We start from the raw sequence: 57,671 nt of genomic DNA, 5'->3' as shown, positions 1-57,671 counted from the left end.
AAGCCCGGGAATCACTGGGTGGCTTGAGCGACCTGATCAATGATGATGAAACCGGGTTGATCTGAAACCCGGTGCTGCGCGCAATACCCCGTGAGAGCGGATTGACCTAATAACCAGTTTTACGTGCAATACAGTGTGGGAGCGGACCTGTCCGCGAAGACGTTGGCACATTCACCCATGGTGGTGCCGGTGCCACCGCATTCGCGGACAGGTCCGCTCCCACAATTATTTGCGCAGCCTTCGCGCTTTTTGTAGGAGCTGCCGAAGGCTGCGATGCGGTGTGTCTGATAAACCGCGATCGCAGCCTCGCGCTGCTCGTCAGCTCCTACAAATGCGTGCGCAGACCGCAGAAAACAGCGTTATTTCCAGGGCGCGGGATCTCCCACCAATTGCCCTTGCACCCCTTCTATCCCCATCTCGGCAATCACCAACCGCTCGCCTTCGGTCTCGACACGCTCGGCGATCAGCGGCAGGTCGATGCTGTGGGCCGCGCGTTTGACCGCTTCGATGAACAGGCGCTTGTGGCTTTCTTCATCGATGGCGCGGATGTAACTGCCATCGATCTTCAAATAAGCCAGCCCCAGATGCGCCAGGTTGCCGATCATGCTGAAACGACCACCAAAGCGCTGCAACGCCAGAGAGAAACCTGTCGCTTGCAGACGCCGCGTCAGCTGCTCCAACACCGCCTGCTCGGGCAATTGCTCCTCGCCAATCTCGAACGTCAAACGCGAACCGACCTTCGCATGCTGACGCAGCGCATCGAACACTTGATCCAGTGCATGGCTATCGGCGAGGGTCGCGGCAGAAAAATTCAGCGCCAGGCTTTGGTCGTGAGTCTGCAAATGCGCGAGCACTTGATGCAGCATCCACAGATCCAGACGCGTCGACCAACCGAAGCGCTCAATCCAGGGCAAAAAGCGTCCAGCAGGAATGGTCTGGCCGTGCTCATTCACCAAGCGCGAAATCACTTTGTAATGCAGCACCTTGCCCTCTTCGCGCGCATCGACCACCGGCTGGAAGAACAATTGAAAACCACCGGTGTTCAGCGCCTGGTCCAGCACGCGATGCCAAGTGTGATGGTCATCGCCAAGGCTGGTAACGGCGCCGTGTTCGATACAGCTCCAGGTCTGCTCGCCCTGAGTTTCAGCCTGGGACAACGCCTGATCCGCCAGCCCCAGCAGGGTCAGCGGCGCATCGCCTGGGCTGTAAGGCGCAAGCCCCATGTGCGCGACGGGCGACACATCCGACGCTCCGGTCGCGACCAGACTTTGCAGCGCCACCTCAAGGTTTTGCGCCAGCTGCAAGGCCTCCTCACGGTCCATACCCGGCGCGAGGACAGCAAACTCGCCGCCACGACTGCGGCTGATCAGGTGACGCGTCTCTGGATGCTGTTCGCACTGATGCACCAGCACTTGAGCAACCGCGATCAACAACGCATCGGTGCGCTTGCCGCCCAGCCGCTGATTCAGACCTGCCAGATCCTGCACCCGAAGCAACAGCAGATAACCCGCCCGCTCTTCTTCCAGATTGCTCACGTGCGCGGCCAGCTGCATGTCGAAATAACGGCGGTTGGACAACCCCGTCAGGCTGTCCTGATACGACTCGACCCGCAGCTTTTCACTGCGCTCGGTGCTTTCCTGAAACAGCGCCTTGAGCTTCTCGACCATCTGGTTCATCGCCTGCACCACACGACGCAGTTCCGGGGTGCGCGGCAGTTGCTTGATAGTGGAAAACTCGCGACGACCAATCGCATGGGACTGCGCAACCATGTCATCAAGCGGGCGCAACTGACGACGCAACAGCAACGCGCCGAGAATCGCGCTGACGACCCCGCACGCCAGCAACCAGCCCAGACTGCCCAATGCGCTCTGCCACAGTTTGGCCAGGGCAAACATAGGATGGCTGACGACTTCAACCCGAGCCGTCTGCTGCCAACCGCGACTGACAATGGCCTCGCCACCTGCCGGCGCCAGCCCAATGGCGTTGATGAACCACTGCGGCACGCCCTGATTGTCCGGCGTGGCACTGCGCTCAACAATGGCCGCGTTGGTCGCCAGATCCACCACCTTGATGCTCGCGTAATAGCCGCTGTCGAAGATCGAACTGACCATCAGCTCGACCATGGTCGGGTCGTCGATATTGGACGTCAGCGACAACGCCAACGACGTCGCCGCATCCTGAGCATGGGAGCGCAGCTGATTGACGTACTGGGTACGGGAGCTTTCGAGGCTGACGACAAAACTGCCAGCAAACGCCACCACCAGAAACAGACAGATCGCAATCAACAGTTGTTTGAAAAGAGACATCGAAACTCCTAATACTCAGGCTCGGTCGGGAAGCCTTCAGCGGTCATTTTCTTCAGCAGATCTTGCCAGCGGGACAAACGCTTGGTGTCCCCTACTTTCTTGTTGCCCTGCGCACCCGGCAACCAGAGCCCTTCGCCGTTGAAGGCATACACCGGCAACAGGTCAGGTCGTTCACTTGCAGGTTTGATGGCATCAATCAGGCTGTCGAGCACCAACGGCACGGCGTTGGGGCTGGGGTAATAAGTCAGAACCATGTGCGCGCGGTTCAAGCGCAAGGCTTTGACGTAGGTGATCAGTAACTTTTCGCTGGGAACCCCCAGCCGCCGCAGGCTGAAGTATTTGGCGATGGCGTAGTCTTCACAGTCGCCCGCGCCCTTCATCAGCGACTGAATGGGCGTGGCCCAGTAATCGACTTCGTGCCACAGGTCGATGTCTTCTTCATAGCGCATCTGCTTGTTGAAGAACTGGTTCACCATATTCAGCTTGTCCAGTTCCGGTGCCTGCTTTTGTGTGGCGAGTAGATTCTGCCAGGCATCGATACGCTGCTTTCCTGCGCCCAAAGGCCCGTACAGCGATTCGGCACGCCGGCTGATAACCGAGAAATCCCAGTCGGCGTTGAGATAGCCAACCCCCGCGCAGCTCGATATCAACAGCGCAAAAAGTAGCCAAAGCCCAAACCGTCCATGAGCTGAACGTACTGCCAATTCGTTTAATCCGTTACGCAAGCAGATGGCCGAAAAACGCGATGGTGACGGGTTGGAGGGGGAAAGACAATGGCGTCTTGAGATCACGCCTGAATGCACCACGCAGCGCAGAGCAAATGCCTGCGCGCGGGACTCATGGTAGGCTCTCGCCCCTTATTACCTGCAACGATCTGGATTGAGAAATACGCATGGATATTGGTTTCAGCTGCAGCGTTTGGGCAGGTTGTGAGCGCGAGGGGCATCTGGATGGGATTGGGACTTACACCAAAGCCATGTGGTACGCATTACAAGACGTCACCCGCGAAACATCTCCGCCAACCCGTTTGAAGCCTTATGCATTTGGTCGCGACTTCCCGAACATGCCTTTTGGCAAGCCAAAGACGCTGGCAGAGCGATTCAAATACCATGTCATCTTGAGCGCGGCCCTGCGCATCCCGTTGAGCACCTCGGCAACCATTCGCCGGGATGTGGATATTTTCCACGCAACCGACCACCAGATCCCTCAGATCAAAGGCGTTCCAGTCGTCGCTACGGTGATGGATCTGATCCCTCAGCTGCATCCGGAATGGATAAAACAGGATCTGCGAAGCGTCAAAAGTTGGCTCTTCACGCAAAGCATTCGCACGGCTGATCACATCATTACCATTTCCGAGCACAGCAAGCGGGACATGGTGGAACATCTGGGCCTGAGCCCTGATCGTGTCAGCGTCACTCCCCTAGGCGTGGACCCGATCTATTTTGAGCGCATCGAGACGCCTCAACGTGATGCGGTTCTGGACCAGTACAACCTCAAGCCAGGTTTCTTTCTTTTTATTGGGACGCTGCAACCGCGTAAAAATCTGCCGCGCATTCTCGAAGCCTTTCAATCCTTGCCTGATGACGTCCGCAAAGCGCATCCGTTGATTGTCGTGGGCCGCGACGGCTGGAATAACGAAGAGCTGATCCCGCAACTCCGAGCGTTGGAGCAACGAGGCGAAGGCCGCTGGTTGAGCTACTTACCGCAAGATGAAGTCATGGCGCTGATGCAAAGCGCAGGCGCTTTGGTGTTTGCCTCGTTGTATGAGGGGTTTGGCTTGCCAGTGATTGAAGCGTTTGCCGCTCAGTGTCCGGTCATTGCGTCCAATACCACGTCATTGCCCGAAGTCACGGGCGATGCGGCGTGGTCAGTCGACCCGATGGACCCCGTCAGCATCGCAGCGGCCATGCAGGATGTGTTGACGCAGGCAGAAGTTCGCGCACAGAAGATTGAAAAAGGCCTGGAAAGAGCCAAGCACTATTCATGGCAAGAGTGCGCCCGGAAGACACTGGCAGTGTATGAAAAGGTGCTGGCCTCCAAGCGCTGAGATATAGCGGATTGAGGCTTGCCCGCGAAGCATTCGATTCTGGCCGAAAGCCATTTGTCGGGCGAAGCTTTCGATTCTGGCCGCAGGCCGTAGGAGTCTGGCTTGCCGACGATCTGCCGCGCAGCGGTAGTGAAACCTGAGCATGCGGTATTTTCTGATGTACCGAGGCGTCTGATTTTAGGGCCGCTTCGCAGCCCATCGCTGCCGTCGTAACCTCCGAGAGCTCCTACGCCTTCGGCAGAAGCAGGAAGGCGGCGCGGCAATAGCCCGTGATTCAGGCCGCAGGCCATGTTGGAGCGAGGCTTGCCCGCGAAGCTTTTGATTCTGGCCGCAGGCCGTAGGAGTCTGGCTTGCCGACGATCTGCCGTGCAGCGGGAGTGAAACCTGAGCATGCGGTATTTTCTGATGTACCGAGGCGTCTGGCTTTAGGGCGGCTTTGCAGCCCATCGCTGCCGTCGTAACCTCCGAGAGCTCCTACGCCTTCGGCAGAAGCAAGATGGCGGCGCGGCAGCCATCCTCGATGCAGAAATCAGCGCTTGGCGCTGGACACCTTGAGGTCTTTCACGGCGTCTGACTCTTTACCGCCGAGCCACACGTTCACGCTGTTAACGCTCTCTTCAGAAGGCCTGCCTGCCCAACGGTTGAGGATGAACAGGTTGGTCATGAAGTCGTATTGCGCCTTGAGCAGATCGCGTCGGGCCTGGAATTCCTTCTGCACCGCAGTCAAAACGTCGAACGCGTTGACCACGCCATAAATCACCGCCTTTTGCGCCGCTATGCTCGACTGCTTGGCAGACTCGACTGCGTTTTTGTTGGCACGGATTTTATCGATACTCGACTGGGCGGTCAGGTAGCTGCTCGTAGTTTCCTTTACTACCTGCCGACGTACACCTTCCAATTCCTGCTCGGTCGCGAGCTGTTCATCATAAAGGCCACGCACTCGAGCGGAGGTCGAACCGCCGCTATAAATAGGCACTTTCAGGCCTAATGTGGCGACGTAACTGTCAGCACGTGGCGTTTCGGTATTGTCATACCCGACATCACTCTGCTGCGCGCTGAGACTGAAAGTCAGGGATGGATAATGCCCGCCTTTCCCCTCCTGAACTGCGGAATTCGCCGCTGCAGCAGCGCTTTCCTTAGCCTTGAGCAGAGGATTACTGTCAATCGCTTCGGCGATCCAGTTTTGCAAAGGCAAGGTTGGCGCTTCAAGTGCTATGTCGTCGCGAATTCGGCTCAGCCTGTCAGTGATGGGACGCCCGACAATTTCTGACAGCGCCTCACGGCTCAACCTGACCTGGTTGCCCGCATCCACCTCTTGTGCCGCAAGAGAGTCAACCCGAGCCTTCAGATCCAAGACGTCCGTAACCATAGCCATCTGCTTGGCGTACATGGCGTTAACCCTATCGAGGTTACCTTGGGTAGCACGGCGCTCAGCCTGGACCAATTCCAGCTCGTCATCGGCGGCCAGCGCCTCGAAGTAGCGCTTGGCAAGATCAACTGTTGCTTCCGCTTGAGAATCCTCAGACTGCGACGCTTTCTGCAATGTCACACTTTTTGACTGCTGATAGCGCTCCCAAGCCTGCTTGTTGTAGAGGTACTGGGTCAGGCTCAGCGAGTAACTTTTGTTGTTGTAGTACTCGCGCGACAATTCGTCCTTGCGCAAGATTCGGTTGCCATTGGCATCAGCAGATACCTGCGGCAGCAGCCCGCCAAGCGCCTCACGCTCCTGTTCGCGAGCAGCGCGCGCCCTGGCGTAGGCCGCTAAGATTCGGGGATCCTCCAGTCGCGACTCACGATAGAGCGCCATCAAATCCAGCGAATACGTCGAAGCACTGACTGATTGAGGCGCTACTGGCTGGGCCGCCTGAACCTGTACCGCGATCAAACCAAGCAAAAAACCAGAAAAAAAACGCACCTGGATCATTCCTCGATCATCGATTTAGCGAACATGTTGCGCGCAGGCTTGAGCAGGTATTGCAGCATTGTCCGGTCGCCCGCCTTGATCAGCACTTCAGCTGGCATGCCCGGCTGCAATTTGCGATCACCGAGGCGTTCTTTGCCTTCTTCGGTCAGCTTTACCCGCACGAGGTAATACCCGTCGCCGGATTTTTCATCGGTCAAACGGTCAGCCGAGACTCGAGTAACCTCGCCCTGGATAACCGGCGTAGTCGCACTGTTGAAAGCACTGAAACGGATGTCGGTCAGTTTGCCCACGGCAATCCGGTCAATATCGTTTGTCGACACATGTGCCTCGACCACCAGCTCGGAAGACTCCGGCACGATGTCCAGCAACGGAGTGGCCGCGCTGACGACCCCACCGATAGTGTGGACCTTCATGTCCAGCACCATGCCGTCTTCCGGAGCACGAATCACTACGCGGGACAGGCGATCTTGAAGCGCCGATGACTTCTCTTGCAGGTCGAAAACCTGGGCCTGCACATCGCTCAAATCCTTCACCACATCGGAGCTGAACTTCTGATTCAGCTGGATGATTTGCAGCTCTGTTTCATTGATCTGCAGACGCGTCTTGGTGATGTTCGACTGGTGATCGGCTACCTCGGATTTGAGCATGTCCAGCTTGCGCTCCTGCTCAAGTAAACGCTGCTTGTCGACGAACCCTTGAGAAAGCAGGTCTTTGAGTTCGGTGATCTCCCCGCTGTAGGATTTTTCGAGATTGATCTTGGTGCGGATCATGTCGTTAAGGCCAAGGATCTGCTGTTTCAACTGGCCGACTCGCTCCTGCTGGACGGAGATTTCGCCGAGACGAGAATCGTGCCGGGCCCTAAATACCTGGGCCTCACCATCGATGGCTTCCCGTGCGCGATTACTCTCCACGCCGCTGATCACCAGCGGCGGAACGGCCGGAAGATCGTCACGTTCAGCACGCAAACGAGCTTCTTTGGCCTTGGCGGTGATCAACTGATTGCGGGTGGATTCGTACTCCGAACTCAACTGCGACTCGTCCAGCACGATCAATGGGTCGCCTTTGCGAACGGTGTCGCCGTCGCGGGCCAACAGCTCTTTGACGATGCCGCCTTCCAGATGCTGCACGGTTTTGCGGTAGGTCTGCACGGTCACCAGACCGGTGCCGTAGACCGCGTTGCCCAGGGGCGCCAGAGCGGCCCATGTGCCAAAAATGCCGAATGTCACAAGAACAATTGTTATCCCAATCCGGCGAATGCCGCGGTCGGATGTCGGCATGTCGTCAGAGGGTTCGTCGAGTACGGTCAGCGCATTACTTGTCATCTATGAATTCCTTTCACGCGCTCGGCTGTGCGACATCGGTGGCGACTGGAGCAGTTGGGGCGACCCGCTGTTGGGCTTTGGCTTGCTGCTGAGCGAGCTCGGCGATGACTTGCTCGCGGGCACCGTACATGGTGATGACGCCTGCGTTGAGCACCATGATCCGATCAAGCCGCGACAGGATATTCGGGCGGTGAGAAATGATGAACACCGTAGCCCCCGTTTCCTTGATTTTTTGCAACGCCACGCCGAGCGCACGCTCGCCAACTTCATCGAGGTTGGAGTTGGGCTCATCCAGAACGATCAGGCGCGGACTGCCATAAATAGCGCGCGCCAAGCCGATACGTTGACGCTGCCCGCCCGAAAGGTTGACCCCTTCGCTGCCGATGACAGTGTCGTAACCGTCCGGCAACTGAAGGATCATTTCGTGAACACCGGCAGTTCGTGCAGCAAGCACCACCTTCTCAGGATCAATTTTGGTAAATCGGGCGATGTTGTCGCTGATGCTGCCTTCGAACAATTCGATATCTTGGGGCAGGTAACCCAAGTGCGGGCCTAGCTCTGCTTTGTCCCAGGCGCTTATGTCGGCGCCGTCGAGGCGGACAGTGCCGTGCTGGGGCGGCCAGATACCCAGAAGCGCGCGCGCCAGCGTTGACTTGCCGGCGGCGCTCGGCCCAACAATCCCGACGATACTGCCTGCGGGAGCGACAAAGCTCATGTTGCGGATCACTGCGGCTTTGGCGCCGGGAGGCGCAATCACCAGACTTTCGACCTGGATGTGTCCTTCAGGATTAGGTAGCGACATCCGTTCCGGTTCAGCGTGGAGCTTTTCGAGCGTGGCGTTCAAGCGATCGTATTGCGTCCGCGCACTTACAAAGCCTTTCCAACTGCCGATCAATTGATCGATAGGCGACAGTGCACGCCCTAGCAACAGAGAGCCCGCCATCATCAGCGCCGGATTGATTTCATGGGTAACAGTCAGGTATGCCCCAAGCGCCAACATGATCGACTGAGACCAGTTGCGGAAGGTCTTGGAAATCGACGTGATGATCCCGCCTTTGTCGCTGGCTTGCGATTGCAGTACCAAAACCCGACGTTGTCGGACAGCCCAGCGCGCCATGAGCGTATGCAGCATGCCCATTGACTCGATAACCTCAGCGTTGCGCAAATTTTTGGTGGTTTGCAGGGTAGCAGCAAGGCTTTGCTTGTTGGCCTCAGTCAAGGCTTTACCGGTGTAACGCTGGTTAAGGATCGCAAGCACTACCAGCACGACCGCTGAACCTACTGTCATCCAGCCGAACCATGGATGAAACATGAACATGACAAAGGTGTAGATGGGCAGCCAAGGGATATCAAAAAAAGCAAACAACGCGTTGCCCGTCAAAAACTGGCGAAGCGAAGTGAGATCATTAAGCGACTGGGCGGATGCATCCATACCGCCGCTGCTTAACGCTTTCTTGAAGCTTGCGCGATACACGTCGCCACTGAGCATGGCGTCCAGGCGGTTGCTGACACGCACCATGATCCGCGAGCGAACCCATTCTAGTGAACCGAGCGTCAGCATCAGTATCGAAAGGATCAGGGTCAACATGATCAGCGTTGAGGTGCTGGAACTGGGGATGACGCGCCCGGAAACCTGAATCATGTAAAACGTAGGGACGAGCATCAAGGTGTTGACGAACAGGCTGAAAAAGCCCACCGAGAGAAAACTGCCCTTACAAGCCTTTAAGGCCGCTTGCAAATTATTTTCGTGTGAGCGACTCATAGAATCCATACTGATGAGGTGGGGCTGCGAAAGCGCCGCAGTGTACCACCCGCATTTGAGGGAGGCAGCACCAAAGGGCCACCAAATTGCTACCCGTTCGGCAGAAATTCATGAATGTTTTGTCAGGTTCGGTTCTGACACCGAAACCTAGAACTTTTTCTTATATAGTTAGTTGAATATCGAATTGTCCCGCGGAGTAACTTCCAGCGACAACTTCAATGAAAGCACGGAACTTTAAGCCTTCTTGAAGTGTCGTCGATTCTCCAGCTCAGAATGCTCTGACTGATCTTCCACAAAACTTTAACTAGTTGTGTCGCCAAGGCTAGCCTATCGACTGCTTTCTCACTTTATTGCGAATGCAGGCACCGTCGTTGAGGTCATCGCGATTGAGCAGCCGTTGCCCGTTTTTTTGCGCAAACCGGTGGGGGCGGCCGCTATTAGGACATCTGAAAGCGTTAGTGACATGAGCGATCGAATTGCCCGAAATCACCGGAACAGAGCCTTTCTTCTCGGGACTCACCGCTCACCTTAGTCAAGCGCACTGTCGTCGGTTACGAATTTCTGCCCGCGAGTCATCAGACGCGCTGCCACGCAATTTGCCTAAGACTTACGTCACGCACTGCTTGATGGCCACCACCGCAAAAAAGATCCTTCTGAAGATTTTCTTCTATGCGCCCGCGTAAACAGTTCACTCTTTCAGACCAACGGCATTAGCTAGGACTAACGATTGAAACACTCGCAACGCCCAACTATTCCCCCTATCCGTTTAGAGGGAAATTTCCTACATTTGCGGTTGACAATTCCCACGAATGACTTAATCTCGGCCTTCGGTGGTAGCCAGCAATGCGCCATGTGTAATGACTGAAGTTGGGCAGTACCTGCGTTTAGCTGAACTGGGCAAATTGATTGACCCAACATTTCAGCTCAGGATAAGAAGGAAGCTTATTGAGTGCAGTCGCAAAAATTAGATGGCCTGAAAATCACCTCCCGCGTGACGCTGCTAGAGCCCGGGATGTACATTTTTCGTTATGCCTCACAGCCCATCGCTGAACGAAGTGTGTTCATTGCATTGCAACAAGCGCCATTAGGCAAAGGCGTGATTGACTTCTTCCCAGGGGAAGGCGTCAACAAGAACATGCTTACCAAGCTTGGCGACTGCATTATTGGTCGCGTTAAAAGCGGCGTAGCAACGGTTCTGATTACCGAGTACTACCTGGCCGACGTCGAGGTCGACCCTGTCGATCTGCGCATTGATCGCATCGACACCTCCGCCGCCATCATGCGCAACTTTTTGCCCTCCAAGCCTGCTCCTGAGGCTGTCGCATTTTCCAAAACCGCCCCTGTTAACGCTGTATTGAAGCTTACCGGACACATCCAGGAAACTGGCGAGATCTGCGTGACCGATCAGTGCTTGGGCGAAGAGAACTCGACTAACCGACTCGAAGGTTTTTCCATCGTTTGGGAAAACAAGCCCGAAGGAATCGACCTTGTTTACACCAGCACCATCGCGGGCGCCGGCCCTAGCCAGAAAGTGCTAAGCGGCAGTTTCACCGGGGCACGCGCCAAAGGCGCTTCGCTCGTTGCCGTGGGCTTCGGCCTCACAGGCCCGGAGCGCGATGCATATGAGTTGACGGGGTACGCCGCATTCACGGGCGGCGGTAAACAAGCCATCGTCCCAGAACAAATGCTTTTTGGACCCAGCGGCAGTGAGCCGCTGGTAGCTCTACAGATTTCGATTACTCCCAAAACTGAGATCAACGCTCTCCGCCATAAGTCTCTCAGGGAAAAACCTGCGATTACGCAGACAGATAGCAACATCGGCCAATTGGCCTGACACATCAGGAATATGACTCATGGCACTGCAATATGATGCTCCAGTAACAGCAGCAGATCTGACCACCAGCCTGAATGCAAACCCATCCATTTCTGATTCCACCATCGCAGCCATCAGCTCCCTGCTGAATCTGGACGTTGCTACCACTACTGTAGCGGTAGCTTCTTACAACGCTGTAACTGGCGAAATCACTGGCCAAGATGGCGTGACTCCAGACGTAGTCACCATCTCGACTGACGACACCAACACCCTGGCACGCGCCGCTGCTCCTCAGGTCACTGTTGATCTGAAGCCAGTTGCAGACGCTTCTGTGTTTATCTTCGAAAGCGACGCTGGCGTGACCGCAACTCTGGCTACTACTGCCGGTGCTGACAAAATCATCGTTGGCGGCAACGGCAACGACAACATCACCGTGACTGGCGACGCTAACGTCACTGTCGACGGCGGCGACGGTAACGACGTAATCACCACTGCTGGCGGTAACGACACCGTTATCGGCGGCACTGGCGTCAACGTCATCTCTACCGGTGCAGGCAACGACACCATCATCACTGGTGCTGGCATTGCCAACACTATCGATGCTGGCACAGGTTTCGACACTGTTCAGATCGGTGGCGCACGTGCTGACTTCACAGTCACTCAGTCGGGTTCGACTTTGATCCTGAACGGCGACGACCAGACCACCAGCGTTACTCACGCTGAGTTCCTGAGCTTCACCGACGGCCAGACTGTGGCTATCGCTGACAACGCTGAAGACGCTGCTGCTCTGCGTCTGTACGAAGGCCTGTTGGGTCGCGACGCTGATGCCGGCGGCGCTGAGTACTTCACTGCTGCACACGATGCGGGCGCAAGCGCCACCGCGCTGGCTGAAGTAGTCGTGAACTCGGCTGAGTACAAAGACGTCGTCACCGACAGCTACATCGACGATCTGTACAACAACCTGTTGGGTCGCACCGACGGCGCTGACCAGGCTGGTCAGGACTTCTGGTCCAACGCAGTCGCTAGCGGCCTGAGCCTGTCCGACCTGGCCGTTCAACTGGCTGATTCCGCTGAAGGCCAAGCTGCAACCACCACTGACACCGCGTTCGTGAATGGCTTGTACGAGGCTGCACTGGGTCGCAATGCAGATACCGCTGGCCTGGACTTCTGGGTTGACGCTCTGGCTAACGGCACCAGCCGCACAGATATTGCTTCGGGCATCATCACTTCGGGTGAAGCTGCTGACCACGCTAACGTCGAGTTCGTGAACTCGCTCTACACCAACGCTTTGGGTCGTGACAACGACGCAAACGATGTAGGCGGCAAAGCGTTCTGGCTGACCGCGCTGGACAATGGTGTATCGCAAGCTCAGGTAGCTATCGACATCGTCGGTTCTCCTGACGCACAAGCTCACATCACCAACGTTGTAGTGGTTCCAGGCTCGGTCTAATCGACCGCTCCTAAGCCAGTCCGAATACCGCCAGCCGCAAGGCTGGTGGTTTTCAAAAAAGGGGCTCCCTCGCGGGCGCCCCTCTTTCTTTATTTGTGAATCAGCCGATGGCCACTTCTACCCCATTTGTCCTTGAGCAGGGCACGCTCATGGAAAAATTTCAGCTTGCCCGCCAGACCGGCGAGCCGGAACAGGCCATTTTTTTTCTAGAAAAAGCGCTCCAAATACCTGAATACCGATCCGAAGCCTTAATCTGGAAAGGGATCGGAGCGATGCAACAGCAGCGACTGCACCAGGCTTTCCTTTACCTCAGCTCAGCCGCCGCTGCATTACCAAAACGCGCCGACATCCAGGCGCTGATCGGGCGTGTCGTGTTGACGCTCGGTCAACCCGCACTTGCGACGCAGTTACTACAAGCTGCCTTGAAACAAAACCCGACCGACGCCGCCTTGCGCTCAATGCTCTGGCAGTCACGAAGTCGGAACGAAGCGCCAGCGAAGCTACGCAAGTCAATCCTGGCGCTCTTGCCCGAAATAAAAAACGCGCAAGAGCTGCAGCTGATTATCGGCCTGTTGACGAAACAAACGGGCAACTCTAGCTTCCTTGGGGTAGCGCAATACGACGCCGAACGGTGTGAAGTTTCTGGCTGGGCGATCAATCTCAAATCACCTGAAAGCCCGGTAAGTGTCTACGTGGAATCTGAACGTGAGCGCTTTGAGTGCATGGCTGAATCCGAGCATCTGTTACTGACCCAAGCGGGACTGTGCGTAGGTCACGGAGCGTTCCGGGTACAGGTCAAAGACCCGGCAGAGATACTCAAAGTGCGTTTCGAGGATGGCACATGCTTGATCGGAAGCCCGCTCTCGAACTTACCGATATTCCAGCCGCCGTTACCTTTCAGCATCCATGCAGGTCGCCAGGAACCGGTCGATATCCTGGTTCCGGTTTACGACGGCTACGACGAAACACTGGAATGCCTGCACAGCGTGCTGCGCAACCGCGCGTTGAACCGCACCGCGCATCGCCTCGTCGTGCTGGACGATGCCACGCCTAACTCCGCACTGCGCGAAGCATTACAAGCACTGGCTGCGGCGGGCGAGATCGAACACGTTCAGCATCCGGTCAATCTGGGCTTCATCCGAAACGTCAACCGGGGCATGGCATTGAGCCCGGAGCGCGACGTGGTCTGGCTCAACGCCGATACACGAGTGCACGGCAACTGGCTCGATCGTTTACGCAGCGTGGCCTACAGCGAAAAAGACATTGCTTCTGTGACGCCGTTTACCAACAACGGCGAGCTGATGAGTTTCCCGGTGAGCCGCGTCAGCCAGTCGATGCCCACTGCAGAAGAGCAAGCGGTGCTGGACGACATGGCGCAACTCGCGAACAGCCCGCCGATTGAAATCGAAACTGGCTGTGGTTTCTGCCTGTACATAAAGCGCAGCGCCATCGATGTCGTGGGCTATCTGGATGAAGTGCACCTGCTGCGCGGCTACGGCGAAGAAACCGATTGGTGCCTGCGCGCTCGCAGTCTGGGCTGGCGCCACATGGGTGCGCCCGGTGTCTTCGTTGCCCATCAGGGCGGCATTTCCTTCGGTGACGAAAAGGCTCTGCGCGTCGCGCACAACAACGCCATCTTGAAACGTCGTTATCCGGACGCCTCCAACCGGTATCAGGATTTTTGTCTGCGCGACCCGCTCAAGCCGTCACGACAGGCGCTACAGCGGGCACGCCTCAAGCAACTGCCAGCGCTGATAGCGAGCAGCCCAAGTTGTGCCTGGCCTGCGTTGGGCCTCAGGCAATTACACCTGCACACCAACGCTGGCGTTGATGCGCCTCTTAGCCTGAACTGGCGCCAGCAAGGCACGCGCACGCTCGTCACGCTCAATGCTCAATTGCAACCGTTGCTGCTCAGCCTCGACTACGAGCTGCCAGCAGACAGCGAGCGCTTGTTCAAAGACCTGCAAACCCTGCCGCTTGATGAGCTGATCTTTCAGCAACTGGCCGGTTGCCCAGCCGAGCTGCTTGATCTGCCATCGATGCTTGATAAACCTTATCGGATCATCTGCCGCGACGACGAGTTGTTGCGCCAGGGCAGTTCACGTGACTGGCCCGCTTTTGCACGCCACGCGCACAGCGTTCATCTGCCGTGGAAAGCGCTGCAAAAACGCTATGCCGCAGCACTGCCGAACGCGCGGTTCACCCTGGACGCCAAACGCAAAACGCTACCGGCGAGCAAACCTGCGCCTCACATCCTGTTTATCGCCGATGCCCTGCAAGACCTTCAGCTTGCCAACAAGTGGTTGGAGCTTGGGCGGCGCATTACCCGGGAAAGTCTGCCAGTGATGCTGCTCGTACACGGGGATAACGCATGGCAAAAATCCCTGCTGGCCACTGGCGCAGTTCATGCATTGCCAACGGTGGCTGGCCTGACGCTTGCTGATTGCCTGGCACTTGCCGGCTGCAAAGGCGCGTTGAGTCTTCAGCCCAACCCAGGCGCGAGCTGGAATGCCCCTGCGTTGGCAGCTTCTGTTGGCCTGCCGCTGTACGCGATGCCGGGCCCAGTCGCCAATGAAGCGGGCGCTTTGTCTATCCACTCATTACCACTTTCACCGAGCCGGGCCTGATGTCAGAAGAAGTCATAACGAAGCCATCCGCCATCGGCCAGCTTGAGTCCCCCGCCACCCTTCGCGGCGCTATCACTGGCCTGTACGGTGATGTGCTGCAAGGTTGGGCGCTGGACATCACGCAACCGGATCAACGTCTGGTCGTTGAAGTGCTGATCGATGGCGCGTGCGTTTCCCTTGTACGTGCAGACCAGTTTCAGCCCAACGCGGAGATGGGCGATCAATTTCACGGCTTTGGCGTACAGCTGCGCCAGGCCTGGCTCGACGATGCACGCCACATTACCGCTCGAATTGCCAATCAGGATTACAGCCTGAAAGGTGAACTGACGCTTCCAGTTTCTCCGAGCAAAGAACCGGCACCCGTTGCGTCACAAGCCTGGCATAGTGGTGGTCTGCGGATCAGCGGATGGGCATGGGACCCGGAGGCGCCGCAGCGACACGTCGAAGTGACCGCGCGCGAAGACAGCCGCGTATTGGGTCGTGTGTCTTGCGACACACATCACCAGGCACTGGTTTATCGCGCCACCAGCGATCATGGCTTCACCCTCGACCTGCCGTGGGAGCTCGCGGACGGCAAGCTTCACACCCTGCATATCGAAAACGATTTGGGGCAGCCGTTGTCTGGAAGCCCGATCAAACTGTGTTGCTGGCCCGAAGGGCTGGAGGGTCTGCTGAAGCTGCACGACCAGACCGGGCCCGACGATCAGACGCTGGCGCTGCTCACCCAGGTCGCCAAAGAACAAACCCTGCGCTCGCCAAAAAGCGCAGGCTTCAATCATTACCCGCAGTGGTTTGAAGTGTTTCAGGACCTGCCTCCTGAAAAGAATACTCGCGCCAACTGCAAGATTGGCTTGCTGCTGCTGAGCGACGGCGACCTGGAGCTGGAAGGCGTCAGCTTCGCCAGTGTACGTGCGCCCAAGTCGACGCCGCTGAAAGTCGCCAGAACATCCGCCGACAACCTGCTTCCTGCGCTCACGGAGCTGCTGGACGCTGGCTGCGATTGCATCATCCCGCTCACCGCCGGCGATCGTCTGAGCAAATACGCGCTTGATCACCTGACCGGGCTACTGGAAGAAAGCATCGCGTGGGGCTACGCCGATTGCGACCGCGATGGTCCGCAAGGTGAACGAAGCCTGCCGTGGCTCAAGCCTGTGTGGGACGTGGACCTGTTCATCGGCGCGGACATCTTTACCCCAGGCGCGATCTTCGGCGTGGAAATTGTCCGCGCGGCATTGTCCCTGCTATCACCGGCCGATGAACTCCTATCGCTGAACTGGCATTTCCTGATTGCTGGCATCGTCCTGGCCACTGAAAAGCTGGAAGCGCATGTAGTGCATCTTCCGCAGGTGCTTTACCACCGCGATCACCGAACGCCAGCAAGCCCGGAACAAGCCTGGCCCTCGATGGACCGCCATCAAGCGATTGCCTGGTTATGCCAATCTCTTGAACCTGGCGCCACGGTCAGGGCACTTCCAGCATTCCCGGCATTACTTCGCGCGCACTGGCCGTTGCCCCCTACCCTGCCGAGCGTCAGCTTGATCGTCCCGACCCGGGACCAGTACAAACTGCTGCACGCCTGCATTGAAGGGCTGCTCAACGACACTGACTATCCGAACCTGGAAATCATCATCGTCGACAACCAGTCCAGCGATCTGCAAACCCTTGCGTACCTGGCAGAACTGCCAGCGCGAGGCGTGAAAGTGCTGCATCACCCCTACCCGTTCAACTACTCGGCCATCAACAACCGAGCGGTTGAACACGCGAGCGGTGAAATCATCGGACTGGTCAACAACGACATTGAGATCATCCAAGCGGGCTGGCTGAAAGAAATGGTCAGCCAACTCCTGCGCCCGAACGTCGGCGCAGTTGGCGCGAAACTGCTGTGGCCCAACCGCATGGTGCAGCACGGTGGCGTCGTCGTCGGCGTGAACGGGCTGGCCGCGCACACAGGCAATAACCTGGAAGAACGCGACGCCGGCTACATGGGCATGAACCAGATAACCCGACGCCAAAGCGCCGTAACCGCCGCTTGCCTGCTGGTCCGCACCTCGGTTTACGAAGCGCTGAATGGCCTGGATGAACATGCCTTCCCGGTGGCGTTCAACGATGTCGATCTATGCCTGCGGATTCAGCAGACCGGCCTGAACCTTATTTGGACTCCGTTTGCGCAATTGATACATGCCGAATCCGCCAGTCGGGGGAAAGATCAAACGCCAGAAAAATATGCTCGCGCTGTCCGCGAGCAACAGCGTTTCGTTGAGCAATGGTTTGCCGCCGGACAAGATGACCCGCACTATCACCCTGCGTTGAGTCTAGATTATTTGAGCGGGCCTTACGGCGGATTGGCGATACCACCTAGGAGCAGATTTGGCAATTCCAGAAAAATTAGTAGATGACCAACATCGAAGAAAAACGACCTGTGACATAGGTCATTCTTAAAGGTAAATTTCTGATGAAGATTGCTGTCGCTGGGACGGGCTATGTCGGCCTTTCCAATGCAGTGCTATTGGCCCAGCATAACGATGTAGTTGCTTTGGACATTCTCCCAGAGAAGGTACGGTCTATAAATCAACGGAAGTCGACGATCGAAGATCCAGAGCTTGAATTTTTTTTAGAAAACAAAGAGCTCTCGCTATATGCCACAACTGACAAATCCGTAGCGTATAGGAACGCAAGCTTTGTAGTTATCGCTACTCCCACTGACTACGATGCAGACTCAAACTACTTCAACACCCAATCGGTTCAATCGGTTATAAAAGACGTGATTATCGAGGCGCCCAGCGCAACCATAATAATCAAGTCAACTGTACCCGTCGGGTTCACTGCATCAATGCGCGAACAGTTCGGCACAGACAAAATAATATTCTCGCCAGAGTTTTTACGAGAAGGACGCGCGCTTTACGACAACCTATATCCTTCTCGAGTAGTTGTTGGCGATAAATCATCAGCAGGTAAACAGTTCGCGGAACTGCTAGTACAGGGGGCAGTTAAACAAAATATAGAAATCTTGCTGACCGATTCAACAGAAGCGGAAGCAATTAAACTTTTTTCTAACACTTATCTTGCTATGCGTATAGCTTACTTCAACGAGCTCGACACCTACGCTGAGCATCTTGGTCTTGACTCGCGCCAAATTATCGAGGGAGTCGGGTTAGATCCACGGATTGGCAGTCACTATCACAACCCATCCTTTGGGTACGGTGGATATTGCCTTCCAAAAGACACCAAACAGTTACTCGCTAACTACTCTGCCGTACCTAACAATCTGATTCGCGCCATCGTAGACTCTAATTCAACCCGCAAAGACTTCATCGCTAGTTCAATCCTAAAGTTGAACCCAAAAGTTGTTGGCATTTACCGACTAATAATGAAGTCGGGGTCAGATAACTTTAGGGCATCTTCAATTCAAGGGATAATGAAACGTTTAAAAGCGAAGGGAGTCGAGGTTATAGTATACGAACCAGTACTCCAAGAAAAAACCTTTTTCCATTCTAGAGTCATAGAAAGCCTTGCTGACTTTAAAGAGCAAGCAGACTTAGTCGTAGCAAACCGAATAACTCCTGAAATAGTCGATGTGAAGGCAAAAACCTATACAAGAGACCTGTTCGGTGAAGATTAACAAATTCCGTGTGGGCGGGAACATAACTGAGGGGCTGCAGGCCCTGAGTAAAATCCGGCGAGCCCACTCTAGGAATCTAAAAACATATTCGACGAACGGGCCCACGCAATGAGAAGTTCCTATACCGCTTTATACGAATTTGGTTATAGCTTTCTTTCGCCAATCATGAACCATTACGTCAGAAAGATATCAGAATATTCAATTGAACAGCGGCCAGTTTGCCTCGCCCGAGAAGGCTGGCTTTTCTTTGAATTAATAAATAGAGTCCGGGAAAAGAAACTACTTAATATACGACACGAACCAGTATATTTAAAGGTATCCAGAACGCTGCTTTTTAGAAGCATGCTAGGAGATCTCGAAGTTTGGCAATTGGCGCTAGAGAATAAATTCAAAGGCAATGTTCTAGATCTGATGATAAAACGCTTCGGGCTGCAACTTCATGAAGCTTACGAGATACTGCCGGCTGAATTGTTAAGATTTAAAGTCACCCTACCTGAGGAAAAGGATAAAGTTGTCCAGTGGCTAACTCCGCACAAGGCCAGAATGCAAGACCACGTAGAGCCCACCCGGCGCGCTCTTTTCGAGTATTTGAGGAGAACATTAGCTGGCGAAGAACATCTAACGCCTCTTATGCTCGATTTGGGGTATGCAGGTACAATCCAAAAAATAATCACACGAATAATTAAGCGCGACACATCCGGATTGTATTTCATAGCGAATAAATCAGGAGACACTCAAGTTGCTGGGCAGATCGCTAATATGCGCGGTGTCTTCAAAGAGGATATCAGTTGGTCCCAAGGCTACCTTATGCTCGAGCGGTCTTTACTGCTCGAAAGCTTAGTCACTGCGCCTCACGGACAAGTCAGTGATATTCGCTTGCGATCAGACGGTAATTTTGATTTTTTCTATGGTAGATCAGCTGCTCCGCAACGTTACGCTCAGGATCTAGAGGCAATTATGAAAGGAGCCATTGCTGGGGTGGAAGAGGGATTAACAAAAAATATTGAATACAACCCTGAGGAAATAGAAGCTTTATACGCGGGCTTTGCTCTGTCACCAAGCGCGATACCTAAAGCAGCGTTTCATCTATTTAGCATCGACGATGATTTTTCGGGATTGGGAATTATAAGTCCCGCACAACTATTCGGTCTTTAAGATAAACTTAGTTACAGGGCGACCCCCAAGCGAAGCTATGACATGACAAACAAATCAGATCAACAAAATATAATTTTGCAAAGAACGATCCAGTTAGTGGAACAAAGTGGAGCTTTCGATCAAAAGCACTATCGTAAGCAACTCAAAAAAGCTGGACTGAAACAGCAACGCCTTATTGAACATTACTTAACAGAAGGCTGGAAAATCGGCCTTGATCCGCACCCTTGCTTTAGTACAAATTTTTATTTAAAAAACAATGAAGATGTCCAGAAACTTGATTTCCATCCGTTCATTCATTTCATTATGTACGGATACCGGGAGCACCGTTCTACCAAACTTGGATTCTCTTTGACGGATTACCGCCAACGTCATATCGATGTTAACTCCCCAGAAATAAACCCTCTAGCCCATTACACGCAACGGTACGGTCAGGCTGAACCCTCTCCAACTCAATTAATGCCAATTCCTTTACCGGCAAAGCTTAAACTAGACAAGCTAGGCGAGTTCGACGATATCTTGGCCGAAGCAGTACAACTCGGGCTATTCGATTACGAATGGTACTCTGCAACTTACAAAAAACAATTCAGTGATATTCAATCCGCGTTTACCGACTATTTACATAAATCTCGTTTCGCACCTATAAACCCTTCAATCTTGTTTGACAACGAACAGTATCATAGAACCAATAATGACGTTTATCATGCTCAAGCTAGCCCACTTCATCATTACCTGGCTTCTGGCAGAAAAGAAGGGCGACAGCATTCACACTTATTAAATAAGTGGACGCCAAATACGACAATTAACCCGCCTACATGGCTATTACCGGAAGCCCAAGGTTTAAAGATTGCTGTTTGTCTGCATATATTTTATGGGGACTACATTGATCGGTTTGCTAAGGCGCTGACAGACTTCCCCATTGACGTGGATGTGCTGATCACTCTCACGGATGCACGGTTGGAAAATCGCGCTCGAAAAGTGTTCGGGAAGCACCCACGAGTAAAAAAACTGACAATCAAATGTGTACCCAATCACGGGCGAAATTTTGGACCTTTATTGGTGGAGTATGGCAATACGCTTCTACAATACGATTTATTCTGCCACCTACATTCAAAGAAATCCTTATACTCTGGCCGAGAACAAACTCAGTGGGCAGAGTATTTAACAGAGTACCTAATCCAGGATAACTCAGTAACAACACGGCTATTGAACGCCTTCATCGAAGATAAAGAACTCGGCCTGTATTACCCGACTACATTTTGGATGATGCCGTCTTGGGTAAACCATGTCACGATGAACAAGTCACACATGGAACCTTGGCTAAAAGAATTGGAAATTAAAGAGTGTGACGGATTTTTGAGTTACCCCGCGGGAGGAATGTTCTGGGCTCGGCCACAGGCGCTCAAGCAGCTTCTAACCCGCAGCCACAGCTACATTGAGTTCCCACAAGAGCCCTTACCTAACGATGGATCGCCACTTCATGCTCTTGAACGTGTAATTGGATTGCTTGCCGAGCGCAATGATTACAAGCAGTTTTTCTATTACCCAGCTTCGGCAGAGTTTACTACAGACCAAAGTTATATCACGATGAACTATCACAATAGCGCAGAAGCGGTTCACGCGTTATTGCGAAACTATGGCAATATAAGCTTCGACGTATTCGACACCTTGGTGCGTCGTGAGTATACATTTCCGGACTTTGCAAAATTGCTCCTTGGCGAAGAATTGGCTGCACAGGGGCTCGTAACAAACGCGCAGGCATTCGTGAATTTAAGAAACGACTCAGAGTTTGCACTTCGTAAACGATCAAACTTTATAGGCGACATAAAGATACATGATATTTATTCTGAGATCGGAATAAGGCTCGGCTTGGGTGAAGAGCACGCGCAAAAAATGATGCAGCGCGAGTTTGAGTTAGATTTAGGTATGATCGTAGCTAAGGACGAGATGGTAGATCTCTTTAATGATCTAGGGAGTCTCGGTCATGTCCTCTGGGTCATATCAGACACTTATTATACGCGCGCTCAAGTAGGGCAAATGTTAAGAAAGGTAGGCATAACTGGTGCTTACCGTCTGCTTGTGTCAAGTGAAGAGCAAAAGCGAAAAGACAACGGCTCAATGTGGCGCATGGTAAAAAACGACCTTGAACTCGAAGGCGTTACCTCCTATATTCATGTCGGAGACAACGTCGTTGCCGACGCACAAATTCCCGGGGATATGGGACTAATGACTATGCACATCCTCCATCCTATAGATAAGTGGAAAGCCTTAGGGTTTCCATATCAAGCCGAAAACGCTTCCCCGATAAATGAGACGTATCTGTACAAATGGGGAAAACTCATTAGTTGTGTGGGCCGCGAGCCATTTTTATGACTATTCCCCTAATAGATACTCCATCTCATAGCAGCTTACAGGTTTCGTTACGCCGCGCTAACGTAGGAATTACATTATGCAAACAAAAATAAAACTTGCCGCGATCGCTAAAAACGAAGGCGCTTATATTCCTCAATGGGTTTTCCACCACTTGAAAGCGGGCTTCGATTGTCTAGAACTTTGGATAAATGGAACAACCGACAATACCCGTCAGATATTGCATGAGATTAGCTCTCGGCACCCTGGTAAGATTATATTAGTTGAGGCTGACGAACTACTTCGGGAAAGCAAGGAGCGATCGGTAAACTTCCAAATTGAAGCGTATTCAAAAATCTATAAGAATACCAAGGCCGAAGGTAGCTTTACCCATGTATTTTTTTTAGACCTTGACGAGTACTGGATTTCTTTGAGAACCGGAACTAGCATTCATGATTTCGTTGCTCAGCAGCCTGATTTTGATTCTACATCCTTCCAGTGGTTCATAGATATACCGAGTTATGAAACTACGCCGTTCGCTCCTATTTTAGCCCCGAAAATTTTGCTGCAGAAAGATCGACATGTCAAATCGCTGATTAAGATATCGGATAAAGAAACCAAAATCCTCATCCACAACAGTAAAATTACGGGAGGGAATTACTACTTAGGTAACGGCCAAATACTTGAGGAAACGAATGCAGAACAAGAACACAGACAAAAGGTTTCAATTGAATATTTTATTCAGACAAAAAAAGTCCAAGATGAGTTTTTTATTCTTCACTTGGTTTATAAGTCTCAAACTGAATACCTAGCATCTTTGACTCGCGGCCGAATACACGTCAATGATAACAATATATTCAAAATCAATCGCTATGGGTACTCCCCATCCGCTAATCCAGATCAAATAATACTGAGTTTTGGCGATACCGAGGTTTTGGACTATAACTTGAATTACAACAAGTTTCTCGAGGCTAATAATTTAAAGCAATTGATAGTAGAAGCTCAACGATTTGTTTATGCAAGATGCAATCAAGCGTTGGACCTGATTGCAAATGAGCCTTCATTGCTACAAACCTACAACCAGCAGCTGCGCGGATTACAGATTAAAGGTCTGGCCGAGACTCGACGCACATCCGATGGGCCATATTATCACATTGATGTTATTAAACTTATCGGCAACAATCTCACCATACGTGGCTGGGCTTGGGATCCCCTTTCAGATGAAAAAATTACGCTATCAGTTTTAACCCACTGTGACAATTCGTCGACCATTGAGGCAATAGAAAGACCTGATGTACGTCTTGTCCACCCAGATGCCTATCTCAGCTGCGGATTCAACATTCAGATTTCTCTTTCGGCCCAACAGATTGAGGCACTTAAACCTAACGAACTGCCTTTCAAAATTAATGCACAGAATAAATATTTCAATAAGGACCTGCTTACCACCAAAACTATTGTGATTGTTAAATCTTGATCAGTTTAAACTTGACCCATGCAACTTTACTATAGCATTTAACTATATGGCTGAACGTTGAAACACCTAAAGCCCGGTAAAAACATTGCGCCCGCCGTAACTTACGACGGGCCCTAACTCAAAGTTGTTTTACACAAAGATTACTTCACACATAATTTATGAATTAATTTGAAAAACATTGATGCCAGTATCGATCAAATTTGCCGCACAGCTGTTAAACCAAGTCAATGCAATATATTCATTACTCATATAAATCTATTGCCACACGTCTCCAAAATGACTCATGCGCATGGAGCTTTTAATCACTTCAGTCTCCTCGACTCTATGTGGCTATCAGCTAAGCTATTGCCTTCAACCTTGTAGACAGACTGTAGGATTGATTAAACCCCATCCTTCGCGTCATAGGTCACAATGTCGTACCTGACAATGACTTTTACGTTTTCCCTGCCGGCTAGTATTGCCGCGTTTACATGGGAAAGCTAAGCAAATATAATATGACCTATTACTGACAAACGCTTCTAAAAATCACAGGATCGTGCCATGTTCCCCGGACCCGCCTCTACTAAAGCCTACCTAGAAAAGCATTATAACCGCGACTTTTTAACCATCAAGTGTGGCAATTATACATACGGGCATCCGCGTCTAGAGGTAGCCGGAGGGGGTGACCATCCCCGAAAGCTTATAATAGGAGAGTACTGCTCGATAGCATTTGATTGCGTGTTTTTTGTAGGCTGGCAGGGCCGCCACCCTATGGATACACTTAGCACCTACCCACTCCACGCGATAATTTCTGGAACCTCGCTTGGAGAAGGGGATGAAAATAGAGAGTCCGACTATAACAATCGCAATCTCGACGTTGTTATCGGCAGCGATGTTTGGATTGGCGCCAGGACTGTAGTTATGGCAGGGGTAACAATTGGAGACGGCGCGGTAATCGGCACAGGCTCAATAGTTACTAAGGATGTTCCACCATATTCGATTGTGGCCGGGGTACCGGCGAAATTTATAAAAAACCGGTTCGACGATAATATCATTATGAGACTCATCAAGAGTCGATGGTGGGATTTTAACCCTCTGATTTTAAAGGAAATGCTAGGCTCGCTCGCTTTTTCTACTTCTGTCGACAAGTGCTTGGATATTCTAGAGCGCGTGAGAGAATCTGAAAAAAAATTGATAACGGATTCAGTGATAACCTATGCTATTGACCACGTAAAAATAAAAGACGATTGCGTAGATATCGGTGGCTGGGCATTCGAACATGATTCAGGCTGCAACATTGATCTTAACATTGCTCTTTTAGGCGAAGATCGGTCGGTGGATATTCGTAGAATCGAGCGCCCAGATGTTGTCGGTGCTCACGTAAAAGCAGCGTTAGACTGCGGCTTTTCTATTAGAGTTTCTCTCATCGATGGCGAAGAACAGACATTAGATCTCAAAAGCCTGCCTTTCGTAGTACAGGCTAAAATCGCATCTGATACTTATGTTCTAGATATAACTAAAGGTCGTACATAACCAAATAGGCATTATTGGGATGACTTATGGAACGTTTACCCACCGAGGTCTGTTCGCAGTGACAGCAAGCTGCTAGTGTTGCTTGCAACTTTGCTTGCACAGCTCGTTGCCTTTGTTTTTGTCGTCGATTAGTATTGATATCCCGCGCCAAACCTTGGCTCGCTGGATTATCCAATGTGGCCAGCACTTCCAGCCGCTGCTGAATTTACTGCGCGACGGTCTGTTGGCCAGCCGCGTCATCCACTGCGATGAAACGCGGGTGCATGTGCTGAAAGAGCTTGGCCGCGAGTCGAGCAGTCAATCATGGATGTGGGTGCAGATCGGCCGCCCGCATGATAAGCCGGTGATCCTTTTTGACTATACCAGCAGCAGAGCGGCGAAAGTGCTAACGCTCCTGCTCGATGGTTATCGCGGCTATGTTATGACCGATAAATATGCTGGTTACAACACAATGGGCGCACAGTTGGGAGTCGAGCGTCTAGGCTGCTGGGCAGATGCTCGTCGCAAGTTTGTTAAAGCGCAGAAGGTGCCGCCGAGGAGCAAACGCGGCGTGCGGATATCGCGCTGAACCTGATCAACAAGCTATACGGCATCGAACGCGATCTGATGGCTTGCGGCGATGCTGAACGTAAAATCGGTCATCACGAACAATCTATACCGGTATTGGCTCAGTTTAGGAGCTGAATCGAAAAGGCGCAGCCACAGGTCACAGCTTAGAATGTCTGGGCTAGGCCATCAGTTACCTCGCAAGCAACTTGAGCAAGCTGGTTCGCTACATTGAGGAAGGCTACTTACCGCTCGACAACAACGCCGCTGAACGTGCAATCCGTCTTCGTGATCGGAAGAAAGAACTGGCTGTTCAACGATACGCCCAAAGGGAGAGGGCCAGCGTTCAACTTTACAGCTTGTTCGAGACGGCCCAAGCCAACGGCCAAGAGCCCTATGCGTGGCTTCGCCACGCACTCGACCGCCAGCCAACGGCGACATCGGTCGAAGATTACAAAGCCTTGCTGCCATGGAACTGCCTGCCCGCATAACTTGGCCGAGCGCGCTACCCAGCTTTAGTTCTGTAGGGTTTATGGAGCGCTTACGATTCATTTGTTCAAGCCCACCGCTTTGCCAACGATTATGCTCGACGAATCGCTCGAAAAAGGGCGCCGCTGTCCCATGTGATATTGGGTGCCACGACGTCGGTTCGTAGAACGCAGTCAGCAACCTGAGCAGTGCCCATACAAACCGCAACAGCAGTCGTTTCGAATGTAAAGCTGTCCTCCGGTGCCGGCAATAATGATGTACACAGCGAAGATTATTTGACCCTGCACTTCGGCGGAAAATACCTATTCATGCCCCATACCCTGCAGGCCCTGATGATAGCGAAAGTATCATGCGAATGATGTTAAACACATGCTGCCCGGCTCCGAAATTGAGCCGCACTCAGAACAGATGAGCCCGACGTTTCATCATCCTAGGCCAAGTGCACGGCGTTGTTTGCTCTCCCGGCTTTCAAGGTGGGTAACCAGGATCTACAACGGTTTCACCGAAGAGTCAGCCAGACGGGAATCAAGGATGAATAGTGACCGAACATAGGAAACCTATAAATAACAGGGTTGTACGGTGATTGACCTAGGTCCCGTTGCTTCACCTCTCCGCTCTTTTTGCCCGGTAAATGCTTTGGGAGACGATGCCGTAAGCCGCCGTTCAGCTTGCTTTGCGCAACTGAAAACCCTATCATCCGCCCCTATTTTTTCAGCGATTGTCTCTACTCAATGGGGCCAATTAATAGTTTGAACACCACCAATGTGGGTAAGTACTTTTGATACCGAGACTAATTAGAAGGCTGGCGAATTTAGCTAACAGGTTGACGAGGGGTATTTTCCCGCTGTCGCTCATATCGTTTTTGATCGTCGGATCACTGGGCGTTCTTGTTCACATGAGCGTTCTCAAGACGCTGATGCTGACCACAACGGACAGCTTCCGTTACGCCAACGCGGCTGCGATGATCGTCGCCGCCAGCTTCAATTATTTGATGAACAACAAGTCAACCTACAGTGAGACGAGCCTGTCCGGAGGTCGCATTTTCGCTGGCTACGCCATTTATCTGCTCATAACTTCCGCCGGCTTGGCCCTCAGCCTGCTGATCTCCGGAGAAATCTACGACAAGACTGCGCTCCCGATGATTTCAGCTTTGGGAGGAATAGTAGTCGGGTCGCTTTGGAACTACTTCATGTCTTATAACTTTGTTTGGAAGATGCTGTCGCCTAAATCCAAACTCGAAAATCAAACAGACTTAAGTTAATAAATGAAAACATTGATTTTTTTTGCCACTTATAACGAAGCTGGCAACGTTACCTCCATGATTGAACGTATCAATGTCGCGGCACCGGATGCCGACATATTGGTAGTAGACGACAGTAGCAAGGACGGCACGCTGGATATCCTCGCCAGCCTTGCGCGACCAAACCTGAAGGTTATCGTGCGTCCCGGCAAGCTAGGCCTGGGAACGGCTCACCTACTGGCTTGGAAATACGCGATTTACCATTCATACGACGTGTTGGTCACGATGGATGGCGATCACTCCCACGATCCAGCTGACATTCCCAAGCTGATCGGCGCACTGGACAGCACAACCGACCTGGTCATTGGCTCTCGTTATGCCGAAGGCGGCAAATGCGACTACACCGGCTATCGCCTGCGAGTGAGCCAGGCTGCCAACAAGGCGGCCAGATTGCTGTTGGGCATCAAGCTTTCGGAGTTCACCACGTCCTTTCGTGCATTCCGGGTCAAGCGATTGAATAACATCGATTTCGACACATTGGTCGTTGGCGGGTATTCGTTTTTCCTCGCCGTCATTGTGCAAGCCTACCGACACGGTTTGAAGCTGTCAGAGCGGCCTATTCATTTCCATGAACGCAACGCCGGGGTTTCTAAAATTCCCCCGCTAGAAATTTTCCGGGGCATGGCGAACCTGCTTCGGCTTACCTGGACCCGCCACTTCACCAAGGTTGCAACCTCGGTCAACAACGCGGTGTTGAAGTGCGAGAAGTGCGAGTGTCCGTTTTCGCTGATACGGGTCGAGCAACAGCACTCAGCAGGCGTCATGGATGAAGTCTGCCTGAGTTGCGGCAACCGTCATGCAGGCGTCAAAGCGCAATGACGGGTGCGCACGCGAAGGGCTCGCGAAGGGCCCTATTGTTAGGCATTGCATTGATTATCCTCTCGGGCATCGTGGCCGGGGCGATTTTGCCATTGACTCAATCCCTCGCTGGCTTCCAGGATGGCGATGGGATACTGACCTCGCTGATTTCGACTCAAAAGCTGACTTGGTACTTTTGGGGACAAGATCGACTTCTGAACTTTATCCCTGCACTCGCCTCACCCTTTTCAGATGTTGAGTCCAACCTAAGGGCACAGGTCTTTCTCAGAAGTTTCTTTGCCTACCTTTCGCCATTGGGGATCTTGATCTTCTTCAATAGGAGCCCCAAGTTTTTGGTCATGGCGATTGCGATTACTAACGTAATCATCATCAGCTGCCTGAGCCAATACGCGCAGTTCAATTTTTACGTGCAGCACAATACGTTCGGCACGTCGATGGTGCTGCTCGCGCTAGCGTACTCGCTGACCTACGCCAAGCTGCCCAAGGCTGCCGTCGGCGTCGCAGTTCTTCTGATCTGCAGCATTGCCTATGCTACCAACTACGCGCTGCTGACCTACTCCATACCGGCAATCGCTTTGCTCGGGGTCCTGCGCTGGACTGACAAGACACGGTACATCGCGTTCTTTGCCCTCAACTGCGCCGCCGTCCTGATCGCCCGCTATCACAGCAAGGTCTTCGGCGTACCTTCTACCGAGTTCGGTCTGAATATCTCTCTGCAGGGGGTAATAGAGTCCCTGCGTGTCATTTATCAGAACCTCAATTTGATGTTCCTGCTGCTGTTTCTGGCCATTTCGCTTGTTTGCTACAAGATCGCGCCAGAGAAGAAGTTTCTGCAACTGAGCGCGGTGTTCTGCGTGGGTGCCGGGATCATCGTTTTGCTCGCCAACACGCTGTGGGTGCAGATGAACCTCTACAACGTGCGTTACTTCCTGACCAGCGAGCTGATCATTGCCAGCGTACTGGGCTTGATCATTACCCGCGCGCTGATGCTGGGCCAATACCAATACGTATTGGCGGCCCCGGCTGTCGGATTGTGGTGCTGCGTGTTTAGCTCCCTGGGGGGCTTCACCCCTACCTATAAAGAACTGGTGAACGTGGCGTGGCGTACAGATGCGTCGGCTGTAGCCAAGCTTGCCTACGCTGAAAAAGCGCAAATCATCACTGGTGGGTTCTGGGATGTATGGCCTGCGGTCTACGACACCAAGCAACTGCAACGTACTCTGCCTGTCTTCGGGGCGGCGTTCAGGGGTGGCGTGATGAAGGATGATTTCCTTGCCGCAACGAAAGGAAAAGGCGACATCACCGCGTTGTGCTTCCTCGATACTCCGGAACTGTGCGCAAACGAAATCGCGGGTAACTTCCAGGTGCAGGGCGATAGCCACCTCGTTGTTAAATCCAGCGAGCCTGTAACAGCTGGCGACAAGAAGCTGTTGAAGATGGTTGTGGAAGTTAACTGACCCCGCGCGGGCAATCGGCGCCGGGGGCAGTTTTGTGTTTTCCCCCGAGCGTTGAGGCGTGCCCTGAAGCCGTTGGGAGTAAAGCTTTGAGCTCTGTTTCTCTGTTATCCTCCGCGTTTATTGTGCGGACCGCTGCTTTAAACGTCGGGCACTGACGCGCCATTTCTAAGCCTTGCGTAGGGGAGTCCGCACGTCCCCCTCGCCAGATAACAGTTGGCCGTTCAATACCTTCCACTGTCAGTCAGCTATCAACGTGTACGTTAAGGATTATTAGCGATGGATTTGATACCCGTAATTTTGTCAGGTGGCGTAGGTAGCAGATTGTGGCCCGTTTCGCGCGAGGCCCATCCAAAGCCGTTCATGACGCTGCCTGATGGGCAGAATTTGATCCAAAAGACCTTTCTTCGGGCGTCCGCCTTGGAAGGTGTATCTGAAATTTTGACGGTAACTAATCGTGAGCTGCTGTTCAAAACCGAAGATGAATATCGCGCAGTCGGAAGCGCAGGCCGCGCCCTGGGCTACATCCTCGAACCTTTCGGTCGCAATACAGCAGCCGCTGTAGCAATGGCTGCGTTGCAGTTGAAAGAAGCCCATGGCTCCGAAGCGCACATGCTGGTGCTAGCGGCGGATCACCTGATCCAGGATGAAACCGCTTTTGCCGCCGCTGTGGCGAAGGCTGTGCGCTTGTCCGAAGCGGGCTGGCTGGTCACGTTCGGCATCCAACCTCAGTATCCAGAGACGGGCTTTGGTTACATCGAGGCCGACAGTGCAGCACTGGAAGGCGGGTTGAAAGTAGCGCGCTTTGTCGAGAAGCCTGACCTGAAAACGGCTGAGTCCTACGTTGCTGCCGGCAATTACTTCTGGAACTCGGGCATGTTCTGCTTCCAGGTGGGCGCTGTGCTGGAGGAGTTTGCCAAGCATGCGCCGGATGTACTAAGTGCAGCGGCTGCCTCTTTGGGCCGGTCTCGCGTCAGCACTGCCGAGGGCTATCGTTGCCTGTCGGTCGATGCTGATTCGTTTGCTCAAGTCCCGGACATTTCCATCGATTACGCGCTGATGGAGCGCTCGGACAAAGTGGCTACTGTCCCTTGCGACATTGGCTGGAGCGACATTGGTTCGTGGAACGCTGTAAGCGACCTGACCCACGCTGACGAAAACGGCAACCGTTTCGAAGGCGAAGTGTTGTCCCACGGCGCTCGCAACAACTACGTGAACAGTGAAGATCGTCTGACCGCGCTGGTCGGTGTTGAGGATCTGTTGATCATCGACACTGCTGACGCATTGATGATCGCGCACAAGGATCACGCGCAAGACGTCAAACACATCGTTACCCAGCTCAAGAAATCCGGCCATACGCTGCATCAGCTGCATCAGACCGTTCATCGTCCGTGGGGTACCTACACGACCCTGGAGAATGGCGAGCGCTTCAAGATCAAGCGCATCGTCGTCAAGCCCAAGGCTTCGTTGTCTCTGCAGATGCACCACCATCGCAGCGAGCACTGGATTGTCGTGAGCGGCATGGCCGTTATTGTCAACGACGACAAGGAACTGATGCTCAACACCAACGAGTCGACATTCATTCGTGCAGGTCACAGGCATCGTTTGAGCAATCCTGGTGTCATAGACCTCGTACTGATCGAAGTACAGAGTGGCGATTACTTGGGCGAAGACGATATTGTTCGTTTTGAAGACGTCTACGGCCGAGCCGGCCAGTAACTCTGATAATGTGTTTCGGTCCAGGTGCGCAGGGAATCTGCGGCGTACCTGGGCCGGATCGTCACTCCTACGGCGATCCCCTTCTCAAGCGCACCATGCTCGCTGCATGGGCGGGCATCTCAGCAAGTGAGCGATATGTACCCTCCTATTCAAACCCGTTGCTTCAAGGCCTACGACATTCGCGGCCAAGTCCCTAATGACCTCAACGACGATATCGCCTATCGGATAGGCCGCGCCCTTGTCGCCGAGTTGCACGGCAAGACGTATGTCGTTGGCCAAGACATGCGCCTTGAAAGTCCGGCATTGGCGGTCGCGCTGATCAAAGGCCTGACCGAGGCTGGTGCCGACGTCCTCGATATTGGTCTGTGCGGCACTGAAGAGGTGTATTTCGCGACCAGTCATCTGAAAGCTGATGGCGGAATCATGATCACCGCGAGCCATAACCCCAAGGGTTATAACGGTATGAAGCTGGTGCGCGAGCATTCGCGTCCTATCAGCGGTGATACCGGCCTCGATGCCATCCGCGCACGCGTGGATGCCGGTGATATCGGGGAGCCTGCTGTTACGCTCGGCGAAGTGCGTGAAGTCTTCGATAAGACCGCTTACATCGATCACCTGCTGACTTATATAGATGTCGCCGCGCTCAAACCCCTTAAAATTCTGGCCGACCCAGGCAACGGCGCGGCTGGCCCTGCCCTGCAAGCATTGGCTGCGCGTTTGCCACTGGAGTTCGTGTTCATCAATATCGAACCGGACGGCAACTTCCCCAACGGTGTACCCAACCCACTCTTGCCAGAGAATCGCGAGCTGACGCGTAACGCGCTGCTTGAGCACAAGTGCGACCTCGGTCTGGCGTGGGACGGCGATTTCGACCGTTGCTTCTTCTTCGACGAAACCGGTCGCTTCATTGAGGGCTATTACCTGGTGGGCCTGTTGGCCGAAGTGCTGTTGTTGAAGCATCCGGGCAGCAAGATCATTCACGACCCACGCCTGACCTGGAACACCATCGAACAGGTGACAGCAGCCGGTGGCGTCGCGATCCAGAGCAAAACCGGTCACGCGTTCATCAAAGAGCGCATGCGCCTTGAAGATGCGGTGTATGGCGGCGAAATGAGCGCTCACCACTATTTCCGCGATTTCGCTTATTGCGACAGCGGCATGATTCCTTGGCTGCTGGTAGCCGCATTGATGAGCAAAGCCGGCAAGACGCTGTCGCAGCTCGTGGATGAGCGAATTCAAGCGTTCCCGTGCAGCGGCGAGATCAACTACCGCGTCGATGACGTGAAAAGCGTAATCGACAGGATTCTGAATCACTACCTTCCACAGCAGCCTGTTGTGGATAAGACAGACGGCATCAGTATTGAATTTGCCGACTGGCGCTTCAGCTTACGGGGATCGAATACCGAGCCGCTGCTGAGATTAAATGTTGAGAGTCGTGCAAGTGAGTCGTTGGTCACCCAGCGCGTGCTTGAAATTGAACGGCTCATTGAGGGGTAAATATGTACGCAATGCTGAGGGGGCTTTGGGACTACCGAAGCTTCATCGTCACATCGATTCGCAATGAGTTCATCGCCCGCTTCGCCCGCAGTCGACTGGGTGGCTTATGGATGATTATTCACCCACTTTCCCAAGTCGCAATCTACGCATTGATTCTTTCCAACGTGTTGGCGGCCAAGCTGCCGGGGATCGATAACAAATACGCTTATGCCCTTTACCTCATGGCTGGCGTGCTTGCATGGAACCTGTTTTCCGAGATCGTGGCCAGATGTTTGAATCTGTTCATCGAGCAGGGAAACCTCATGAAGAAAATGCGTTTCCCGCGAATTGCGCTGCCAGTGATTGTGGTGGGCTCCTGCCTGCTCAACAACTTGTTATTGTTCGTCGCCGTGCTGGTGGTGTTCGCGGCGCTGGGGCAAATGCCTAGCCTAGAAATGTTCTGGCTTTTGCCACTCACTGTGGTGGTGACTGCGTTTGCCGTAGGTTTGGGCCTCGTGCTAGGCGTGCTCAACGTATTCGTTCGTGACATCGGACAGGTCGTACCTATCATTCTGCAAGTGTGGTTCTGGTTCACCCCCATCGTTTATTCAATCAACATCATTCCGGATTATCTGCGCGGCATGATGACTGGCAATCCAATGTTTTCCATCGTGAACGCTTACCACGACGTACTCGTCTATCAGGTTTCCCCCGGGCTCAACGAGCTTGCCGTCACCGTTGCAATCGCATTTTCGTTGATGCTGCTGGGACTTTTCATGTTCCGCCGCTCTGCGCCGGAAATGGTGGACGCATTATGAATCTGCTTACAATCAACAATCTGGGAAAGGCCTACCGGACCTATAGCTCGGAATGGAAGCGAATTGCGAACTGGTTCTTTCTTCCAAGCAAACCCAACCATGAGCATTGGGTCCTGCGGCACGTAAGCTTCGCTATCAAATCAGGGGAAGCGATAGGCATCGTTGGCCAGAACGGCGCGGGCAAATCCACGCTGTTGAAAATGATCACCGGAACGCTCCAGCCTACCGAAGGCAACGTTCAGGTCAACGGCCGGATTGCAGCAATTCTGGAACTCGGGATGGGGTTCAATCCCGAGCTATCGGGAAGGCAAAATGTGTATCACGCTGCCGGCCTGATGGGCTTTAACAATCAGCAGATTGACGAAGTTATCTCTGAGGTAGAAGCCTTTGCTGAAATCGGAGAATACTTCGACGAAAGTGTACGCATGTATTCAAGCGGAATGCAGATGCGGGTAGCGTTTGCAGTCGCTACTGCATTTCGCCCGGAAATTTTGATCGTTGACGAGGCGCTTTCCGTCGGCGACAGCTATTTCCAGCATAAAAGCTTCGCGCGAATCAAAGAGTTTCAGCGCCTGGGCACAACCTTGATTATTGTTTCCCACGATCGTGGATCGATTCAGGCCCTGTGTGATCGCGCGATTCTTCTCGACGGCGGGACGATCATCAAAGATGGCACGCCAGAGGAGGTCATGGACTATTACAACGCAATAGTCGCGGACAAGGAGAATGCCAACGTTGAAGTCGTGTCACTTGAAAGTGGCGCAACTCAGACGCGGTCCGGGAATCGCAAAGCGACGATTGAGAGCGTGTCTTTGCTTGATCAAACCGGTGCTCCGGTGGAGTACGTCGGCGTCGGCGATGAAGTCACCCTGACGATCAAGACGGCCGTTCATGAAGATCTGCCAGAGCTAGTGGTTGGTTACGTCATAAAGGACCGATTGGGCCAAAGTATTTTCGGCACCAATACCCATCACTTGAACTGCCAGGCGACAGGCCTGGTTGCAGGTCAAAAAACTACATACAAGTTCAAATTTCCTGCGAATCTTGGCATCGGTTCATATTCCGTCGCCGTCGCCCTGCACGCTTCCGACACGCATATCGGCGATAACTTTGAGTGGCTTGACTTGGCTTTGGTATTTAACGTGGTCAACATCGCCAAGGAAACTTTCGTGGGCTTGAGCTGGATGCCACCTACCGTTGAGATTGTAGTTTGACCTCATGATCTTAAACGGCCCTATCACCAACATGCCACCCCATCCATTTCGCCATCCGAATGGAAAAATATTCCAGATGGTCGAACAAAAAGACGACTGCACTCAAGGTCGAGCCATCATCGAGACAATCTGGCGACTGTGGATGAATCAAGAATCAGGGACACGCCCGTGAGCGAATTTTACCGAGCTTTTGAAGACAAACATCGTGGTTCCAGACAGCTCATCCTGGATCGTTTGACGGTGTATAAGCCCTTTATCGAGAAGCTTAGCGAAACCTGGGATCTTGAGATAACAGACCTCGGTTGCGGGCGTGGCGAGTGGCTTGAACTGCTCACATCAATGCCGGTTCGTTGCCACGGCGTGGACCTGGATGGGGAGATGCTGGCCGCGTGCAGACAAAGGGGCTTCACGGTAACCGAAAGTGACGCGATCACTTATCTGAAGGAGCTTCCGGACGCCAGCCAAATGGCCGTCAGTGCGTTCCATTTAGTCGAACATATTCCGTTTGATCAATTGCAGGTCTTAGTGAAAGAGGCAAAACGGGTACTTGTTCCCGGTGGCCTGCTGATACTCGAAACCCCCAACCCGGAAAACCTGATCGTTGGCACGTCCAGTTTTCACATGGACCCTACCCATGTGAACCCGATCCCGCCTCCGCTGTTGCAGTTTCTGCCGGACTACTACGGATATTCGCGTTCAGCGGTATTGAGACTTCAGGAGCCGACGTCGATACAAGACATCGCCCCGATGACACTGATGCACGTCTTTAACGGTGTAAGCCCTGACTACGCAGTAGTTGCACAAACACCTTGCATAGGGGAAATCAGGCCTGATCTTGATGCATTGTTCGCCGCCGACTTCGGTGTAACCCTCGATGGCCTCGCGAACGCATACGAGGGGAGAATCTCCGGTATTGAGGCAGGTACCGTGGCATTGGGGGCGAGCGTTGCGAGCATTAGTGAACATGCCGCCGCCTGCGATACAAGCCTCGCGATACTTCACGAAAATGCCGCTGGCCAAGGCACAAGTCTCTCGATCCTCCACGAAAACGCCGCGGCCCATGGCACAACCCTCGCCGAACTGCAAAACAGGACGGCGGTACATGAATCAGACATTGCCAGCCTTCAAACTGACTCCGTCATCCATCAAACCAGCATCACCGGCCTTGAGGAGCATGCTGTAGCGGACCGCAATGTGCTCGTTGAACTGAAGCAGGAAATCGCGGCTTTGCAACGCAGCCATCAGATTCACTGGGGTAGCCTGGACCTTGAGATCCGCGAGCTTCGCGCCGATAACGCTCGCGTATTACTCGAGATTTCACGAAACGAACAACAGCTCGGCGACATGCATTCATTGGTGCACGCCCAAGAACGGCACATCGCGGTAATTAACCAGCAACTCGACATTGCGCAAAGTCGATTCCACGCCATCAGGATGATTATTCCGTCTCCACTCCTGTCTTCTATCCGATACGTGCGTCTTCAACAGGCTTTGTTAAAGCGCGATGGTTTCAAGAGCAGGGCGAAGTTTCTGGTAAGAAAAGTCGTTTTTTTTGCGATAAGAAAGGTGAGCCCTCATAAGCGTATGAAGCGCGTGGGCGTTTTTACGCTGAAGAAAATGGGGGCGTATGACTTCTTCTATCGGAGATATCACACTTCCGACATTCCGATATTTCGTCCCGCCGTCGACCCAACCGTTAGTTTCGACACTGAAAACCTGTCGGCGCATGCGCAGACAGTTCTAGACAAATTCAAGCTTGCTGAAAAGACCCGGGACAGGACTCAATAATGCGTGTTGTGATTGACTTACAGGGAGCTCAGACAGAAAGTCGGTTCCGTGGTATTGGAAGGTACAGCCTGTCTCTTGCCCTGGCGATCGTCCGCAATCGCGGAATGCACGATATTCATCTGGTACTCAACGGGCTTTTATCAGAATCCATAGAATCCATCAGAGCAGCTTTCGAAGGCTTGCTGCCGATGGAAAACATCCACGTGTGGTACGCCCCTGGCCCGGTAGCTGAAATAGATCAACAGAATCGTGAGCGACGCAAGGCCGCAGAGTTGATCCGAGAAGGCTTCATCGCAAGCCTTAAACCGGACATCATCCATGTGTCGTCTGTGATGGAAGGTTTTCTGGATGATGCGGTAACAAGCATCGGTCGGTTCGACACAAAGACGCCTGTGAGCATTTCCCACTACGACTTGATTCCCCTGCTGAATCCGGCGCAATACCTGAAATTCAATGCGGATTACAAGCAACATTACGTTGGAAAGATTGACGAGTTGCAAAGAGCGTCGTTGATCTTGTCCATTTCGGAGTTCTCGCGGGCCGAAGGCATCGAATACCTTTCTGTCAGTGAAGCCAACTCGATAAACATCTCGACCGCGATTGACGATAACTTTCAAAAGTTGACCATCTCGCCAGATGACGCTTCGGTTTTGCTTCATAACTTCGGCATCGACAGGCCCTACGCGTTTTACACGGGCGGCTCGGACGATCGCAAAAACCTTTCCCGAATGGTGGAGGCTTTCGCCACGCTTCCTGAAACAGCGCGCGGCAAATACCAACTGGTATTCGCTGGGAAAATACCCCAGGTGCATACCACCGATCTCATGGCGATTGGTGAAGCTAACGGTTTGCAGCCTGAGGATATGGTTTTCCTGGGCTACGTAGACGACCAGCAATTGGTAAAACTCTATAACCTTTGCCGCGTGTTCGTCTTCCCGTCATGGCATGAAGGCTTCGGGCTTCCTCCGCTTGAGGCGATGGCTTGCGGTGCCCCGGCGATTGGATCAAGAGTGTCGAGCATCCCCGAAGTCATCGGATGGGACGATGCGCTATTCGACCCCTATGACGTCAGGTCGATCAGCACCAAGCTATTCCAAGCGATGGAGGACGAGGAGTTTCGCACTGCGCTCATTGCCCATGGCATCGAACAATGCAAGTTGTTCACTTGGGACCATTCGGCAATCACCGCGATTGCAGCGTTTGAAAACTTCCTTTCCCGGCGTGTGCCAGAAACCGGAGCGGTTGCTGGGGTTCACAAAAAACGTCTGGCGTTTGTTTCGCCCCTGCCACCCGAGCGTACGGGTATTGCCGGATACGCTGCGGAACTGCTGCCTGAACTCTATAAGCATTACGACATCGATCTGGTGGTGTTTCAAAGCGAAGTGACCGACAAGTGGGCGCTGGCGAATTGCGCAATCCGTGATCCACAGTGGTTGCTGGATAACGTGCGGTCGATTGATCGCGTGGTTTATCAGGTGGGTAACTCGGTATTCCATCACCACATGCTGGAATTGATGCGGCTGGTGCCAGGAACGGTCGTTCTCCATGACTTCTTTTTGAGCGGCCTCAAGGCCTACTTACAAAATGAACGCGTCACCATCAACGCCTGGGATGAAGCTCTTTATCTTTCCCACGGTTATGGGGCGCTGATGGAGAAATACCATGGTCTGACGGATGAAGAGGTCAAGCTCAAATACCCGGTTAACCTCGAGATATTCCAACAGGCGCAGGGAGTCATACTGCACTCTAATTACGCGAAAAATCTGGTACATCAGTGGTACGGGGAAAATCTTGAGGCCAAATGCGATGTTATCCCGCTGCTAAGGCAGCCATCGCCTCCTGTTGACCGCTTGGTATCAAGAGAGCGGACCGGACTGAGCCCTAACGATTTTGTAGTTTGCAGCTTTGGATTTCTTGATCCAACGAAGAAGAACCACTCCTTGCTAGAGGCATGGGTTAATTCTTCGCTGGCCAGCAATCCTCAATGCAAGCTTGTATTCGTAGGCGATATCCATCACATCCCTTACAAAGAACAACTCAACAAACTCATCGCCCGGGCAGCTATTCCGGAAAACATCAAGATCACGGGCTGGGCGGACAACCAAGCCTACGAAGACTATCTGGCCGCCACTGATATCGCGGTTCAACTACGGGACAACTCCCGGGGCGAAACTTCTGCAGCGGTACTCGACTGCATGAATCACGGCGCAGCCGTGATCGTGAACGCCAACGGTTCATTCGCAGAGCTTCACCCTGACGCTACGATAATGCTTGCCGATCATTTTGAAACTGACGAGCTCAAGGACGCGCTGGAACTGTTGTGGACTGACACGAGCGTGCGTGAGCGACTGGGCGCTGCGGGAGCGCAAGTCATACGCACGACGCACTCCCCGCAGGCCTGCGCAAACCAGTACTTCCAAGCGATCGAGAAGTATCATCGAAACAATCGTTATGGCCTGGATGCGTTGCTGCGTCGAGTCGTTGAGAACTCCAGTGATGCCTATCTGGATAATCACCGCGTACGACTGGCAGATTGCCTGTCGCAGAACTTTCCACCTCCGCGCCCCAACAAAATCATCTATCTCGATATCTCCGCGACGTACGCAACCACGCTTCGTACAGGGATAGAACGGGTCGCGATAGCGGTGATGCTGGCGCTGCTCAAAAAAACCGACAGTTCGCTGCGATTCGAGCCGGTGTATCTCAGCAAAACCAATGATGTATGGGGTTACAACACGGCCGTGGACTTTACCATCGAAAATATCGGTGGTCCCGCAGGCCTCATGGGCGATCAGGTGATTACGCCTCAGCAGGGTGACGTTGTCCTGACTCTCGATTGGTCCGACCGTTTGGTACAGGCATACGAGACTGGCTACTTTTCCCACCTGATGAACAATGGTGTAAAGGTATACGCCACGATTTTTGATTTGCTACCTGTTTTATTGCCTCAATACTTCCCGCCTCAAGCGGAGCTTCCGTCACATCGATGGCTACAGGTCACAGCGAAGCTCAATGGTGTGGTCTGTATTTCCCAAGCAGTTGCCGCGGAATATTCCGCGTGGGTCGAGATGCAAGAGGTCAAACAAAAGTCCTTTTCGGTGGACTGGTTCCACCTTGGCGCGGACCTGGCCAGCACGCACTATGATCAGGGGCAGTCTGAAGCGGTTGACGGAAAAGTCGTCGAGCGGCTCAAAGGCAAGCCGACCTTCCTGATGGTTGGCACCATCGAGCCGCGCAAGGGGCATCTTGACGTGCTTAGTTCGTTCACCGAGCTCTGGCGCTCGGGAGTGGATGTGAATCTTGTCATCGTGGGCAAAGAAGGCTGGAAAGGGCTTGACCAAGAGTCACGTCGTAACCTGCCTGACATTATCAAGGCACTGGACGGCCACCCCGAGCGCGAGAAGAGGTTGCTCTGGTTCTCGGACGTCAACGACGCCACCCTGGAAGCTATCTACGCTTCGGCTTCGTGCCTGATATTTGCCAGTGAAGGCGAAGGGTTCGGGCTTCCCATCATTGAAGCCGCACAGAAGGGCTTGCCTATCATCGCACGCGACCTTCCGGTTTTCCGGGAGATTGCCGGTGATCATGCTTACTACTTCCAGGGCGAAGACAGTAGCGCACTGCGTGAATCTATCACGAGCTGGTTGGCGCTATATAAAAACGGTACTCATCCTGAATCATCCGGCATTCAATGGCTGACTTGGGAGCAAAGTGCAGCTCAACTGCTTGAAGTTATCCGGTGAGATCGCATTAAGCCTGGAATCAAGCCGGCTAGCCTGATTGTGTGGACAGGACCCCCTAGGTCCTGTCCACGCATGCCTGAAAATCCTCTGTAGTGAGACTTCTCGGTTAAGACCGTGAAGCGCCAGCCTCAGCGTCGCCGACTACCCTATCCACACTCAAGATCGACCTAAGCCAAGGGTTCCTGGCTTCAGGCCCCAACATTTCAGCCCCAAAAAACCCCGGGATGGCCGGGGTTGATTTTAATCTATGGACGTATGTATTAACCCTACTTGCTACCTGGCGACTGCGGACAGTGCTGCCTGCTGTGAGCCTGAAGGGATGATTTTTATGCTTCCTAACGCGACACCCAGCTTCCTGTCATCACTTGCCCCTTCAAATGCGTGCGGGCTTATGGGCTCAGGAGGGACTATATCGATTGAGCTGGCACTGACTACACCTTTGAATGCCAGCTTATAACTGGCCTGATTCGCGGTCAGGGAAACCTCTCGCACGACCCCTCCTGCAATCAGCTTTACAGGCCTTCCAACATTTGCACCGTAAGCAGAGGCTGTTATCTCAAGCACGAACTCGGACGGCAAACTCTCGGAAAATACCAATTTAGCAGGGCCAAGGTTGGCGTCGGTCCAGCGTCCGAACCCCTCCAGGGCCGAAAATCCGACGATGCTAGACATGTAAGACGGGATGCCGCCGTTACTCAACACATATGGATCCGACATGAGTGATGGAAATTTCCCAAGCCGCGCATTGAAAAACTTCGAAAACGACGGGAGTAGAACCAGATTGCCGTGAGCGCTCAGATGGTCTCCGTCAAAAAACAACGGAACGCCGTTATCAAATGCATTGCACGTTTTATCAGGACACAGGGTTGGTAGCGGGTCCCAGATTTCGACGCCGGGCACTTGCTGGGCTATCGACATCATGGCCTGGATAACAGGCTGTCGGAGCTCTTCGATTTCTTGACGAGAAACTTCAAAACCTTCTTTGCAGATAGGGTTTGCCCGGTCGAACCAGTCAGCACATCGAAGTGGCGGGGCCTTGAACACCGGCTTGGGCGCCTCAAAAACAATGCGAACGCCCTTCTTCGCGAACTCTTGCAGCACCGAAACTGCTGCATCTGTTGCTTTTTTCCGAGCGGCGTCTGCATTCGGCCCCAGTATTTCGGACCTTACCGATTCCTCGCCGAAAAACACCCATTGGTCCACGAATCTTGGAAGCCTGAGTGAGGGCAGGAAAAGAATATCGCCGGCTTTGATACGACTTTGTATGTCATTGATGGCCGATTCCGCATAGCCCTTGCAAATCGGGTTATCTATGTCTCGATGTGGTTGAAAACTAATAAACGGGCATCCGCCATTGTTATAGGAATTAACACGAATAGAATTGATAACCGAAAATTGTTTAAACAGCCCCGTATAGGCCATCGCATGAGAGTCGCCAATGACGTATATGCTCGATTCCTTCAACGGCGCGGGTGTATTACAACCACGCGGGCTATAGCCGAAATACGCACCGCCACCGACAACTCGCAGGTCAGGCCCGGAGGTACAGCCCGGATAGGCTGGATTGGAATCAACTCCCTCTGGATACCAAGTAGAAGCATTTTTACTGACGACGCTTTGTGTCAAATACGCGGAATTGTCAGTGATCGTGCCTGAGAGTGACCACCCGCAGAACACGATGGCAAGGCCCCCTAAGATAACTGCATACTCCGGAGAGCGCCGGACAAAGCGAGAGTATCTCAAGGGTTTTTCGATGAGTGCGTAAGAGGCAATCGCAAGTATGAACGCGACCAGCACGGCCAGCGTTCTTGTTAGCCACGAATCCAAACCACACGTCCAGCGGAATAGCACGAACACTGGCCAGTGCCACAAGTACAAGGAATACGAAATCCGCCCGATAGCGACAAAAAGGGCACTGCCTATAAATCTGTTGACGATATTTTTATAGCCGAGACTGTGCAGGCAAAGAATCGTGCCGGCAGTAGCAGCAACTGCCAGGACCGCGCCAGGCATAGGGAAGCCGACCGGACGAGAGACAACAAAGGCATACAGCAGGATCAAGAAAGATGCACCGCCGGGTATCGCCCGCCAAAGTGCATCTTCACGGGACAGTTTTAGATGGATCGTCTGCGTGCTCACCAGCTGAAATAATAGAACGCCGATGCCTAGTTCCCACAATCTGCCGGGGCTCAGAAAAAAAGCCGCAGTCGGATCTGCGGCGCTTTGCCATGAAGAATAGAAGCCTGAGGCAACAACGCTCGCGCCCAGAAGCGCCGTAGAAACCCAACGGTATCTGCCTCCGGACAACCAGGCAAGAAATAGCAGAGGGAAGACAACGTAGAACTGTTCCTCAACTCCCAGCGACCACGTGTGGGTGTACGGGTTAAATTCAGTCGTTGGCGCGAAATAATCCCGACCAGTCCGGGCAAGGATAAAGTTACTTAAGCCAAAAAATGCGCTTCTGCCGGTCTCCTGATTCACCGCGCTCAGCCAAGACGCTGGAATAAATAACGCAGACGCCAGCGCCGTTATAAGCAAGCAGGCAATCAGTGCGGGAAAAATTCGTTTTATACGTCGCGCATAAAAAAAGGTTAGAAACTGAAATATACCACCTTTAAAATTCGCGACCGATGCGCTAACAACGAATCCTGATATCACAAAGAACACATCAACGCCTACAAATCCACCGGGCAACCAAGCCGCATTCAGGTGATAGACGAGTACAGCTAATACAGCGAATGCGCGAAGCCCATCAATGTAAGGGAAATATTGGTGATGGGCGCTTGTTCCAGGCGAGCCTTGCATTGCTTAATCCTTCAGCGAATTGCTATGCGTGTAAGTATTTGCGACGCCAACTGGCGGAGCATAATTATCCGTGAGGGAGGCAGTGAGTGCCCGTCCATGACACCGCGTATCATCGTATGTTCCGCCGATTTTGTCGACTGATCGCACTCGTCCAAGACCCACCCCACTTGGAATGAAGGGAGGCCGTTGCCTTCTGGGCTGTTGCTCGATTGTGAGAACAGGCCAAATGGACATTAATGCACCTCGGCGCGGATTCAAGCCATGGAGTAGGTTCTCTAGGTGTTACGAGTCTTCGCCCGGATGCCCAGAAGTTTTGTATGCCGGGCACGCGCCGTTGTACCATGCGTGCCTGCTAAAAAAAATTCACTTACCACGCTTATTAGTGGCACTAAAACGGAGTTCAAAGGATCCGCATGAAAGCAATCGTTACCGGCATTACTGGTCAAGACGGCGCCTATCTGGCTGAACTGCTGCTTGGCAAGGGTTACACCGTTTACGGCACCTACCGCCGTACCAGTTCTGTCAATTTCTGGCGGATCGACGAGCTGGGTATCCAGAATCATCCCAATCTGCATCTGGTCGAGTACGACCTGACCGATCTGTCTGCAAGCATCCGTTTGCTGCAAACCACCGAAGCGACCGAGGTTTACAACCTGGCAGCCCAGAGCTTCGTTGGCGTTTCCTTTGATCAGCCTCTGACCACCGCAGAAATCACCGGCCTTGGCGCTGTGAATTTGCTGGAAGCTATCCGCATCGTTAACCCGAAAGTCCGCTTCTACCAGGCGTCGACTTCGGAAATGTTCGGTAAGGTCCAGGCGATCCCTCAGATCGAAAGCACTCCGTTCTACCCGCGCAGCCCGTACGGCGTTGCCAAGCTTTACGCCCACTGGATGACCATCAACTACCGTGAGTCGTACGGTCTGTTCGCGACCAGCGGCATTCTGTTCAACCACGAGTCGCCGCTGCGTGGCCGTGAGTTCGTGACTCGCAAGATCACTGACACTGTTGCCAAGATCAAACTGGGTCTGCAGGACAAGCTTGAACTGGGCAACATGGACGCCAAGCGCGATTGGGGTTTCGCCAAGGAATACGTCGAAGGTATGTGGCGCATGCTGCAAGCCGACGAGCCGGACACCTTCGTACTCGCGACCAACCGCACCGAAACCGTTCGCGATTTCGTGACCATGGCATTCAAGGCCGTTGATATCACCATCAACTGGAGCGGCGAAGCGGAAGGCGAGCAAGGCACTTGCGCAGCGACCGGCAAGGTACTGGTTTCGGTCAATCCGAAGTTCTATCGCCCTACTGAAGTCGACCTGCTGATCGGTAATCCGCTCAAAGCCAAGGAAGTCCTGGGCTGGGAGCCGAAGACCACGCTGGAAGAGCTGTGCCGCATGATGGTTGAAGCGGACATGCGTCGAAATGAAAAAGGATTTTCGTTCTGATGAGTATTGCCGGTAAGCGTGCACTGATAACGGGTATTCAGGGTTTCACAGGGCGCTACATGGCCGCCGAACTTGCAGCCCAGGGCTGTGAAGTGGTGGGCATGGGGAGCCAGCCTTCTGATGAAGCCAATTACCACCAAGCGGATCTCACGGATCTGGCGGGTTTGAGCACGCTACTGGCAGATATTCAACCGGACATCGTTGTTCACCTGGCGGCGCTGGCCTTTGTGGGTCACGGCGCGGCAGAGGCGTTTTATCAAGTCAATCTGATTGGTACGCGCAACTTGCTGGAAGCGATCGCAGCTTGCGGCAAAATGCCTGACAGCGTTTTGCTGGCGAGCAGTGCCAACGTCTATGGCAATGCATCTTCCGGGTTGCTGGACGAGGGCACCGCGCCCGCGCCAGCCAATGACTACGCCGTCAGCAAACTGGCCATGGAATACATGGCCAGCTTGTGGTTCGGTCGGCTGCCAATCATTGTTACCCGCCCCTTTAATTACACCGGTGTTGGCCAAGCGGATAACTTCCTGCTGCCCAAGATCGTTAAGCACTTTCGCGAGAAGGCTGACAAGATCGAACTGGGCAATCTGGACGTCTGGCGTGACTTCAGCGACGTTCGCTCACTGGTAGCAGCTTACCGTGGGCTGCTGGAGGCCAAGCCTTTCGGTCAGTTCGTCAACGTCAGTTCGGGCAAAACCCATTCGCTGCGTGAAGTCATCGACATGTGCCGCACTATCACTGGCCACGACCTGGCTGTTGAGGTGAATCCGGCCTTCGTCCGCGCTAATGAAGTGAAAACCCTGTGTGGCGACAACACCCGCTTGAAGTCGCTGGTCCCGGGCTGGAAAACACCTGAGTTGAGCGAAACACTCAGCTGGATGCTCAACGACGCCTGATCTGGCACTGTAAACCCGAAGGGCAGCGACGCTTTTCGGGCGTACTTTCAGTCCTACCCTCTCCTGCTGCCGTTTGAACGCAGTGCGCCTATCGCCAAGCAGCGGACGCTATCGTTTCGTCAGAGAACCCTGATGACCAAAGTTTTGCACTTCTTCAAAACCTACTTCCCGGAAAGCCGTGGCGGCGGGATCGAGCAGGTGATTTTCCAACTCGCGCAAGGCAGCGCGGCTCACGGCATCGACCCTTCGGTGCTGTATCTGAGCGCGAATGGTTCGGCTCGCAATGAGACGGTCGGCAATCATCGGATTCATCGCTCAAAGCAGGATTTGCACATCGCGTCGACCGGGCTTTCCTGGTCGGGGATCAAAGATTTCAAAGAGCTGGCAGCGCAGGCCGACATCGTCCATTACCACTTTCCGTGGCCCTACATGGACGTCGCGCACTTTGCCACGCGCCTGAAAAAGCCGTCGCTGGTGAGCTACCACTCGGACATCGTCAAACAGAAAACGCTGCTCAAGCTTTACCAGCCGCTGATGAACCGCTTCTTGGGCAGCGTCGATCGGATCGTCGCTTCGTCTCCGAACTATGCTGCGAGCAGTGAAGTGCTGACGCGCTTCAGGGATAAAGTCGAGATCATTCCATATGGTCTGGACCGCGCTACCTACCCCACCCCGTCCCCGACCAAGCTTGCCCACTGGAAACAACAGTTGGGCGAGCGATTCTTCCTGTTTGTCGGCGCCCTGCGTTACTACAAGGGTTTGGACTATTTGCTCGAAGCGGCCCAGCGCACTCAGCTTCCCGTGGTGATCATGGGTGGCGGTCATGAAGAATCAGAGCTCAAGGCGAAGGCCGCCACGCTGGGGCTGACTCACGTCAAATTCGTTGGCGGGTTGCCTGACGACGACAAGAACGCGCTGCTCACGCTGTGTACGGCGTTTGTGTTCCCGTCGCACCTTCGTTCTGAGTCCTTCGGCATTTCACTGCTCGAAGCGGCCATGTATGGCAAGCCGATGATCTCTTGCGAGATCGGCAGTGGCACCACGTTCATCAACATTGCTGACGAGACCGGCCTGGTAGTCCCGCCAAGGGATTCGGCGGCTCTGGCCGATGCGATGACTACGCTCTGGAACGACACTGCGTTGGCAGAGCGGATGGGCGCCAAGGCTGAGCAACGCTACGAAGCGGTATTCACCGCAGAGAAGATGGTGCAGAGCTATGCGGCGTTGTATCGGGACATTCTCGAACGCCACTGACGACATCGGCGCAGGTTTGCTCGCTGCGCCGATCGTATTACCTCAAGGCTTACGCTTGCGCGGTCCGGTATTGAACACCGGCACTTTGCGCACGGGCTTGACCGACGGCGCTTCGGGCGCTGCATCCCCGCTGTCCACCCATTTGCCGAGATTGCGCTTGCCGCCACCACCGCTGTCCTTGGGTTTTTTGGGCTTTTTCGGTTTTTTCTGGATCTGCCCGGTGGCGTCGGTGAGCGGAACACGGTGCTCGGGGACGAAGTCGGGTTCGTCTTTGCGGGTCAGGGTCTGACGGGTCAGCATCTCGATGGCTGAAAGCAGTTCGACTTCATCGGCGCAGACCAGAGAAATCGCTTCGCCGGTCTGCCCCGCACGCCCGGTGCGGCCGATGCGGTGGATGTAATCTTCGGCAACGGTGGGCAGGTCGAGGTTGACCACAGTGGGCAGATCGTTAATGTCCAGACCGCGCGCAGCGACGTCAGTGGCGACCAGAATCTGCACTTCGTTTGCCTTGAAGCGGTCCAGCGCACGCTGGCGTGTCGCTTGCGGCTTATCGCCGTGAATGCCATCAGCGTTGATATTCAGGCCTTGCAGGCGATCGACCAGCTGGTCCACGCCGACACGGGTTTTCGCGAAAACCAGCACCTGGGTCCAGCGCTGCTTTTTCAGCAGGTGAATGAACAGCTCGGCCTTGCGCTTCTTGTCCACCGGCACCACCCACTGCTTGACCGAGGACGCCGCCACGTTGCGCGGGCTGACTTCAATGGTCAGTGGATCGTTGAGCGCCTGCCCGGCCAGTTGGCGAATTTCATCGGAGAACGTGGCCGAGAACAGGAGCGTCTGGCGACGCTTGGGCAGCACCGCGTAAATGCTGCGCAGTTCTTCGGAAAAGCCCAGGTCGAGCATGCGGTCGGCTTCGTCGAGAATGAGCGTCTGCACTTGGGAAAACTTGATGGCGTTCTGCCGAAACAGGTCCAGCAAACGGCCTGGAGTCGCCACCAACACATCCACGCCACGGCGCAGTTTCATCATCTGCGGATTGATGCTGACGCCGCCATACACTGCGTAGGTGGTCAGCGGCAGGTGCTCGGCGTATTGAGCGATGTTCGCGTGAACCTGTTCGGCCAGTTCGCGGGTCGGCACCAGCACCAAGGCACGGATCGAGTTGGAGACTACTTTCGGGCCTTCCATGGTCAGGCGCTGCAGCAGCGGCAAGGCGAAGCCTGCGGTTTTGCCGGTGCCGGTCTGGGCGGCGGCCATCAAGTCACGGCCGGCCAGCACCGAAGGGATCGCCTGCGCCTGAACAGGCGTCGGGGTCTGGTAGCCAAGCGCATCAAGGGCGCGCAGCAAGGGTTCGATCAGGCCGAGAGAGGCGAATGTCATGGGAATACCGTAGGGAAAATGTCAGCGCGTTTTGCAATGGCCGGCAGTTTACCCTTTCTCGGCGGGTTTCTGCTTGCGCCACAGCGGCAAGCCGATATTCGTCAATAGAGAAATAACCTACAAACCACGCTGTAATTTCGCCTATTTCGCATCAATTTTGGCCGGTAGCATCCCTCCCCCTCTGAGCAAACCCGAACGGGCACACCTGCCAACGTCCTGATGCTAGTCATTGGTGACGTGACTTTAGCGAGATTTAATAGTGAGCATGAGAGCTTTTTTTTACCGGGAATTGGCGATATTTGGAGGTGCTTGGCACACTTGGTACTTTCTGGCCTTTCACGACGTTAAAGGGAAATACCGACGCTCCATACTTGGCCCATTCTGGATGACCCTGACTTCACTGTTTTTCATACTAGGACTGGGGTTTGTCTATTCGAAACTCCTTCAGGTTGATATCAAGGAATATTTACCCTATCTGGCCTGCGGATTCATCGCTTGGACGTACATGACTTCATTCGTTAATGAAGGGGCCAACACATTCATTAATTCCGGGCACATCATTAAACAGCTAAACATGCCATTCATGGCCCACATCATGCGTGTGGCATTCCGCAATCTTGTCATTTTTCTACACAGCTGGGTCATCCTGATCCCCCTGATGCTTTGGTATGACTACCTAACGATAAGCGGCCTCCTTTTTTCGATTGTAGGAATTTTACTGGTCACCTTTGCCCTGATTCCGCTGACGACATTGCTGTCAGTGATTTGCGTCAGGTACAGGGATGTGGCGATTATGGTGGCCAGCGGGATGCAACTGCTTTTCTTCGTGACACCCGTGATGTGGCAAGCGCATCAGCTCACAGAGATCAGTCTATTTCTAAAACTCAATCTGTTTGGCTATCTGATCGATCTGATACGAGAACCTATGCTGAACGGTCAGTTCCCGGCCACGTCAGCTGCCGTCGTCCTTTGTGCAGGTGTAGTGCTGTGGGTGGTTGCCTTCTTCGCGCTGTTTCTCAATCGTAAACATATTCCGTACTGGGTGTGATCTTGTCTTATTTAATAGCAGATGCCGTAACTGTCGATTATCCAGTTATGGATATATCGAGCCGATCATTTAAAAAAGATGCATTGTCGTGGGTGACGGGCGGTTTGGTAGGCTCAAACTCGAAGCGTCACGTGACGGTACGCGCGCTAGATAACGTGAGTCTTGCGATTCACAAGGGAGAGAAAATAGGCTTACTGGGGCATAACGGCTCTGGCAAAAGCACCTTTCTCAAGGTAATGGCTCAAGTCTACTGGCCAAGCTTGGGCAGTTTTAAATCCTCCGGACGAGTCACTTCTTTACTTGATCTGACCCTGGGCATGGAAATGGATGCTACGGGGTACGAAAACATCTTTCTTCGAGGTGCTGTCCTGGGAATAAAACCTTCAGAGATCAAAACAGTCATCACAGAAATCGCCGAGTTTTCCGGGCTCGGTGATTATCTGAGACTTCCGATTCGTACCTACTCGTCCGGAATGCTAGTACGACTGGGCTTTTCAATTTCCACGGCGTTTCCTGCCGACATAATCCTCATGGATGAATGGCTCGGCGTCGGGGATGCGCAGTTTCAGGAAGTTGCGAACCAACGCCTGCGCGAGATGACCGCTAACGCGTCGATTCTCGTTCTGGCATCCCACTCCGCCGATCTCATAAATCAAAACTGCGACCGATGCGTTCGTCTTGAACACGGGAAGATCGTCGACGACTTCATGGTCGCAAGCCGGCATTGAACGCCTGATTCGCATTGAGCCAAGCCAGGTTTTGCAGGCTCGATCTAGCGCGGTGACTTCTGCTTGCGCCACTGCGGCAAGCCGATCAGCACCACGGCGCTGATGATGACCGCCATCGCCATGCCTTCTTCAATCCCGATGTGTTCGCCGGCGAACGCGACGCCCAGCATTACGGCCACAGCCGGGTTGACGTAGGCATAACTGGTGGCGGCGGCCGGGCGGACGTTTTTCAGCAGGTACATGTACGAACTGAACGCGACGATCGAGCCGAAGACGACGAGGTAGGCCATGACCAGCCAGCCCGACAGCCCGGGTGATTGAGTCATGCGCTCGCCGCTGAGGTAACTGCCCACCAACATGAGCGCACCAGCGACCAACATTTCGCAAGCGCTAGCCATGGGGCCGGCGGGTAGTGGCAGGTAGCGACTCCACACCGAGCCGAACGCCCAGGTCGCGGCGGCGAAGATCACCAACAACGCGCCCATCGGGCTAGCTTGCAGGTTGGAGCCGAGATTGAGAAGGCCGATCCCGACCAGTCCGAGAAGAATCCCCGCCCATTCCAGCCGCGTATTGCGGTGTCCCCAGAACAGGCCGAATAACAGGGTAAACAGTGGCACCGTGGCGACTGCCAGCGCTGCAACCCCGGACGCAACGCCCGCGTGCTCGGCCAAAGTAACTCCGCCATTGCCGCACGCCAGCAGAAGGAAGCCGATCATCGCCGCTGCTTTCCATTGCTGCCAGGTCGGCATCGGAGCCCCACGCCAGCGCATGAACGCGAACAGGATGGAGCCGGCGATGGTGAAACGAACCCCGGCCATCATTAGCGGCGGCCAGGTTTCGATGCCGATGCGAATCGCGAGATACGTAGAGCCCCAGATGACGTACAGGGCAAAGAAGGCACCGACCAACAACAGGGGGAAACGGCGAGGGGAAGGCATTGAGAAGCTCAGCGTCTATTGTTATGGCCGGACATTCTAGAAACGTTGAGCACTCGGCATCAGCCACACATGCGTTTTATTCGACCCATACACTTTTTGTAGTAAGTGCAGACACAGGCTGTAAATCCCAAGATAAACCGCTCCCACAGGTTATGGGCTCAATCCAAAATCCCGAGCGCGGCTGCAATCCCGTGGGAGCGGACCTGTCCGCGAAGAGGTCGTACAGCCGATGTATTTCCAGCGTCTGATACTCAGCGTTCGCGGACAGGTCCGCTCCCACAAGTTATCGGTTGAGCATTTAAAACCCGCGATGGCGTTTGATGGCTTCGCTGACTTTCTTCGCAGGGACTTTCTGCAGCGAGCACATGAGCTGATGCGAAACACCGCTGATGCCGTGGGTCTGGCGCAGTTCGTTGCTGAGGTGAACGGTGAGGTTGGCGGCCATTTCGGCATCGGCCATGGCCCGGTGAGCCTTACCAGTGTTTGGCAAACCGGCCCAAGTGGTGAGCGTGCCGAGTTTGTGATTGGGTGCCGCGGGCATCAGGCGGCGAGCGAGCAACATGGAGCAGGCAAAGCTCTGCTCGCGGATGCGCTTGATCCGCGACAGCTCGTAATCCCAGAACTTCTGGTCAAACGAGGCGTTGTGCGCCACCAGCGGGGTAAAGCCAACAAACTCGGCCACTTCGTTCATCACCCGATCGGCAGAAGGCGCGGTGCGCAGCATGCTGTTGCTGATGCCGGTCAGGGATTCGATGAACGAGGGGATGCGCACACCGGCGTTCATCAGGCTTTGGTAACGCTCGACGATGCGCCCGTCCTCCATGATCACTACCGCGATCTCGGTGGCGCGGCAGCTGCTACCGGGGGAAATACCGGTGGTTTCAAAGTCGATGACAGCGATGCGTTCCTGCACGGTTTTTTAGCCTTTAACGGTGGTATTTACTGACGTTGAAGATCCGTGGGAGCGGACCTGTCCGCGAATACGTCGGCACTTTCAACACCTATAGTGCGGCGAGCATCGCTTTCGCGGACAGGTCCGCTCCCACAAAGTATGCGCACGCCACAAATCAGGTGGTATCCATTGCGCCAGCATTTAGTTTCTAAGCAACAACCCACCCTCAATCGGCACATACCGGCTGGCGGCGCGAATCAGGGAATTGGCGGTCAGCCCCGGCACGCCATAGGCCACAGCCTCGACGCCATGCTTGCTGATGATGCGCTCGAGCAGCAAGTCGAAGTCGCCATCACCCGACGCAAGGACCACTTCGTCCACATTGGGCGCAACGTCCATGATGTCGATGGTGATACCCACGTCCCAGTCACCCTTGGCCGAGCCGTCGCTGCGCTGGATGTATGGCTTGAGCTTTACGGTAAAACCGAGGTTGCGCAGGATCTGCTGAAACTGCTGCTGCTTGCTGTCACCACGGTCGATGGCATACGCATAGGCTTCGACGATCTGCCCGCGCTGACTGATATCGGCCCACAGGGCGGCATAGTTGAAGTGACAACCGTGGGCCTGGCGCACGGTGTAATAGAGGTTTTGTACGTCGGCGAACACTGCAATTCTTTTCACCGGAACTCCTCGATGCGCTAACGAGCGACAGCGGCCCGAACACCGGACCGGCGCTCAGTATGCCAGTTTGAGGAATTGATTGAAGAACCGAGTGTGGTGCACGCGCAATCGACCGTCGGTGGACCACTACATGTGGGAGCGGACCTGTCCGCGAATACGAGGTACAGACGACATGAATTTATCGAATGTACCCGTCAATTTGCGGACAGGTCCGCTCCCACGGGTAGAGCATCAGCGCCTCGTAGCGTGAGGCGCGCCCAAGCTGTCAAACGAACGAGTCATCGTCATCAAACATTCCGCCGCCGTCGTCATTGCCGTAATCGGTGTCGGCAAAGCCGCCGGAGTCGGTGTTGTTGCCCCAGGAATCATTGCTGGTCACGGTCTGTTGATCGTCATTCCAGCCGCCAGTGCTGCCAGCATCCTGATTGGACGTATCGCTGACGTTCTGCGCGGGCTCTTCCTTGATGATTTCGACGATTTCCTGCGGCTGGCTGTTGTGATTGAATAGGCTGCTGATGCCCTCAGCGAGCATCACACCACCGGCCACACCTGCGGCAGTCTTCAGGGCTCCGCCCAAAAAGCCACTGCCCATCGGCGCGGCGGGCGCTTGCTGCTGCGGCTGGCCGTAATTGCCTTGGGGCGCTGCGCTGTTGTAAGGCGGCGGGCTGCTCGGGCCCGAATCGCGCCAGCCGCCTGCCGATGGCTGGGGCGTGGACGGACGTTGCTGAGAGAACGACGAAGGCTGCTGCGCCTGTGGCTCGCGCGCACCACCGCCAAAAATGCTCGACAGGAAACCGCCGCTCTGCGCAGGCGCTGCTGGCGGCGCCTGCACCTTGCTGCGCTGAAGCTCAGCCTGCAGCTGTTGAATCTGCTCATCACGCTGGCGGCTCTGGGCTTCCAGCTGCTTGATCGCGACTTCCTGCACCAGGATCGATTGCGCCATGTAATAAGGGGCGCCGGGTTGCTGGCCGAGATGTTCCTTGATCCGTGCTTCAGCCTGCGCGTCTCGTGGGGCCGAATCCGTTTCTGCTTGCTTGAGTTTCGCAAACAAGCCGTCGATCAGGGTTTGCTCTTCGCTGTTCATGGCGACCTCGTTAGATTGCCGTTGGAATTCGTGATCCGACCAAATGGTCAGGTACATGCAAGGTAATGGGGCTGTTGTGAGCCGTTTCAATAGGATGTAAAAAAAGTTACCCGGGCTGCAACTGCTCGTCCAATTGGCCCGCTCGCTGGCAAAGCGTTAAAGTGGCGACCTGCTTTTAGCCTGTGATCCGTTCATGAACCCGCTGACCATCCTACGAGACTCCCTTTATTTCTTCCGGCGCAACCTGGCCAGCATCTTGATGCTCTGCCTGCCGCTGGTGATATTGGAGGCGCTGACCAAGCAATTGCTGAGCAACTCGCTGGGGGACAATGCGACCGCAACCTACGAGCTGATCGTCGGGCTGCTGTTTTATCCGTTGTACACCGCGTCGTTGATTCTGTTTCTCGACGCTAAATCGGCGGGCGATGAGCCGCCCAAACGCAATCTGTGGGCCGGTGCATTGCGCTTGTGGCCGACGTTTGCGGTGCTCTCGGCGCTGAGCACACTGTTGATCATGGGCGGCCTATCGCTGTTCATTCTTCCCGGCATCTGGGTGATGATCAAACTGGTTTTTTCCGAGTACCTGCTGGTACTGCGCGGCCTGACGCCGCTGGCCGCCATGCGTGCTAGCTTCATGATGACGCGCGGTCATGTACTGCGTATTTTCGCCTGCGTGATGTGCGTATATCTGCCGCTGTCGGTGCTGGAAGGTTTGAGCTATTACGTGCTGCCTGACCAGCAAAGTCCGTTGCTGTCATTGACGGTGGACAGCATTTCGAGCTTTTTGCAGCTGTTCATCAGCGTGGTGATGTTCCGGCTGTTCATGCTGCTGGATGAGACGTCAGATCGCGCCTGAGCAACTTCGTATCACTGATAATGAGGTGCCAGACCAACCCAATGCCTCGATTAACTCGCTTCGTCCTCATCGTGCTTGTGTTGACGGGTTTTTTCGCAGGCCTGATCTACAACGTGACCTGGCACCCCGCCGCGCACGAACACATGCCGATCAGTTGTAATGCCAAGGACGCTGCCCCACCACAACTGCCGCCTGGGCAGACGCTGAAAGTCATGACCTGGAACATTCAGTATCTGGCGGGCAAGCGCTATGTGTTCTGGTACGACATGGCCGATGGCAGCGGACCGGACGAGCGTCCAACGCCTGAGGACATCGCTTACAACCTCGACGAAGTGGCGCGAGTGATTCGTGACGAACAGCCCGACATCGTGCTGCTGCAGGAGGTCGACGACGGCGCCAAGAACACTGATTACGTCAATCAACTCGCCCTGTTGCAGGCCCGCGTCACCGATCTGCTCCCGTGCAGCACCGAAGCGTTTTACTGGAAGTCGGACTTCATCCCCAACCCGCATATTTTCGGCAGCGTCGGCACCAAGCTCGCAACCCTGAGTCGCTTCCAGCTGGACAAGGCCGAACGCCTGCAACTGCCCTCCCCTGACGGCAATCTGATCGGTCGCCAGTTCGAGCCCAGGCACGCGTTGCTGGTGAGTTATCTGCCAATGACCGACGGCAAGCACCTGGCGGTGGTGAATGCCCATCTGGGTAATTTCCGTCCGGGCGATGACAGTTTGCAGCGGCAAGTGGGTTTCACGGCACACCTGCTCGACTCATTCGAAGGTGCGGGGACGCCATGGATCGCGGGCGGCGATTTCAACATGCTGCCAAAGGGTCAATACCAGCGCATGCCCGAAGCGTTGCGCGGTGAGTACGCGCCGAACAGTGAGTTGAAAACGCTGTGGGACAAATACCCGATGGTGCCGAGCAATGACGATACGAACGGTGAAGAGCGTGGAAGGTGGCTTACCCGCTTCCCCAACGATCCTCGCGTGAGCGGCCCGGATCGCACGCTGGATTATCTGATCTACAGCCCGAGCATCCAGCGCGTCGATGCGCGGGTTCGCCAAGACGACACGATGTTGATCTCCGATCATTTGCCCGTCATTGCGCGCTTCCACCTGTAGAAGCCAGCTTGTTGGCGACGCTGCTGATGCGGCGTGTCAGGCTTGACGCCTCGCGAACAAGTTCGCTCCTACAGGAATGCGTTCCTACAGAATCAATGACGCTGCAACACGCTGGCTCCCGCATCTTTCGGTAGCCTGGCAACGTCGATCAATCCCAAAATCCCCAGCAGCGCGACACCCAGAAAAGCCACCCGGAAATCGGCAGGCAGGGCGTGGATTTCGTGCCCCTGCACGGCCATGGAAACCCGCAGCAGCAACGCGGCGAACGTGACGCCGATGCCCATCGCCAGTTGGAAGAACATGCTGAACAAGGCCGACGCTTCGCTCATTCTCGCCTTGGGTACGTCGGCAAATCCTATGGTGTTGTAGCAGGAGAACTGCATGGAGCGCGAAAGGCCGCCAACGAACAGCACAGCGGCAATCAGCCAGAACGGCGTCTGGGCGGTAAACGCTGCGCACGCCGCAATCGAGACCACGCCGATCACGCCGTTGACCAGCAGCACGTTGCGAAACCCAAAGCGCTGCATGATGGGCGTGGTAAACGGCTTCATCGCCAGGTTGCCGGCAAATACGGCCAACACCAGCGAGCCGGCGTCCACGGGCGACAATCCAAAGCCCACTTGAAACAACAACGGAAGCAAGAATGGCAGTGCGCTGATAGCCAGCCTGAAAAGCGAGCCTCCGTAGATACTGGCGCGGAAGGTCCGGAATTTCATGGGCGTCAATGGCAAAAGCGCGTCTGGACGATTGCGGCAATGACGCACCGCCAGCGCCGAAAACACCACCCCCAGCGCCACCAGCACGGCGCCGGTCAAGAGTGAATTGCCGTCCTGACCGCCCAGCCACTCCAGCCCGCCGAGAATCAGCGCGCAAGCACTCGCCAACAGCACAAAACCCTTACCGTCGAACTTGCGCACATTGCTTTCGCGACCGGGCGGTACTAGCCAAAGCGTGGCGGCCAAGGCAAGGATGCCCAACGGCAGATTGATGTAGAAGATCCAGGGCCACGACGCGTGCGTGACAATCAGCCCGCCCACCAATGGCCCAAGGATGGGCGCCACCAAGCCCGGCCAAGTGATCACGGCGATCATCTTCACCAGATCCTTTTTATCGGTATTGCGCAGCACGGCTAGCCGCCCTACCGGGACCATCAAAGCCCCGCCGACGCCTTGAAACATCCGGGCAAAGACGAACATCTCAAGGTTCTGACTCACGCCGCACAGCAGGGACGCGACGGTAAATATGACGATGGCGCTGGCGAACACCCGCCGAGCCCCGTAGCGATCCGCCACCCAACTCGACAGAGGGATGAAAATGGCGACGGCGATCAGATAAGCGCTGATGCCGATGTTCATGTCGACCGCCGTGACACCAAATCCGGCAGCCATTTTTGGCAGCGCGGTCGCGATGACCGTGGCGTCGAGGTTTTCCATGAAAAACGTCACCGCCACGATCAGCGCGATAAGACGGGTTTGCACACTGACGCCGGACTCGGCGGCGCGTGAATCAGGTGACGTAGGGACAGTCAACTTGAGAGACCTTTTCAAGATGTTGCGAGGGAGGCGGTCACTCTATCTCAATCCAGGCTCACATAAATCCTGTTGCCGCGCGCGGGCGGCGTTCCGACTTGCCCGCGAACCTTTAAATCCGGGCAGAGCGCGTAGGAGCACAGCTCGCTTGCGATCTGCCGTTCACCGGCAGAAAAACCTGCGCACGCGGTTTATCTGATGAACCGAGGCGTCAGGTTTTAGGGCCGCTGCGCGCCCCATCGTTGGCAAGCCAGACTCCTACGCCCTCCGGGCAGAAGCATGAGCCGCGTT

Annotated in this window: 39 protein-coding genes and 1 pseudogene (1 of these 40 cut by a window edge); 28 read left to right on the top strand and 12 right to left on the bottom strand. The window is 54.2% G+C overall.

Translation table 11 applies throughout. The annotated features are described in order from the left end of the window. Nucleotides 1-65: the end of a tryptophan synthase subunit beta gene (locus ACWKWM_RS09135; protein WP_483836399.1), read on the top strand. It extends 274 nt beyond the left edge of the window; 65 of the gene's 339 nt are visible here — the last part of the coding sequence; its start codon lies off the left edge, out of view; it ends in the stop codon at nt 63-65. 294 nt (nt 66-359) lie between these two features. Here ACWKWM_RS09135 and lapD read toward each other — a convergent pair whose 3' ends face one another. Both lapD and lapG read right to left on the bottom strand, forming a co-directional pair. After that, entirely contained in the window at nt 360-2,306 is a 1,947-nt protein-coding gene (lapD, locus tag ACWKWM_RS09130) for a cyclic di-GMP receptor LapD (protein ID WP_483845819.1), read from the bottom strand. 8 nt (nt 2,307-2,314) lie between these two features. Beyond that, the gene (lapG, locus tag ACWKWM_RS09125) at nt 2,315-3,010 is read right to left on the bottom strand and encodes a cysteine protease LapG (protein ID WP_483845818.1); all 696 of its coding nucleotides are present in this window, start codon (nt 3,008-3,010) and stop codon (nt 2,315-2,317) included. 188 nt (nt 3,011-3,198) lie between these two features. On the opposite strand from lapG, the gene ACWKWM_RS09120 reads away from it, so the two are divergent. Next, entirely contained in the window at nt 3,199-4,353 is a 1,155-nt protein-coding gene (locus ACWKWM_RS09120; RefSeq protein WP_483845817.1) for a glycosyltransferase family 4 protein, read from the top strand. Nucleotides 4,354-4,882: 529 nt separating this feature from the next. On the opposite strand, the gene ACWKWM_RS09115 is transcribed toward ACWKWM_RS09120, so the two are convergent. From ACWKWM_RS09115 to ACWKWM_RS09105, 3 genes are read right to left on the bottom strand one after another with little or no spacing between them, the layout of a single operon-like run. Continuing rightward, a complete protein-coding gene (locus tag ACWKWM_RS09115; protein ID WP_483845816.1) occupies nt 4,883-6,277 on the bottom strand; it encodes a TolC family outer membrane protein in 1,395 nt (464 codons plus the stop codon). Next, nucleotides 6,274-7,599, bottom strand: a complete 1,326-nt coding sequence (locus ACWKWM_RS09110) for an HlyD family type I secretion periplasmic adaptor subunit (RefSeq protein WP_483845815.1) — start codon at nt 7,597-7,599, stop codon at nt 6,274-6,276. Before ACWKWM_RS09110 ends, ACWKWM_RS09115 begins: the two co-directional genes overlap by 4 nt. Before the next feature lie 13 nt (nt 7,600-7,612). Continuing rightward, on the bottom strand, nt 7,613-9,361 hold the full coding sequence (locus ACWKWM_RS09105; protein ID WP_483845814.1) for a type I secretion system permease/ATPase: 1,749 nt from the start codon (nt 9,359-9,361) through the stop codon (nt 7,613-7,615). A gap of 1,012 nt (nt 9,362-10,373) precedes the next feature. Here ACWKWM_RS09105 and ACWKWM_RS09100 point away from each other — a divergent pair. The 19 genes and pseudogenes from ACWKWM_RS09100 to ACWKWM_RS09010 all read left to right on the top strand — a co-directional run bounded on the left by ACWKWM_RS09100 (nt 10,374) and on the right by ACWKWM_RS09010 (nt 40,723). Continuing rightward, the gene (locus ACWKWM_RS09100) at nt 10,374-11,195 is read left to right on the top strand and encodes a hypothetical protein (RefSeq protein WP_483845838.1); all 822 of its coding nucleotides are present in this window, start codon (nt 10,374-10,376) and stop codon (nt 11,193-11,195) included. Nucleotides 11,196-11,214: 19 nt separating this feature from the next. After that, a complete protein-coding gene (locus ACWKWM_RS09095) occupies nt 11,215-12,624 on the top strand; it encodes a DUF4214 domain-containing protein (protein ID WP_483845813.1) in 1,410 nt (469 codons plus the stop codon). 149 nt (nt 12,625-12,773) lie between these two features. Then, nucleotides 12,774-15,251 (top strand): glycosyltransferase, encoded by a 2,478-nt coding sequence (locus ACWKWM_RS09090; protein ID WP_483845837.1) that lies wholly within the window; start codon nt 12,774-12,776, stop codon nt 15,249-15,251. Further along, entirely contained in the window at nt 15,251-17,647 is a 2,397-nt protein-coding gene (locus ACWKWM_RS09085; RefSeq protein WP_483845812.1) for a glycosyltransferase family 2 protein, read from the top strand. Before ACWKWM_RS09090 ends, ACWKWM_RS09085 begins: the two co-directional genes overlap by 1 nt. 56 nt (nt 17,648-17,703) lie before the next feature. Next, nucleotides 17,704-18,870, top strand: coding sequence for a nucleotide sugar dehydrogenase (locus tag ACWKWM_RS09080; protein ID WP_483845811.1), 1,167 nt, complete (start codon nt 17,704-17,706; stop codon nt 18,868-18,870). Nucleotides 18,871-18,978: 108 nt separating this feature from the next. Beyond that, the gene (locus ACWKWM_RS09075) at nt 18,979-20,025 is read left to right on the top strand and encodes an HAD family hydrolase (protein ID WP_483845810.1); all 1,047 of its coding nucleotides are present in this window, start codon (nt 18,979-18,981) and stop codon (nt 20,023-20,025) included. Nucleotides 20,026-20,067: 42 nt separating this feature from the next. After that, the gene (locus ACWKWM_RS09070; protein ID WP_483845809.1) at nt 20,068-22,395 is read left to right on the top strand and encodes a rhamnan synthesis F family protein; all 2,328 of its coding nucleotides are present in this window, start codon (nt 20,068-20,070) and stop codon (nt 22,393-22,395) included. A 76-nt stretch (nt 22,396-22,471) separates the two neighbouring features. Beyond that, entirely contained in the window at nt 22,472-23,845 is a 1,374-nt protein-coding gene (locus tag ACWKWM_RS09065; RefSeq protein WP_483845808.1) for a glycosyltransferase family 2 protein, read from the top strand. Nucleotides 23,846-24,385: 540 nt separating this feature from the next. Further along, the gene (locus tag ACWKWM_RS09060) at nt 24,386-25,357 is read left to right on the top strand and encodes a CatB-related O-acetyltransferase (protein WP_483845807.1); all 972 of its coding nucleotides are present in this window, start codon (nt 24,386-24,388) and stop codon (nt 25,355-25,357) included. 133 nt (nt 25,358-25,490) lie between these two features. Beyond that, nucleotides 25,491-26,394: pseudogene (gene tnpC, locus ACWKWM_RS09055) on the top strand (IS66 family transposase); the annotation flags it as partial. Nucleotides 26,395-27,170: 776 nt separating this feature from the next. Continuing rightward, a complete protein-coding gene (locus ACWKWM_RS09050; protein WP_483845806.1) occupies nt 27,171-27,653 on the top strand; it encodes a GtrA family protein in 483 nt (160 codons plus the stop codon). A 3-nt stretch (nt 27,654-27,656) separates the two neighbouring features. Further along, nucleotides 27,657-28,511, top strand: coding sequence for a polyprenol monophosphomannose synthase (locus ACWKWM_RS09045; RefSeq protein WP_483845805.1), 855 nt, complete (start codon nt 27,657-27,659; stop codon nt 28,509-28,511). Next, a complete protein-coding gene (locus tag ACWKWM_RS09040; protein WP_483845804.1) occupies nt 28,508-29,968 on the top strand; it encodes a hypothetical protein in 1,461 nt (486 codons plus the stop codon). The genes ACWKWM_RS09045 and ACWKWM_RS09040 overlap by 4 nt, the downstream gene beginning before the upstream one ends. Before the next feature lie 276 nt (nt 29,969-30,244). Then, entirely contained in the window at nt 30,245-31,684 is a 1,440-nt protein-coding gene (locus ACWKWM_RS09035; protein ID WP_483845803.1) for a mannose-1-phosphate guanylyltransferase/mannose-6-phosphate isomerase, read from the top strand. 135 nt (nt 31,685-31,819) lie between these two features. Beyond that, the gene (locus ACWKWM_RS09030) at nt 31,820-33,181 is read left to right on the top strand and encodes a phosphohexomutase domain-containing protein (protein ID WP_483845802.1); all 1,362 of its coding nucleotides are present in this window, start codon (nt 31,820-31,822) and stop codon (nt 33,179-33,181) included. Between the two features lie 2 nt (nt 33,182-33,183). After that, on the top strand, nt 33,184-33,978 hold the full coding sequence (locus ACWKWM_RS09025) for an ABC transporter permease (protein ID WP_483845801.1): 795 nt from the start codon (nt 33,184-33,186) through the stop codon (nt 33,976-33,978). Continuing rightward, a complete protein-coding gene (locus ACWKWM_RS09020) occupies nt 33,975-35,192 on the top strand; it encodes an ABC transporter ATP-binding protein (RefSeq protein ID WP_483845800.1) in 1,218 nt (405 codons plus the stop codon). The genes ACWKWM_RS09025 and ACWKWM_RS09020 overlap by 4 nt, the downstream gene beginning before the upstream one ends. A gap of 168 nt (nt 35,193-35,360) precedes the next feature. Further along, nucleotides 35,361-36,980, top strand: a complete 1,620-nt coding sequence (locus ACWKWM_RS09015; RefSeq protein ID WP_483845799.1) for a class I SAM-dependent methyltransferase — start codon at nt 35,361-35,363, stop codon at nt 36,978-36,980. Further along, on the top strand, nt 36,980-40,723 hold the full coding sequence (locus ACWKWM_RS09010; protein WP_483845798.1) for a glycosyltransferase: 3,744 nt from the start codon (nt 36,980-36,982) through the stop codon (nt 40,721-40,723). The genes ACWKWM_RS09015 and ACWKWM_RS09010 overlap by 1 nt, the downstream gene beginning before the upstream one ends. A 273-nt stretch (nt 40,724-40,996) precedes the next feature. On the opposite strand, the gene ACWKWM_RS09005 is transcribed toward ACWKWM_RS09010, so the two are convergent. Further along, nucleotides 40,997-43,528: an acyltransferase family protein gene (locus ACWKWM_RS09005; RefSeq protein ID WP_483845797.1), complete on the bottom strand. Its 2,532-nt coding sequence runs from the start codon at nt 43,526-43,528 to the stop codon at nt 40,997-40,999. A 413-nt stretch (nt 43,529-43,941) separates the two neighbouring features. Here ACWKWM_RS09005 and gmd point away from each other — a divergent pair, with 413 nt between their 5' ends. The 3 genes from gmd to ACWKWM_RS08990 all read left to right on the top strand — a co-directional run bounded on the left by gmd (nt 43,942) and on the right by ACWKWM_RS08990 (nt 47,123). After that, complete coding sequence (gene gmd / locus ACWKWM_RS09000; protein ID WP_483845796.1) at nt 43,942-44,973, top strand: GDP-mannose 4,6-dehydratase; 1,032 nt, start codon at nt 43,942-43,944, stop codon at nt 44,971-44,973. Then, nucleotides 44,973-45,869 (top strand): GDP-mannose 4,6-dehydratase, encoded by an 897-nt coding sequence (locus tag ACWKWM_RS08995; RefSeq protein ID WP_483845795.1) that lies wholly within the window; start codon nt 44,973-44,975, stop codon nt 45,867-45,869. The genes gmd and ACWKWM_RS08995 overlap by 1 nt, the downstream gene beginning before the upstream one ends. Nucleotides 45,870-46,001: 132 nt before the next feature. Next, nucleotides 46,002-47,123 carry a glycosyltransferase family 4 protein gene (locus tag ACWKWM_RS08990; RefSeq protein ID WP_483845794.1) on the top strand — a complete coding sequence of 374 codons (1,122 nt, stop codon included), beginning with the start codon at nt 46,002-46,004 and terminating at the stop codon, nt 47,121-47,123. A gap of 42 nt (nt 47,124-47,165) precedes the next feature. Here ACWKWM_RS08990 and rhlE1 read toward each other — a convergent pair whose 3' ends face one another. Beyond that, on the bottom strand, nt 47,166-48,503 hold the full coding sequence (rhlE1, locus tag ACWKWM_RS08985; protein ID WP_483845793.1) for an RNA helicase RhlE1: 1,338 nt from the start codon (nt 48,501-48,503) through the stop codon (nt 47,166-47,168). 265 nt (nt 48,504-48,768) lie between these two features. Between rhlE1 and ACWKWM_RS08980 the strand changes: the two genes are divergently transcribed. Together ACWKWM_RS08980 and ACWKWM_RS08975 are read left to right on the top strand one after the other, a co-directional pair. After that, nucleotides 48,769-49,551: an ABC transporter permease gene (locus tag ACWKWM_RS08980; protein WP_483845792.1), complete on the top strand. Its 783-nt coding sequence runs from the start codon at nt 48,769-48,771 to the stop codon at nt 49,549-49,551. Nucleotides 49,552-49,553: 2 nt separating this feature from the next. Continuing rightward, complete coding sequence (locus ACWKWM_RS08975; protein WP_483845791.1) at nt 49,554-50,279, top strand: ABC transporter ATP-binding protein; 726 nt, start codon at nt 49,554-49,556, stop codon at nt 50,277-50,279. Nucleotides 50,280-50,323: 44 nt separating this feature from the next. On the opposite strand, the gene yedA is transcribed toward ACWKWM_RS08975, so the two are convergent. The 4 genes from yedA to ACWKWM_RS08955 all read right to left on the bottom strand — a co-directional run bounded on the left by yedA (nt 50,324) and on the right by ACWKWM_RS08955 (nt 53,874). Further along, entirely contained in the window at nt 50,324-51,217 is an 894-nt protein-coding gene (gene yedA, locus ACWKWM_RS08970; protein ID WP_483845790.1) for a drug/metabolite exporter YedA, read from the bottom strand. Nucleotides 51,218-51,515: 298 nt separating this feature from the next. Next, nucleotides 51,516-52,130 (bottom strand): 3'-5' exonuclease, encoded by a 615-nt coding sequence (locus ACWKWM_RS08965; protein WP_483845789.1) that lies wholly within the window; start codon nt 52,128-52,130, stop codon nt 51,516-51,518. A gap of 180 nt (nt 52,131-52,310) precedes the next feature. Next, nucleotides 52,311-52,790: an NYN domain-containing protein gene (locus ACWKWM_RS08960; RefSeq protein WP_483836370.1), complete on the bottom strand. Its 480-nt coding sequence runs from the start codon at nt 52,788-52,790 to the stop codon at nt 52,311-52,313. A gap of 265 nt (nt 52,791-53,055) precedes the next feature. Beyond that, nucleotides 53,056-53,874: a DUF2076 domain-containing protein gene (locus ACWKWM_RS08955; RefSeq protein ID WP_483845788.1), complete on the bottom strand. Its 819-nt coding sequence runs from the start codon at nt 53,872-53,874 to the stop codon at nt 53,056-53,058. A 193-nt stretch (nt 53,875-54,067) separates the two neighbouring features. Between ACWKWM_RS08955 and ACWKWM_RS08950 the strand changes: the two genes are divergently transcribed. Both ACWKWM_RS08950 and ACWKWM_RS08945 read left to right on the top strand, forming a co-directional pair. Continuing rightward, entirely contained in the window at nt 54,068-54,730 is a 663-nt protein-coding gene (locus ACWKWM_RS08950) for a YciC family protein (protein ID WP_483845787.1), read from the top strand. 41 nt (nt 54,731-54,771) lie between these two features. Further along, a complete protein-coding gene (locus ACWKWM_RS08945) occupies nt 54,772-55,851 on the top strand; it encodes an endonuclease/exonuclease/phosphatase family protein (protein WP_483845786.1) in 1,080 nt (359 codons plus the stop codon). Nucleotides 55,852-55,943: 92 nt separating this feature from the next. Here the strand turns inward: ACWKWM_RS08945 and ACWKWM_RS08940 are convergent, their stop codons facing one another. Then, nucleotides 55,944-57,329, bottom strand: coding sequence for an MFS transporter (locus tag ACWKWM_RS08940; protein WP_483845785.1), 1,386 nt, complete (start codon nt 57,327-57,329; stop codon nt 55,944-55,946). Nucleotides 57,330-57,671: the final 342 nt, after the last annotated feature.

The sequence above is a fragment of the Pseudomonas rosaeacicularis genome (genome assembly GCF_057128745.1).
The sequence above is the reverse complement of the archived record's forward strand: the minus strand, read 5'-3'. Positions and strand labels throughout refer to the sequence as shown.

Bases quoted from the DNA above. Each gene is read 5' to 3' on its own strand.
- lapD (WP_483845819.1), bottom strand. From the start codon at position 2,306: ATGTCTCTTTTCAAACAACTGTTGATTGCGATCTGTCTGTTTCTGGTG.
- ACWKWM_RS09120 (WP_483845817.1), top strand. From the start codon at position 3,199: ATGGATATTGGTTTCAGCTGCAGCGTTTGGGCAGGTTGTGAGCGCGAG.
- ACWKWM_RS09115 (WP_483845816.1), bottom strand. From the start codon at position 6,277: ATGATCCAGGTGCGTTTTTTTTCTGGTTTTTTGCTTGGTTTGATCGCG.
- ACWKWM_RS09110 (WP_483845815.1), bottom strand. From the start codon at position 7,599: ATGACAAGTAATGCGCTGACCGTACTCGACGAACCCTCTGACGACATG.
- ACWKWM_RS09105 (WP_483845814.1), bottom strand. From the start codon at position 9,361: ATGAGTCGCTCACACGAAAATAATTTGCAAGCGGCCTTAAAGGCTTGT.
- ACWKWM_RS09100 (WP_483845838.1), top strand. From the start codon at position 10,374: ATGTACATTTTTCGTTATGCCTCACAGCCCATCGCTGAACGAAGTGTG.
- ACWKWM_RS09095 (WP_483845813.1), top strand. From the start codon at position 11,215: ATGGCACTGCAATATGATGCTCCAGTAACAGCAGCAGATCTGACCACC.
- ACWKWM_RS09090 (WP_483845837.1), top strand. From the start codon at position 12,774: ATGGAAAAATTTCAGCTTGCCCGCCAGACCGGCGAGCCGGAACAGGCC.
- ACWKWM_RS09085 (WP_483845812.1), top strand. From the start codon at position 15,251: ATGTCAGAAGAAGTCATAACGAAGCCATCCGCCATCGGCCAGCTTGAG.
- ACWKWM_RS09080 (WP_483845811.1), top strand. From the start codon at position 17,704: ATGAAGATTGCTGTCGCTGGGACGGGCTATGTCGGCCTTTCCAATGCA.
- ACWKWM_RS09075 (WP_483845810.1), top strand. From the start codon at position 18,979: ATGAGAAGTTCCTATACCGCTTTATACGAATTTGGTTATAGCTTTCTT.
- ACWKWM_RS09070 (WP_483845809.1), top strand. From the start codon at position 20,068: ATGACAAACAAATCAGATCAACAAAATATAATTTTGCAAAGAACGATC.
- ACWKWM_RS09065 (WP_483845808.1), top strand. From the start codon at position 22,472: ATGCAAACAAAAATAAAACTTGCCGCGATCGCTAAAAACGAAGGCGCT.
- ACWKWM_RS09060 (WP_483845807.1), top strand. From the start codon at position 24,386: ATGTTCCCCGGACCCGCCTCTACTAAAGCCTACCTAGAAAAGCATTAT.
- ACWKWM_RS09045 (WP_483845805.1), top strand. From the start codon at position 27,657: ATGAAAACATTGATTTTTTTTGCCACTTATAACGAAGCTGGCAACGTT.
- ACWKWM_RS09040 (WP_483845804.1), top strand. From the start codon at position 28,508: ATGACGGGTGCGCACGCGAAGGGCTCGCGAAGGGCCCTATTGTTAGGC.
- ACWKWM_RS09035 (WP_483845803.1), top strand. From the start codon at position 30,245: ATGGATTTGATACCCGTAATTTTGTCAGGTGGCGTAGGTAGCAGATTG.
- ACWKWM_RS09030 (WP_483845802.1), top strand. From the start codon at position 31,820: ATGTACCCTCCTATTCAAACCCGTTGCTTCAAGGCCTACGACATTCGC.
- ACWKWM_RS09025 (WP_483845801.1), top strand. From the start codon at position 33,184: ATGTACGCAATGCTGAGGGGGCTTTGGGACTACCGAAGCTTCATCGTC.
- ACWKWM_RS09020 (WP_483845800.1), top strand. From the start codon at position 33,975: ATGAATCTGCTTACAATCAACAATCTGGGAAAGGCCTACCGGACCTAT.
- ACWKWM_RS09010 (WP_483845798.1), top strand. From the start codon at position 36,980: ATGCGTGTTGTGATTGACTTACAGGGAGCTCAGACAGAAAGTCGGTTC.
- ACWKWM_RS09005 (WP_483845797.1), bottom strand. From the start codon at position 43,528: ATGCAAGGCTCGCCTGGAACAAGCGCCCATCACCAATATTTCCCTTAC.
- gmd (WP_483845796.1), top strand. From the start codon at position 43,942: ATGAAAGCAATCGTTACCGGCATTACTGGTCAAGACGGCGCCTATCTG.
- ACWKWM_RS08995 (WP_483845795.1), top strand. From the start codon at position 44,973: ATGAGTATTGCCGGTAAGCGTGCACTGATAACGGGTATTCAGGGTTTC.
- ACWKWM_RS08990 (WP_483845794.1), top strand. From the start codon at position 46,002: ATGACCAAAGTTTTGCACTTCTTCAAAACCTACTTCCCGGAAAGCCGT.
- rhlE1 (WP_483845793.1), bottom strand. From the start codon at position 48,503: ATGACATTCGCCTCTCTCGGCCTGATCGAACCCTTGCTGCGCGCCCTT.
- ACWKWM_RS08980 (WP_483845792.1), top strand. From the start codon at position 48,769: ATGAGAGCTTTTTTTTACCGGGAATTGGCGATATTTGGAGGTGCTTGG.
- yedA (WP_483845790.1), bottom strand. From the start codon at position 51,217: ATGCCTTCCCCTCGCCGTTTCCCCCTGTTGTTGGTCGGTGCCTTCTTT.
- ACWKWM_RS08955 (WP_483845788.1), bottom strand. From the start codon at position 53,874: ATGAACAGCGAAGAGCAAACCCTGATCGACGGCTTGTTTGCGAAACTC.
- ACWKWM_RS08950 (WP_483845787.1), top strand. From the start codon at position 54,068: ATGAACCCGCTGACCATCCTACGAGACTCCCTTTATTTCTTCCGGCGC.
- ACWKWM_RS08945 (WP_483845786.1), top strand. From the start codon at position 54,772: ATGCCTCGATTAACTCGCTTCGTCCTCATCGTGCTTGTGTTGACGGGT.